Below are 57403 nucleotides of genomic sequence, written 5' to 3' on the forward strand. Positions count from 1 at the left end.
CGCGGACGTCCAGTGAGGAGCGTCCGCGCAGCTCGTACTCGGTGTGCGCGAGGTGGGCCATCTCGCGCAGCCGGGGGCCGACGACGACGCCGCCCATGTCGCCGACGGTGCACATCATCTTCAGTTCCTCGTCCACGACCATGGACAGCTCCTCCACCTCCTTGCGGTCGTGCAGGAAGCCGAGCAGGCCCTCCGCCGAGGGGCCGCCCGCCGGATAGCGGTAGGTGCCGCTGATGGGGTTCATCACGACCGTTCCGCCGGTCATGCGCACATGCACCTCGGGGCTGGCGCCCACCAGGGTGCGCTCGCCGGTGTGCACGACGTACGTCCAGTAGGCGCCGCGCTCACCGTCCAGCAGGCGGCGGAAGAGCGCGAGGGCGTCGTGGGCGGTCCAGCCGTGGATCTCGCCCTCGAAGTTGCGCCGGATGACGAAGTTGGCGCCCTCGCCGGTGCCGATCTCGTCCTCGATGACGCGCCGGACGATGCCCGCGTACTCCTCGTCGCCGATGTCGAAGGCCCCGCCCTCGACCCGCACCTCGTGTGCCGGAAGGGCGGCGAGGGTCTCGGCGAGCGGCAGCTCGTGCGTCTCTTCCGGGCGCAGGACGAGCAGGGGGGTGCCGTCGTCGCGGACGTCGAAGCCGCGCTCGCGGATCTGCCGGAAGGGGACGACGGCCAGGGCGTCGTGCACCGGACCGCCGTGGGCGGCGGGCCCGGTGGGCAGCGGGATGTCGCCGAGCCGTTCCACCTCGGTGACGGGCCCGAGCAGCAGCTCGACCGTCTCCCCGGCGGGGCTGTGGGGGAGCCCGGGGGTGCGGCGGTGGAGCAGGGCGAAGGGCGGGCAGCCGGGGGCGGTCAGCCGGGCGAGAAGGGCTGCGGTGGTGGTCATGCGGGTCGTTCCTTCCTGGGAGGGAGGAACGGCCCCGGGCCGGCGTCCGGTGGGACGCCGAAGGCCGCCCCTCGGGGCGGCCTTCGCGAGTCGGATACGCGCGATCAGTGGGCCGCCGGAGGAGCGGTCCACCACCAGTTCTGATTCTGGCTCGTCAGCACGTACATGCGCGGCACCCTACCCGACGCCACGGGCTCGCGTCCCGGATTTTGCGCAGTGCTTGTCCGTACTCATGGGCGGCGCCGTCTCAGGATTCGTCTCAGAGTCCGGTCCGGCCGCTGGGCGGCGTCGGCGACCCCGTAATGTTGAGGCGTGACCGTGAACGCTGAAATCCACGCCGGTGGCAACACCTGGCGCTCCCTGCCCGCGGCGCAGCAGCCTGACTGGCCGGACCAAGAGGCTCTGCGCGATGTGATCGCCGAGCTCGAGTCCTATCCGCCTCTCGTCTTCGCGGGCGAGTGCGACCAGCTGCGCCAGCGCCTGGGAGCCGTCGCCCGTGGAGAGGCGTTTCTGCTGCAGGGCGGTGACTGCGCGGAGGCCTTCGACGCCGTCGGCGCCGACCAGATCCGCAACAAGCTCAAGACCCTGCTCCAGATGGGCGCGGTGCTGACCTACGCCGGGTCCGTGCCCGTGGTGAAGGTCGGCCGCATCGCCGGCCAGTACAGCAAGCCGCGCTCGAAGCCCACCGAGACCCGCGACGGCGTGACCCTGCCGACCTACCGCGGCGACTCCGTCAACGGCTTCGCCTTCACGCCCGAGGCCCGCACGCCGGACCCGCAGCGGCTGAAGCGGATGTACCAGGCGTCGGCCTCGACGCTGAACCTGGTCCGTGCCTTCACCACCGGTGGCTACGCCGACCTGCGCCAGGTGCACGCCTGGAACCAGGACTTCGTGCGGTCCTCGCCCTCCGGCCAGCGCTACGAGCAGCTGGCCCGCGAGATCGACCGGGCGATGAACTTCATGAACGCCTGCGGGGTGGACCCGGAGGAGTTCAAGACGGTCGAGTTCTACGCCTCCCACGAGGCGCTGGTGCTCGACTACGAGTCCGCGCTGACCCGCGTGGACTCGCGCACCGGCCGGCTGTACGACGTCTCGGGCCACATGGTCTGGATCGGTGAGCGCACCCGGCAGCTGGACGGCGCCCACATCGAGTTCTGCTCGAAGATCCGCAACCCGATCGGGGTGAAGCTCGGGCCGACGACGACGCCCGAGGAGGCGCTGACCCTCATCGAGCGGCTGGACCCGGAGCGCGAGCCCGGCCGGCTGACCTTCATCACCCGGATGGGCGCGGACAAGATCCGCGACAAGCTCCCCACCCTGGTGGAGAAGGTCACGGCGTCCGGCGCCCAGGTGGCCTGGGTCTGCGACCCGATGCACGGCAACACCTTCGAGGCGGCCTCGGGCCACAAGACCCGTCGCTTCGACGACGTGCTGGACGAGGTCAAGGGCTTCTTCGAGGTCCACAAGGGCCTGGGCACCCACCCGGGCGGCATCCACGTGGAGCTGACCGGTGACGATGTCACCGAGTGCGTGGGCGGCGGCGACGAGATCTTCGTCGACGACCTGCACCAGCGCTACGAGACGGCGTGCGACCCCCGCCTCAACCGCAGCCAGTCCCTGGACCTGGCGTTCCTGGTCGCCGAGATGTACCGCGACCAGTAATAACCGCAGGTAACGACGATGGGGCCCGGATCTGTGATCCGGGCCCCATCGCGTTGTTATTCGGCCGCCGAGACGGGTAAGGTAAGGGTAACCTTATTGATCGACTCGGCCTATCGGGCCAACGCAAGGCGGTGACCGCGTGTACGTCTGCTCGTGCTTCGGCATTACGGAGCAGCAGGTGCGCGAGCACGCGGACAAGGGGGCGTGCACGCCCCGGCAGATCGCCTCCGCCTGCAAGGCCGGCACCGACTGCGGCAGCTGTGTCCGCCGCATCCAGGCGCTGCTCGGCCGCGGCGCGTGCCCGCGCCGTGAGCTGACCGACCGCGGTGAGAGCGACGTCCTGGGCGCCGACGTGGCGCTCATACCGGCCTCCGCCGCCGCGGACGACCGGGCCGCCGCCTAAGTCCCAGGGCGTGTAGGAGTTCCCCGGGCGCAGCGGTGGTGGAGGCCCCTCAGTGGCTGCCGCCGTTCTCCTGCTCGATGAACTGCGCGATGTACAGCGCCTCGCCGAGCTTGTCGAGCAGCTCCAGCTGGGTGTCCAGGTAGTCGATGTGATCCTCCTCGTCCGCGAGGATCGACTCGAAGATGTTGGCCGAGGTGATGTCGCCCTTGGCCCGCATGACCTCCACGCCGCGCCGCAGGCGGTCGATGGCCTCGACCTCGACCTGGCGGTCGGCCTGGAACATCTCGCTGATCGTCTGGCCGACGCGGACGTGGAAGAGCCGCTGGTAGTTGGGCAGCCCCTCCAGGAAGATGATGCGGTCGGTCAGCACCTCCGCGTGCTTCATCTCGTCGAACGACTCCGCGCGGGTGTGTGACGCGATCTTCGTCCAGCCGTGGTGCTCCTGCAGCTTCGCATGCAGGAAGTACTGGTTGATCGCGGTCAGCTCGGCAGTCAGCTGTTCATTGAGGAACTCGATGACCTCGGGGTCGCCCTGCATCGCGAGGGCTCCTTCCTGGGGGCACCTCCCGGCGGGTGTCCGGGGAGGATGACGGGCAGGTAGCGCGCATCCTCGCACCGCCCTTCGAAGCCGTCCAGTAAGTTCACACTTAGTGGGAGTTGCCCCGATACCTCTGCCCCGGGTCATCAGCACCCCGCAAGGTCTGACACCATTGAGCCATGGGGCCCTCCAAGAACACCGAAAGCCGCAAAGGGGAAAGCCCCGAGCCACCGCCGGTCGGGGCCCCCGCGCTGCCTCCGGGGCAGCGGCTCCAGCGCGGATGGCCGGTGACGCACTACGGCCCGGTCCCGAGGTTCAAGCCGGACCGCTGGGAGTTCCGTGTCTTCGGTGCGACGGCGGACGGGGACAAGCACTGCTGGACGCACGACGAGTTCTCCGCGCTGCCGTACACGACGGTCGTGGCGGATCTGCACTGCGTCACGAAGTACAGCATGCTCGGCGCCGAGTGGGGTGGGGTTTCGGCCCGGACGATCCTCGAACTCGCCCCGCCCGCAGCGGAGGTCACGCATGTGATGGTGTGGGCCGAGTACGGCTTCAGCTCGAACCTGCGGCTCGCCGACTTCACCGACGGCAAGACCATTTTCGCCACCCACAAGGACGGCGAACTCCTCACCGCCGAGCACGGCTTCCCCGTCCGGCTGGTCGTCCCGCACCTCTACGCCTGGAAGGGCCCCAAGTGGGTGCGCGGCGTGGAGTACATGACCGCCGACCGGCGCGGCTTCTGGGAGGAGCGGGGCTACCACAACATCGGCGACCCCTGGCGTGAGCAGCGCTACTCCTACCAGGAGCAGCCGGGCGAGGGCCCCGAGCTGTAGCCCGGCCGGGCCCCGCCGTCAGCCGTCGCGAAGGGCCTTCAGCCGCGCCACGTCCGCGGCGTGTCCCTCCTTGCCGCCGGGCGTCTCGATCGTCAGCGGCACGCCCGCCGTCGCCGGATGGATGAACAGCTCCGCGAACGGCTCGGCGCCGATGTGGCCGGAACCGATGTTCTCGTGCCGGTCCTTGTGCGCGCCGACGACGTCCTTGGAATCATTGGCGTGAATCAGCCCCAGCCGGCCCTCGCCGACCACGTCCACCAGCTCGTCGAGCGCCTGCTTCATCCCGCCCGGCCCGGCGAGGTCGTGCCCGGCGGCGAAGGCGTGACAGGTGTCCAGGCAGACCCCGAGTTTCGGGTGGTGGTCCAGCACCTCGTAGTACGGGCCCAGATCGCCCACCCATGAGCACAGCGACGCGCCCTGACCTGCCGTCGGCTCCAGCAGCAGCCGCGGGTCGCAGGGGTGGGTGAGCTCGTCGAGCAGGGGCAGCAGCCGCTCGCGGACCTGGGCCAGGGCCTCGCCGCGGTGCCGTCCGCCGGTGGCGGAGCCGGTGTGGACGACGACGCCGCGCGCCCCGATCTCCCGCCCCCGACGCAGTGAGTGCCGCAGCGACTCCACGGACCGCTCGGCCGTCGCCCCGGTGTGCGAGCCGAAGTTGATCAGGTAGGGGGCGTGGACGAAGACCGGGAGCCCCTCGTCCGCGCAGGCGGCGCGGAACTCCTCGTCCTGCCGGGGGTTGCCGGGCGGCATCGCCCAGCCGCGCGGATTGGCGACGAAGACCTGCACGGCCTCGGCGCCCATCTCCCGGGCGTAGGGCAGGCCGACCCTGGCGAGGCCGCCCGCCACCGGGATGTGGCCGCCGACCGGGTTGCGGGCGCGGCCGAGCAGCGGGCCGGACGTGATCGTGGTGCTCGTGCTCATGGAGGTGTTCAGAATCCGCTCTTCATCCGGACGACGATGGTGTCGCCCTTGGCCGCCCGCTCGCCGGCCCGGACGGACTGGCTCTCCACGGAGTCCTTGGGGAAGAGGAACGGCCGTTCCACCTTCACGCCGAACCCCGCGCCCGTCAGGATCCTCCGCGCCTCGGCCTCACTCTTTCCGGTGACGTCGGGGACCGCGATCATTTCCTTGCCCTTGGAGACGACGAGGGTCACCGTGTCGCCCTCGGCGGCCTGCGTCCCCTTGCCCGGGGACTGCTGGGCCACGGCACCCTGGGGCCGGTCGGAGAAGACCTGCTCGTTTGCGACCTCGACCTGGAACCCGGCGTCCCGCAGCGCGGAGGTGGCGGCCGCGACGGGCTGCCCGGTCACGTCCGGCACGTTCAGCTGCTTGCCCTGGCTGACGACGAGCGCCACCGCCGAGTCCGGCCGGCGCTGCACGCCCGGCTTGGGGTCGGTGGCCAGCACCGAGCCCTTGGGGGTCTCGTCGCTGAACTGCTTGCCGACCTCGCCGACCGTCAGCCCCTGTGCCTCGATCTTCCGCTTGGCCTGGTCGAGCGGCATGCCGACGACGTTGGGCACCTCCGCCTTCTGCGGGCCGCGGGAGACGGTGAGCGTGACCTTGCCGGTGTTGCGGATGCGGTCGCCGGGCTTGGGGTCGGTCGACATCACATGGCCGCGCTCGACGGTCTCGCTGAACTCCTCCCGGGACTTCACCCCCAGCCCGGCCTTCTCCAGCGTGGTGGTCGCCTTGCCCTGGGGCATGTCCAGCACGGCCGGCACGGTCGTGAACTGCCCGGAGTTGATGTACCAGACGCCGGTGCCGGCGAGCACGGCCAGCAGGGCGGCGGCAGCGACGAGGATCCAGCGGTGCGGCAGCCGCCGCGCGAGCCCCCGCGGGGGCGGCGGGGCCTGGGAGGGCAGGGCCGAGGGCGCGGGCGGCGTCTCCAGGCGCGTTGTGTGGTGGACGTCGGCCGCCTGGGCCGGCAGCACGCGCGGCAGCACGCTCGTGGCGTCGTCCGCCGCCGCGGGCACGCGCGGGATCACGCTCGTGGCGTCCTCCGGGCCGGCCTGCTCCGGCGCCGGGGCCGCCGCCGGCGGCGCCGCGTCCAGCTGCTCGTCGGTCAGCGCGGCGCGGGCCTCGCGGACCATCGCCAGCAGCTCCACCGCGTCGGACGGGCGCAGCCGCGGGTCACGGGCGGTGGCGGCGGCCACCAGCGCGTCCAGCTGCGGGGCGAGGCCCGGCACCGCCGCCGAGGGCGGCGGGACGTCCTCGTGCAGGTGCTGGTAGAGGATCTGCGCCGCCGTCCCGCCGGTGTGCGGCTTGGCGCCGGTGAGCATCTCGTAGAGCACGACGCCGCACGCGTAGACGTCCGCGCGGGTGTCGACCGCGCCCTGATCGCTCTGCTCGATCTGCTCGGGGGCGAGGTAGGCGACCGTGCCCAGCACCGAACCCGTGCTGCTGGTGGTGTGGGTGTCCACGGCCCGCACCAGCCCGAAGTCGGCGACCTTGACCCTGCCGTCGTCGCCGATCAGCACGTTCTCCGGCTTCATGTCGCGGTGCACCAGACCCGCGACGTGCGCGGCACCCAGCGCGGCCAGCACCGGCTCGGCGACGTCGAGCGCGGCCCGCGGCCGCAGGGCCCCGCGCTCGCGCAGCACGTCGCGCAGGGTGCAGCCCGCCACGTACTCCATCGCGAGGTAGACGTAGTGGCCGTCGGTCCCCTGGTCGAAGACGCTCACCACATTGGCGTGGTCCAGCCGGGCCACGGACTTGGCCTCACGGATGAAGCGCTCCACGAAGGCCCGGTCGGCGGCGAGCGAAGGGTGCATCACCTTGAGCGCGAGCACCCGGTCGAGGCGGGTGTCCAGGGCACGGTAGACCGTGGCCATGCCGCCCACGGCCACCCGCGCCTCGACGCGGTAGCGGCCGTCGAGCAGGTGATCGACGAGGGGGTCCGGCAGGGTCGTATCCACGGCACACGAGTCTACGAGCCGTGGCGGGCGGCCCGGACGGCGTGCGCCTCGCTCACTCTTTCTATAGCCGAACGGTGACAGGACAGTGCCCGCTGAAGAAGGCCGGAGCCTGTTCAGAAGGCCGGGCGCTCCGGGTCGAGGTGCGCCATGCCCTCCGCGGGGGAGGAAGCCTCGGCGAAGTGGCGGCGCGGGATCCGCCCGGCCCGGTGGGCCAGCCGTCCGGCCTCCACCGCGTGCCGCATGGCCTCCGCCATCAGCACCGGCTCCTGCGCCCGCGTCACCGCCGAGGCGAGCATCACCGCCGCGCACCCCAGCTCCATGGCCAGTGCCGCGTCCGAGGCGGTGCCCGCGCCCGCGTCCAGGATCACCGGGACGCCCGCGCGCTCGGTGATCAGCTGGAAGTTGTGCGGGTTGCGGATGCCGAGCCCTGAGCCGATGGGCGCGCCCAGCGGCATGATCGCCGCACAGCCGACGTCCTCGAGCTTGCGGGCCAGCACCGGGTCGTCGTTGGTGTACGGCAGCACCGTGAAGCCGTCGTCGACCAGGATCTCGGCGGCGTCCAGCAGCTCGATCGGGTCCGGCAGCAGGGTGCGCTCGTCGGCGATCACCTCGAGCTTGACCCAGTCGGTGCCCAGCGCCTCGCGGGCCAGCCGGGCGGTGAGCACCGCCTCGCCCGCGGTGAAGCAGCCCGCCGTGTTCGGCAGCACCCGGATGCCGTGCCTCTCCAGGACGGACAGCACCGAGCCCCGCACGGTGGCGTCCAGGCGGCGCATGGCGACCGTGGTCAGCTCGGTGCCGGAGGCGATCAGGGCCCGCTCGAGCACCTCGAGGCTGGGCGCCCCGCCCGTGCCCATGATCAGCCGGGAGGTGAAGGGGGTGTCGGCGATGGTGAGCAGATCGTCTGCCATCGGAACGATCAGCCCCCCTGGACCGCGGTGAGGACCTCGACCCGGTCGCCGTGGCCGAGCGGGACGAACGGCCACTGGCCGCGCGGCACGACGGCCTCGTTCACGGCCGCCGCGACGCCGCCGCGCGCTGTGGTGAGCGTCGCCACGAGCCCGTCGAGGGTCGTCCCGGCGGGGACGTCGCGATGCTCGCCGTTGACGCTGATGGTGTGGATGATGACATCGCTGCCGGTCATGCGGGCTGCTCCTGGGATGGGGAAACCTCCCACGCCGCTGGGGCCGTGGGGGAGGGGGTGAAGCGTCGGGGAGAGAACGGACGGGCCTCTTCCGGCAGCTGCCCGGTGGTCAGCACCTCGGCCATCACGTCCCCGGTGACGGGGGTGAGCAGCACGCCGTTGCGGTGGTGGCCGGTGGCCGTCAGCAGCCCCGGCAGGGCGGTGGGGCCCAGCAGCGGGGCGTTGTCGGGCGAGCCGGGCCGCAGCCCGGCGCGGGTCTCCACCAGCGGCAGTTCGGTGATGCCGGGGACGAGCTCGTGGGCGTCGCGCAGCAGCTCGTAGACGCCGCCCGCGGTGACGGTGGTGTCCCAGCCGAGCTCTTCGCTGGTGGCGCCGACGACCAGCTCGCCGTTCTCGCGCGGCACCAGGTACACCGGCCCGCCGCGCACCACGGCCCGTACGGTCCGGGAGAGGAAGGGCCGGTAGGCCTCCGGCACGCGCAGCCGCAGGATCTGGCCCTTGACCGGGCGGACCGGCGGCAGGACGTCCTCGGGCAGGCCCGCGAGGCCGCCGCTGAGGCTGCCCGCCGCCAGCACCGTCTGCCCGGCGGCGACGCGGGTGCCGTCGTCCAGTTCGGCGCCCGTGGCGCGGTCGCCGCAGAGCAGGGCGCGCACCACCGACCGGCGGTGGAAGACCACCCCGGCCCGCTCACAGGCCGTCAGCAGGGCGCGGCACAGGCGCCGGGGATCGGTCTGGTGGTCGCCGAGCGCGTGGAGCCCGCCGCGTACGCCCGGCGCCAGCATCGGCTCCAGCCGGCGGCACTCGCGCCCGGACAGCCAGCGCGCCTGAAGGCCGCAGCGCAGCTGCAGCTCGTGCAGCTCGCGCAGGTGCGCCCGGTCGTCGGCGTCGAAGGCGACGGCCAGGGTGCCGCAGGCGCGGTAGCCGGTCTCCTGGCCGCTGGCCTCCTCCAGCTCGGCCGTGAACGCCGGATAGCGGCGCGCGGAGGCGAGGTTGAGGGCGAGCAGCGTCTGCTCGCCGTAGTGCAGTTCGGTGACGGCGGCCAGCATCCCGGCCGCCACCTGCGCCGCGCCGCCGCCGGGCGCGGGGTCGGCGACGGCCGTGCGCAGGCCGCGCTGGGCGGCGCGCCAGGCCGTGACCAGGCCGATGACGCCGCCGCCGATGACCAGGACGTCATGGGTGTGCCGCGCGTGCATGGGCTTCCAGCCCCTCCCTTCGCCGGCATGACCCGGATCAGGTTCGTACGGTCGGAGGCCGTCCAGCCTCCCTCTCAGCCCGGTGCGTCCGGGCTCCCGCGAGTGCTTGCAGCGGCCACCCTAGTACGCGCCGCGCGGGGCCCGGAAGGGCGGGCCACGCGCCGTCGGCGGGCTTCCGGCCCTCAAACATCGTGACGCTGTGTCAGAGGTCTCGTCACCCGTTGCTCCGGACCGGGTGCGCCGCCGTCCTACAGTTGATCGTGTGAGCGAGCAGACGAACACCTCCAGTGACCGGCGCGTCGTCATCGTCGGCGCGGGCATGGCCGGGGTGCAGACCGCCGTCGCCCTGCGCGAGCAGGGCTGGGACGGCGCGATCTCCCTGCTGGGCGCCGAGCCCCATCCGCCCTACGACCGTCCCCCGCTGTCCAAGTCCGTCCTCCTCGGCAAGGCCGAGGGATCCGCCTTCGAGGTGGACTTCGGCTCGCTGGGCATCGACCTCGAGCTCGGCCGGGAGGCCACCGGCCTGCGGGCGGACGAGCACGTGCTGGAGACCACGCGGGGGCCCGTGCCCTACGACGTGCTGGTCGTCGCCACCGGCGCCGACCCGATCGCGCTGCCCGGCAGCGAGCACGTGCGCGGCGTCCACGTCCTGCGCACCCTGGACGACGTGGAGGGGCTGCGGCCGGTCCTCGCCGGCCGGCACGACGTCGTCGCGGTCGGGGCCGGCTGGATCGGCGCCGAGTTCGCGACCGCCGCGCGCGAGGCCGGCTGCCGGGTGACCGTGGTCGAGGCCGCGGACCGGCCGCTGGCCGGCGCCATGCCGGCCGAGGTCGCCGCCCACATGGTCGACTGGTACGCCCACAGCGGCGCCCGGCTGGTGACCGGCGCCCGGGTGGCGTCCGTGGAGGAGGGCGCGGTCGTGCTCGACGACGGCACCCGCCTGGCCGCGGACGCGGTGGTCGTCGGCATCGGCGCCCGGCCCGCCACGGGCTGGCTGGCCGGCTCCGGCATCGAGCTCGCGGCGGATCGTTCCGTCGTCACCGACGACCGGCTGCGCACCTCCCTGCCGGACGTCTACGCCGTCGGCGACTGCGCCTCCTTCCCGTCCGCCCGCTACGGCGAGCGGCTGCTGGTCCACCACTGGGACAACGCCCTGCAGGGCCCGCGGACCGTCGCCGCGAACATCGTCCACGGGCCCGCCGAGGGGCCGGTCTACGACCCGGTGCCCTACTTCTGGTCCGAGCAGTTCGGGCGCTTCGTGCAGTACGCCGGGCACCACTCGGGCGCCGACGAGCTGGTCTGGCGCGGTGACCCCACCGGGGCCGCGTGGACGGTGTGCTGGCTGCGCTCGGGTGTCCTGGTGGCCCTGCTGGCCGTCGGCCGGCCGCGGGATCTGGCGCAGGGCCGCAAGCTCATCGAGAAGGGCGCCGCGCTGGACCGCTCGAAGGCCGCCGACGCCTCCGTCCCGCTGAAGGCCGCCGCCCTCTGAGGGCCGGTGGGGTGACCTCGGGGGCGGTTCCCGGACCGGCTCGGGTCAACCCGGCTACCGACTGTCAGTCCCGGATGGCAGGCTTGTCCCGTGACCGAGATTGACGCAAAGACCGATGCTCTCGTCCCCGCCTGGCTCAACCTGCCCGACATCGCCGAAAAGCTCGATGTCGAGGTGACGCGCGTCCGGCAGCTGGTCAAGGAGGGCCAGCTGATCGCCGTGCGCCGTGGCGAGAACCGAGTGCTCATGGTGCCCGCCGACTTCATCGGCGAGGGAAAGGTCGTCAAGGGCCTCGCCGGGACCTTGACGCTGCTGAGGGACGACGGCTTCAGCGACGAGGAGATGCTGGAGTGGCTCTTCACCCCGGACCCGACCCTGCCCGGTACCCCCGCGCAGGCGCTGCGCGAGAATCGCGGCACGGAGGTGAAGCGCCGGGCCCAGGCGCTGGCCGTCTGATGAGGCCGCCGGGGCGCTGATGCCCCGGGAAGCAACGCAGAACACCGTCCGGTGCACGGGCCGGGGCAGCTTCGCCCCGGCCCGTGCACCGCCGACCCGGGGGAGAACACCCGATGTCCGTCACCGCGCGCGAGCGGCTCGCCGACGCCCGGCTGTACCTGTGCACCGACGCCCGCAAGCGCCAGGGCGACCTGCCGGAGTTCCTGGACGCGGTGCTCTCGTCCGGAGTGGACATCGTCCAGCTGCGCGACAAGGGCATGGAGGCGGGGGAGGAGCTGGAGCACCTGGCCGTCTTCGCCGAGGCCGCCCGCCGGCACGGCCGGCTGCTGGCGGTCAACGACCGCGCCGACGTCGCGCACGCCGCCGGCTCCGACGTGCTGCACCTGGGCCAGGGCGACCTGCCGGTGCCCGCCGCCCGCGCGATCCTCGGCGAGGACGTGCTGATCGGCCGCTCCACGCACGCGGAGGCGGAGGTCGACGCCGCCGTCGCCGAGCCCGGCGTGGACTACTTCTGCACCGGCCCCTGCTGGCCGACCCCCACCAAGCCGGGCCGGCACGCCCCGGGGCTGTCCCTGGTGCGCTACGCCGCGTCGCTGGAGCCCGTCCGGCCCTGGTTCGCCATCGGCGGGATCGACGAGGGCAATCTGGACGAGGTGCTCGCCGCGGGCGCCCGGCGGATCGTCGTGGTGCGCGCCATCACCGAGGCCGACGACCCCGGCAAGGCCACCGCGCGCCTGGCCGAGCGGATCCGCTCCGTCGCGCTCTAGGGCCCCGTTCCGCCGCGCTCCGGCGCCCGTCCGGAGCCGCCGCCTGTCCAAGGAGTGGGACGGTGGGTGGACAGTTGCCCGGCGAACAGGACATTTCGCCGTTCCGGTTGGGGGGTCCGCGAAGCCGCTGGTTAACTTGCCGGTATGGCCCTTGGCACTGCCTCCACCAGGACAGACCACGCCCGCACCGTGCGTGAACTGCTCGCCTCCGGCGAGCGTTCGTACTCCTTCGAGTTCGCCGCCCCGAGGACGGAGAAGGGCGAGCGGACGCTGTGGAACGCCATCCGGCGCATCGAAGCCGTCGGACCCACCTTCGTCTCCGTCACCTACGGCGCCGGCGGCTCCTCCCGCGAGGGCACCGTCCGGGCGACCGAACGCATCGCGACGGACACCACCCTGACCCCGGTCGCCCACTTGACGGCGGTCAACCACTCCGTGGCCGAGCTGCGCAACGTCATCGGCCAGTACGCGGACGTCGGCATCCGCAACATGCTCGCCCTGCGCGGCGATCCGCCCGGCGACCCGATGGGCGAGTGGGTGCGCCACCCCGACGGGGTGCGCTACGCGGCGGACCTGGTGCGGCTCATCAAGGAGTCGGGCGACTTCTGCGTGGGCGTCGCGGCCTTCCCCGAGATGCACCCGCGCTCCACCGACTGGGAGACCGACATCGGGCACTTCGTCGACAAGTGCCGGGCGGGCGCGGACTTCGCGATCACCCAGATGTTCTTCTATCCCGAGGACTATCTCCGGCTGCGCGACCGGGTCGCGGCCGCGGGTTGTGACACTCCGATCATTCCGGAAATCATGCCGGTCACCAACGTGCGACAAATTGAACGATTCGCACAGCTCAGTAACGCGGCGTTCCCCCCGGACCTGGCGGAGAGGATCCTCGCGGTGAAGGATGACACGGCCGCTGTACGCTCGATCGGGATCGAGTACGCGACGGATCTGTGTGCCCGGTTGATGGCCGAGGAGATTCCCGGGTTGCACTTCATTACCCTGAACCACTCCACGGCCACGTTGGAGATCTACGAGAACCTGGGGCTGCACCAGCGGTCCTGAAACGGCCGGCCGGCGGACGGGCGGCCGAACGAGAGGGGCGTTAATGGGCTGGACGGTCCTCTACATCGCGTTCGGCGTCGTCGCGCTCTGGCTGCTCGGCGAGGTGCTGCTGCAGTACAAGGCCCGGCTGCGCTGGCGGCTCCTGGCGTTCGCCGGCTTCCTCGGCGTGGTCGCCGGAGTCGTCGTGCCGTCCGTGGCCGTCATCGTCGTGGGCGCCGTGGCCTTCGCCGTCGGCCAGACGTTCGTCACGCTGTCCTTCCGGCGCGGCTTCTCGCGCGGCTGGGCCGTCCGCCGCAAGGACGAGGAGACCGGCGGCACCGGCGGCCCGAGGAACACGGCGAAGGGCAAGGACGCCAAGGACGCCCCCGCCGGCAAGCCGCGCTCCGGCCGCCGCCGTGCCGCCGGCCGCCCGGCGTCCTCCGCCGCCGCGGCGCCGAAGCCCGCCCCCGCTCCCGCTCCCGACGTGACGCTCCCCGCCTCCGGCCCGGACGCCCTCGCCCCCCTGCAGGGCATCGACACGGCCGCGACCGAGCTCATGCCCACCGTGCCCCAGCAGCCCACCGCCGAGCAGCCCCACACCGGCTACGACCCGGCCGGCGGCTCCGACGACAACGTCTTCGGGCAGTACGACGGCTACGGCGGCCAGCAGCACCAGGCCGCCCCCGCCCAGGGCGGCTACGGGGGCCAGTACGACTACGGCCAGGGCCAGTACGCCTCCTACTCCGACCCGTACATCGGCAACCGCCCGCAGTCCTACGAGCAGTACGACCAGTACGGGCAGCCGCAGGCCTACCCCCAGCAGCAGTACGGCACCGACACCGGCGCCCAGCCCGGTACGGGCGGGGTCTACACGCCGCAGTACGACATCGACACCCCGCCCGGTGGTGTGTGGGTGCCGCAGCAGCGCGACAACGACACCCCGCCCTCCGGCCAGCAGCCGCCCTACCCGCCGCAGCAGCGGCCGGACCAGGGCTACGGCGAGCAGACCTACCGCTACTGACGCCGCCCGCCCGCGGGCGCGGCGCGGTTCACTGCGAGCCGCGCCAGTCCGCGCCGTTCACGATCAGACCGGCGACCATCGCGCCCGACATGCCGGCGTGCGCCAGCCCGCCACCGGGGTGCGCGAAGCCGCCCGCCCGGTAGAGGCCGGGCAGGCCCGTCATGTTGCCGGGACGCAGGAACGCACCCTGGGCACCGGCCAGCGCGGGCGCGGGCACGCCGCCGCCCTCGGCGCCGGTGGCCGCCTCCGTGTCCGCCGGCGTCCGCCTCTCCTGCCACAACAGCCGCTCCCGCAGGCCGGGCACGGCCGCCTCGGCGGCCCGGACCATCCGGTCCGCGAAGTCCTCGGCCACGTCCCCCGCGGTCCAGTCGACCCGGCCGTGCGGGGCGACCGTCGCGGTGAGCGTCACCGCCTCGTGCCCCTCGGGGCAGGTCGCGGGATCGTCCGGCCGCAGCACCGTCACCGTCGGCCGGTAGCCCGCCACGTCACCGCGCCCGCCGAAGACCGCGCCCAACTCGGCCTCGCGGTCGCCCCCGTGGACCACGGTGCGGTGCACGACACCCTCGGGCCGCGCGCCCGACAGCGCCAGGAACACGGTGAACCGGCCCGGCGGCACCGGCCCGGCCGGCTCCTGACCGGCGGCGTCCGGCGCGATGGCCGCGAGCCGCCCCGGGGAGACCCCGGCCACCACCATGTCCGCCTCCACCGTGCCGCCGTCCGCGAGCCGCAGGCCCGCCGTACGCCCGTCCTGCTCCACGATCCCGACGGCCTCGGAGCCGAAGAAGAACTCCACCCGCCGCTCCAGGCACCGCTGGTACAGGGCGTCCGCGAGCCCCCGCAGACCGCCGCGCACATACCAGCTGCCGAAGGTCTGCTCCATGTACGGCAGGACCGCCGCGCTCGCCGGCACGCCGCGCGGATCGAGCCCGTACGCCAGCGCGTGGCTCTCCAGCAGCCCGGCCAGGCGGGCGTCCTTCAACTCCCGCTCGGCGACGGACGCCAGGGTGGCGGGCGCGTTCCGCCGGAACAGCCCGCGCCTGCGCACCGCCGGGTACGGGTCGTCGACCGGGGCACCGGCGCGCTCCGCGCGCAGCGGCTCCTCCAGCAGCGGCCGCCGCGTGGCGTCCCACACCTCGCGCGCCCGGTTGACCAGATCGCTCCAGCGCTCGCCCGCGCCCGGCCCCACCGCGCCGTCCAGCGCCGCGACGACGCCGGCCCGCGAGGCGTTGGGCAGGGCGAAGTCCGTACCGTCGGGGAAGACATGGCGGCTCGCCGGGTCGACCTGGACCATCTCCAGGCACCGCTCCAGCGGCTCCTTGCCCGTCTTGACGAACAGGTCCCGGTAGACCGCGGGCAGATGCAGCAGCCCCGGCCCCGTGTCGAAGACGAATCCGTCCCGCTCCAGCCGCCCGACGCCGCCGCCATGAGTCCCCGAGCGCTCGTACACCGCCACCCGGTGGCCCGCGACGGCCAGCCGGGCGGCGGCCGCCATCGCGCCCATCCCGGCGCCGATCACCGCAATCCGTGCCATGCGCCCGACCCTATCCGGCGCCGCCCGCACGCCCCGCGGCACGGCCCGGCCCCGGCCGTACCCGGTATCCGGCGCGCAGGTCTGAGTACCCGTACTCAGGCGCCGAGATGAGTACCCGCGCGGATGGGGGGCCGCCCGCCCGGAGGGGAGAGTGGGGAGCGCGAAGGGGACGCCGGTGCCGCACCGCCGACACGGGGCGGCGGAACGGCGCGGCGGCCCTGACGCGGCCGGGGGGCACGGGGGCTCCGACGGAGCCCGGGGGGACAACGGGGGTACAACGGGGGGACGGGGGAACGCTGTCCCGGTGCGGGCCGAGGGGGGACCGGCCCGCACCGGGGCAGCGGAGAGCCACCGGCCGGGCGTCACACCCGGCGGCCGCCGCCCACCCGCCCCTGCAGCAGCCGCGACAGCGCCGCGTGCACCTCCTCGACCGACCGCTCCGGCTGGAACGACTGCCAGTCCAGCGCCGCCACCAGCACCATCCCGAACAGCGCGGACGCCGTCAGCGGGATGTCGATCTCCTCGCTCAGCTCGCCCTCCGCGACCGCCTCCCGCAGCACCGACTCGATCACCGCGATCGCCTGCTGCCGCACCTGCGTCAGCGTCGACTGCCAGGCCCGGTTGGTGCGCCACAGCTCCGCCACGTACAGCTGCATCAGCGCCGGATAGCGCGTGATGAAGTCGAGCCCCGCCCGGATCATCGCGTCGAGCGCGTCGACGCGGCCGCCGCCCCGCTCGGCCGTCTCCTCGGCGGCGGCCCGCAGGGCGTTCGCCAGCAGCTCGATGCCGTGCCGCAGCAGTTCCTCGAAGAGCACGGTCTTGCTGGCGAAGTTGTAGTAGACCGTGCCCTTCGCCACCCCCGCGCGCTCGGCGATCTCGTCCACCGTGGTGGAGGAGAAGCCCTGTTCGGCGATGAGGGTCACCGCGGCATCGAAGAGCTTCCGCCGGGTGTTCTGACGGCGTGTACCGCTGCTGTCCATGGCAGTGATTCTCCCCGTACCCACCGTGCCCGCGCCCACGGACTCCGCTTGTGGGCCGGACGGTCCGCGCACGCGGCCGGGGTGCGTGGCGGCGGCACGGTGACCATTAGGCTGGGGCCGCCGACGACCGTCGGCCCCAGCCGTCCGCCAGCCGTTCCGCCGCCGAGGAGTCACCCGCCGTGTCAGACCCCCTGCGCCCCCGGGCGTCCCTCCGTACCGCCGTGGTCTGGGAGGTCCTCCGCGACGCCCTGGACCGGCGGGTCAAGGCCGCCGGCCGGGACGCCCTGGAGGTCCTGGACACCGGCGGCGGCTCCGGCAAGTTCGCCGTGCCGCTCGCCCGGCTCGGCCACCGCGTCACCGTCGTCGACCCCAGCCCCAACGCCCTGTTCGCGCTGGAGCGGCGGGCCGCCGAGGCCGGTGTCGCCGACCTGGTGCGCGGCGTCCAGGGCGACGCCCACGGCCTGTTCGACGTCGCCGAGCGCGGCGGCTACGACCTGGTGCTGTGCCACGGCGTGCTCGAGTACGTCGACGACCCCGCCGAGAGCGTCCGCAACGCCGCCGCCGCGCTGCGCCCCGCCGGAACCCTCAGCCTGCTCGCCGCCGGCCTCGGCGGCGCCGTGCTCGCCCGCGCCCTCGCCGGGCACTTCACCGAGGCCCGCCAGGCGCTCACCGACCCCGCCGGGCAGTGGGGCGCGGGCGACCCGCTCACCCGCCGCTTCACCGCCGACCAGCTCTCCGGCCTGGTGAGCGACGCCGGCCTGGAGGTCTCGGCCGTGCACGGCGTGCGCGTCTTCGCCGACCTGGTGCCCGGCGTCCTCGTCGACGCCGAGCCCGACGCCCTCGACGCGCTGCTGCGCCTGGAGGCGGCCGCGGCCGAGCTCCCGGCCTTCCACTCGGTCGCCACCCAGCTGCACGTCCTGGCCGAGCGCGGCTGATCACGCCGCCGCGCACGGGCCACCCGATCAGCCCGTACGCCCCGTATGATCGGGGGACACCGTCCGGCATGGCGGATCGGCGAGCAGGGAATGTACGTCCCGACGGCATCGATCGCCACACCGGGGCCGGTGGCCGAATTGGCGCAGAGGGGCGGGTTTCACGGGGGCGATTCCCTGCCTATCCTGAAAGGGTCGCACCCCGGTCGCCCCCCGCGACCGACGAGTAGGAGGACTCCGTGCCGCTCTCGGAGCACGAGCAGCGCATGCTCGAGCAGATGGAGCGAGCGCTGTACGCCGAAGATCCCAAGTTCGCGACAGCGCTCGAGGGCAGCGGCCTGCGCACGTACACCCGGCGACGGGTCTACCAGGCGGTCGCGGGTTTTCTGGTGGGCATCGCGCTCCTCATGGCCGGAATGGTCGCCCAGCGGATCTGGATCAGCGTGGCGGGCTTCCTCGTCATGCTCAGCTGCGCCGTGCTCGCGGTGACGGGGTGGCGCAAGGCGCCCAGGCCCGGAGCGCAGCGCAACGCCGGCCCGGGAATGCCCCGGCGGCAGCCCGCCCGGCGGCGCGGGATGATGGACCGGATCGAGCAGCGCTGGCAGCGCCGCCGCGACGAACAGGGCCACTGAGCCCGGCAGTCGACCGAATCGAGCATGGCCGTGGGGCCAGGACGGGACGTCCTGGCCCCACGGCTTTTGTGCCTCGGCTTTTGTGCCCACGGCTTGTGCGCGGGCTCAGCTTGCTCGGCTCCGACCGCCGGGCCGTCGCGAGGTGACGTCCCGCAGCCGGGCGGTCACCGCGGCCCGGCGCCGCCGGGCGCCCCGGACGACGCGGGCGGCCGAGCGCGGCGCCAGCAGGGCCCGCAGCCGCGCCCCGCGTCCGGCCGAGGCACGCAGCCCGGCCCGTACGAGCTCGACGTCGCCGGCCAGCCCGTCGGCCGGGCGCGGCCGGGGCGCGTACAGGACCTGCTCGACCGCCGTGGCCACCCGGCCCGCGGCCTCCGCGGCCGGGCCCTCGAGCCGGGCGGTGCCCACGATCCGCGCGGCCGCCGTCCTGGGGGTGCGCGACTCGTCGGGCGGGATGCCGTAGTCCCAGGCGGAGTCGGTCAGCTCGCGCCAGGCGGCCAGCGTGCGCTCGCCCGGCTCCCGGGCCCCGGCGGCCGGGCCGAGCCGCCGGGCCCGTGCCCGTATCCGCCACAGCAGCGGCAGCAGGGGCAGGGCGAGCGCGGCCAGGGCGGCCAGCGCGAAGCCCGCCACCGCCAGGGGTGACACGCCCTCGTCCGCGCCGGGGGCGCTCGCCCGCGGCGCCGGCCCGGCGCAGCTGCCGAGCTTCCTCTGCTCCGGGGGGCAGCCCGCCTCCGCTGAGGGCGCCGCCGACGGGACGCTGCGGCGGCTGGGCACCGGAGCCGGGGCCCCGGGGTCCGGCACGGTGGGCGTCTGGGCGACCGTGTACTCGGGCTGGCTGCCGCGGCTCGGGGTGGGCTCGAACCGCGTCCAGCCCGCGCCCTCGAAGTACAGCTCGGGCCAGGCGTGCGCGTCCTTGGAGCCCACCGACATCGAACCGTCCGGCTGCGGGCTGCCCGGGGTGAAGCCGACCGCCACCCGGGCGGGAATGCCCAGGGTCCGGGCCATGGCCGCCATCGAGAAGGAGAAGTGCACGCAGAAGCCGCGCTTCTCCTCGAGGAAGCGGGCTATGGCGTCATGGCCGCTGCCGGAGCGCACCTCGGTGTCGTAGCGGAAGCCGCCGTTGACGGCGAACCAGTCCTGCAGCTTCACCGCCTGCTCGTAGGCGTTCGCGGCGCCCGCCGTCACCTTGCGGGCCGTCTGCGCCACCACCTTCGGCACATTGCCGGGGACCTTGGTGTACTCGCGCAGCAGCCGCTCCGGGGGTGCGGGCGCCGCCGCGAGCTGGGCCGCTGTCGGCTGCACCCGCAGGCTGGTCACCTCGTAGCGCAGGCCGCGGGTGGTCTGGCCGTGGTCGCCGACCAGGGTGCGGCCCTCCGGTTCGTACCGCCACCGGCCCGTGAGGTCGACGCTCTGGGCGGGATAGGGCATGGGCAGGTAGTTCTGCCCGTAGCCGTCGGCGGCCGCGACGGACAGGGCGACCGCCTCCGCCCGTACGTCCGGTGCCAGCCCGGTGGGGGTGGGCAGCGGCAGCGGCACATCGGTGATCCGCCGCTCCGAGGCCCGCCATGACGCCCCGTCGAACTCGTCGAGGGAGACGATCCGCAGATACAGGTCCTGGGAGGGCTGCGGGGCGACCCGGTAGCGCATGACCTCCCGGTTCTCCGGCTGGTTGAGGTTGTTCTGCAGGGAGACCAGCGGGTTGACGGCCGAGATGGTGCCGCCCGTGCCGCCGGGGCCGGCGCCCTTGCCGCGGGGCTGCAGCAGGCCGCCACCGATCGACGGGAGCACGGCGGGCGCCACCAGGGCGATGCCCAGCACCAGCGCGCCGATCCGGCGGCCGGTGCGCACCGGTGCGAGCGCGGGCCCGGAGCCCATGAACTCCGGCCCCCGCGCCGCGCCACCGCCGCCGAAGACGCGGCCCCACTGGGAGAGCCGGTCGCGCCCCTCGGCCAGAAGCAGCAGCAGATAGCCGGCCGCGGCCGCCAGGAACCACAGCCAGTCCGTGCCGCCCCGGGCCAGGCCGGCACCGATCGAGTAGAGCGCGAGCAGCGGCAGCCCGGCGGGCGCCGCGCTGCGGAAGGTGACCGCCAGGGCGTCCACCACCAGCCCGACCACCAGCACTCCGCCGACCAGCAGCAGCCGGATGCCGAGCGTGGCGGGCGCCGGGATGGCGTACCGGCCGACGTCGTCCACGCCCGCCTGCAGCAGCCTGCCGAACTCGGCCAGGACCTCCGGGCCCGGGAGCACTCCGGCGACCGCCCGGTCGCGGGCGAAGACGACGGTGAGCAGCAGCAGGCCGGTCAGTGCCTGCGACGCCACCGTCAGGTACCCGCTCAGCGGCACCCGGCGGGCCACCGAGCCGACCGCCGTCTGGATGGCCAGCAGCAGGGCCGCCTGCAGGATCCAGGTGGTCCGGTTGATCAGCGGCAGCATCGCGGAGGCCGCCGCCAGTGTCGCCAGCGCGCCGCAGACCGCCAGCCGTACCCGCCCGCTCATGCCCGGCCTCCCGTCGTGCCGCCCGCCGGTCCGCCGGCCGCCGTCCGCTCGCCGGCGGGTGAGCCGGCCAGCCGCCACAGGTCGGCCAGCGCGGCGCCGGGGGCGACGGCCAGGGCCGTCCAGCCCGCCTCGCGCAGCACGCGCAGCCGCTCCTCGGCGTCCTGCCACGCGGCGCCCGGCCTGCCGGGCTCCGCCGGGGCCGCCCAGGAGCCGGGGTCCAGCACGAAGGCCACCGCCGCCCCACTGCGCGGCCGCATCCGGGCGGCCACCGCCGCCTGGTGCTCGTCCAGCTCGCCGAGGAACGCGATCAGCAGGCCCTCGTCGCCACCGCGCAGCGCCTCGTACGCCGCCGCCAGCCCGTCGCCCTCCGAGTGGTCCAGCACGGCGAGGGCGTCCAGCAGCAGCCCCCTCGCCTCCGCCGCGTCGTGGGCGGAGCCGGAGTGGCCGGCCGTGCCGTCCGGCCCCGGCATCGAGCTCCCGGTGTCGGTCAGCAGCCGCACCGAGAAGCCCCGCTCCAGCAGGTGCACCGCGGCGGACGCGGCGCCCGAGACCGCCCACTCGAACGGCGAGTCCGGGCCGGCGCCCTCGTAGGCGATGCCCCGGGTGTCCAGCAGCACCGTGCAGTGCGCCCGCCGCGGCTGCTCCTCGCGGCGCACCATCAGCTCGCCGTGGCGGGCGGTGGAGCGCCAGTGCACCCGCCGCAGGTCGTCGCCGTGCCGGTAGCCGCGCGGGATGACGTCGTCCTCGCCGGCCAGGGCGAGCGAGCGCAGGCTCCCGTCGCCGTGGCCGGGGGCCTGGCCGCCCGGACGCAGCGGCGGCAGCGGGTCGACGCGCGGCACGACCGTCAGCGTGTCGTAGGCGCTGAAGCCGCGGGTCAGCTCGCACATCCCGAACGGGTCCGTCAGCCGCAGCTGCAGTGGCCCCAGCGGATAGCGGCCGCGCTGCGGCGAGCGGACGCGGTAGGACACCTCGCGCCGCCCGCCCGGCTCCATCCGGTCCAGCACGAAGCGCGGGCGCGGGCCCATCACGTAGGGCACCCGGTCCTGCAGCATCAGCAGGCCCGTGGGCAGCCGCGAGACGTTCTCCACGCGCAGGCTCACCCGCGCCTCGCCGGAGGCGGACACCCGGCCGGGTGTCAGCCGCCTGCCGGCCGTGACCCGGTGCCGGGTGCGGTGCAGGACGAGCACGCACACCACGGGCAGCAGGGCCAGTAACAGCCCGACCCGCAGCAGGTCCTCCTGCCCCAGGACGTAGGAGCACGCGGCGGCGGCGACGCCGGCCGCCAGGAACGAGCGGCCCCGGGTGGTCAGCCCGGCGAACGCCGCCCCCAGGCCCCGGACCCGGCCCGGCGCCCGGCCGTGCGGGGCGGCGGAGGACATCACAGCCTCCGCGCGCCCGGCGGCTGCTGGCCGAACGGGTCGGGCAGCGGGGTGCGCTGCAGGATGTCGACGACGATCTGCTCGGCCGTGCGCCGGTTGAGCTGGGCCTGCGCGGTCGGCAGCAGCCGGTGGGCCAGCACCGCCACCGCCAGCGACTGCACGTCGTCCGGCAGCGCGAACTCCCGGCCCGCCAGCGCCGCCGCGGCCTTGGCCGCCCGCACCAGGTGCAGCGTCGCGCGGGGCGACGCGCCGAGTCTGAGCTCCGGGTGGTGGCGGGTGGCGGCGACCACGTCCACCGCGTACCGGCGCACGGAGTCGGCGACGTGCACCGTGCGGACCGCGTCGACCATCTTGACGATCTCGTGCGCGTGGGCCACCGGCTGCAGGTCGTCCAGCGGGGACAGGCCGGCGTGCGCGTCCAGCATGCGCAGCTCGGCGTCCGGGCTCGGATAGCCCATCGAGACCCGGGCCATGAAGCGGTCGCGCTGCGCCTCGGGCAGCGGGTAGGTGCCCTCCATCTCCACCGGGTTCTGCGTGGCCACCACCATGAAGGGGCCGGGCAGCTCGTAGGTGTGGCCGTCGACGGTGACCTGGCGCTCCTCCATGGACTCCAGCAGCGCCGACTGAGTCTTGGGCGAGGCGCGGTTGATCTCGTCGCCGATCACGATCTGCGCGAAGATCGCGCCGGGCTTGAACTCGAAGTCGCGGCGCTGCTGGTCGTAGACGCTCACCCCGGTGATGTCCGAGGGCAGCAGGTCGGGGGTGAACTGGATGCGCCGCACCGAGCAGTCCACCGACCGCGCCAGCGCCTTGGCGAGCATCGTCTTGCCCACCCCGGGCACGTCCTCGATGAGCAGGTGGCCCTCGGCGAGCAGCACGGTCAGCGACAGCCGTACGACCTCCGGCTTGCCCTCGATCACGCCCTCCACCGACCGGCGGATCCGGTCCGCGGTCGTGGTCAGATCGCTCAGGCTCGCTCGTTCGTCATAGGTCGTCACCCGGCCCTCCTCGGCCCAATACCAAAGGCGTGGCCCGACGGGTACGGACCGGCCCCCCTGAAGCGTGGACACCGCGCCCGCGGGCGCGGGGCGGCGTCACCTACGCATTCTGTCCGCATGCGGCGCGTCCCGTCACCGCCTGTGGATAACTCGCCGGTCACCCGGGAACCGGTACTCAGGGCCGCGGCTCGATCTCGCGCAGCCGGCCGGTGGTCACGTCGAAGACGAACCCCCGCACGTCGTCGCGGTGGGGCAGGAAGGGGGAGGTGCGCACCCGCTGCATGGACTGGCGCACGTCCTGGTCGAGGTCCTTGAACGCCTCCACCGCCCACGGCGGCCGCTGGCCGACCTCGGCCTCGATCTCGTGCCGGAAGTCCTCGGTGAGGTTCAGCAGGCCGCAGCCGGTGTGGTGGATCAGTACGACCGACCGGGTGCCCAGCGCGCGCTGGCTGATGGTGAGGGAGCGGATGATGTCGTCCGTGACCACCCCGCCCGCGTTGCGGATGGTGTGGCAGTCGCCCAGTTCCAGGCCGAGGGCGGCGTGCAGGTCCAGACGCGCGTCCATGCAGGCCACGATGGCGACCTTGAGCACCGGCCGGGCGTCCATGCCCGGGTCGCGGAACGCCGCGGCGTACTTCGCATTGGCATCGACCAGGTGATCGGTGACCGTCGGTTCGGCGTGTCCGTCGTCGGAGCTGGGCGTTTGCGGCGGGGGTGCGGATATCGACATAGGCACGAAGGTAGTCGGCGACCGGCCGCGGCGCACGCGCGGAGTGACGCGCCTGGCGGTTGGTTGACCGAGGGGACGAGTGGACTAAAGTGACGCGAAGTGGGAGGCGTGACGCTCCCCCTGGACCGAAGAAAACACCACGTGCGCGCGGTGCGCACGTACCCCTCGGCCTCCTCCCGCTCCCGGTCGCCCCGGCATCGCTTCCCCGGTGCCGAAGCGGCCGCTTCCCCTTCGAGCGGGCGGGGACCTGGTGGTGCGTGCCGCCGACGCGCGGGGCCCGCCTTCCCGGACTCTCAGAAGGGCGCATGAGCAGCAACGCGCGACACGTCCCCGTCATGCTCCAGCGCTGCCTGGACATGCTCGCCCCCGCTCTCGCCGAGCCCGGCGCGGTCGTCGTCGACTGCACCCTCGGTGCCGGCGGGCACAGCGAGGCGCTGCTCAAGGCGTTCCCCGAGTGCCGGCTCGTCGCCCTCGACCGCGACCCCACCGCCCTGAAGCTCGCCGGCGCGCGCCTGGCCCCCTTCGGCGACCGCGCCACGCTGGTCCAGGCCGTCTACCACGAGCTGCCCGACGTGCTCCGGCGGCTGGGCATCCCGCGCGTCCAGGGCGTCCTGTTCGACCTCGGCGTCTCCTCCATGCAGCTCGACGAGGCCGACCGCGGCTTCGCCTACGCGCAGGACGCGCCGCTGGACATGCGCATGGACCAGACGACGGGCATCAGCGCCGCCGAGGTCCTCAACACCTACCCGCCGGGCGAGCTGGTGCGCATCCTGCGCGCCTACGGCGAGGAGAAGCAGGCCAAGCGGATCGTCTCGGCCATCGTCCGGGAGCGGGAGAAGGAGCCCTTCACCAACAGCGCCCGGCTCGTCGAGCTGATCCGCGACGCCCTGCCGCAGGCCGTCAAGCGCACCGGCGGCAACCCCGCCAAGCGCACCTTCCAGGCCCTGCGCATCGAGGTCAACGCCGAGCTGGCCAGCGTGGAGGCGGCCATCCCCGCCGCCGTCGCCGCCCTCGCGGTGGGCGGCCGCATCGCCGTGCTGTCGTACCAGTCGCTGGAGGACCGCATCGTCAAGGGCGTCTTCGCGGCCGGTGCCACCAGCACCGCCCCGCCCGGCCTGCCCGTGGTGCCCGAGCAGTACCAGCCGCGCCTGAAGCTGCTGACCCGCGGGGCCGAGCTGCCCACCGAGGAGGAGGTCGCCGAGAACCGGCGGGCCGCCCCCGCCCGGCTGCGCGGCGCCGAACGCATCCGCGAGGACATCCCGTGACGCCGGCCGCCCGCCGGGGCACCCGGCTCGGCCGGCTGCTGCCGGGCGGGCCCGCCGGGGCCAAGCGCACCCCCTTCGTCCTGCTGGTCGTGGTGCTGCTCGGCTCCGGACTGATCTCGCTGCTGCTGCTGAACTCCTCCCTCAACCAGGGCTCCTTCGAACTGAGCCGGCTGCAGCGCAAGACCACCGAACTGACCGACGAGCAGCAGGCGCTGCAGCAGGAGGTCGACCAGCTCGCCGCCCCGGACGCGCTCGAGCGCCGGGCCCGCGACCTGGGCATGGTGCCCGGCGGCAGCCCCGCCTTCCTCAACCCCGACGGCACGGTCAGCGGCGTCCCCGCCCCCGCCGGCGCCGACGGCCCGGCCGACCCCGCCTCCTTCACCGGCCCCGCCCCGCTGCCCCGCGCCCCGGAGGACGCCGCGGCGCCGGACACCGTCCCGTCCCCGGCCGCGCCCCCGGTGGCGACGGCCCCCTCGCCCGCCGCGCCGCCCGCGGCCGATGCGCCCGCCCCCGTACCGCCGCCCGCGGCGGTCCAGCCGCCGGCGCCCGCGCGTACCGACGGCACCCGTCCGCCGGCGGTCCCCGCTCCGCCCCTCCCTCCGGCCCCGGCGGCCGGGCACCCCGAACAGATCAGGTAGGTGAGGTCGTGACGGCGCCCAGGCAGCCCCGCCGCCCGGTACCCGGGCCCGCGCGCCCCGCCGCGCGACCCGCACGCCCCCGCCCCGGGGGCCAGGCTCTCCGGCTCGGCAGCCCCCGGCCCCGGCTGCGCATGATCGGCGTCGGCCTCACCCTCGTCCTGCTGATCTTCACCGTGCGGCTGCTGCAGGTGCAGGCCGTCGACGCCGACGCCTACGCCGCCCGCGCCAACCTCAACCGCTACATCCCCGTCACGCTGGCCGCCGAGCGCGGCGCCATCACCGACCGCGCCGGGGTGGACCTGGCCACCACGGTCGACGCCTACGACATCACCGCCGCCCCCGACCTGCTCACCCCCGAGCGGATCAAGGCCGAGGGCGCCGCCCGGCTGGCCGCCGAACTGCTCGCCCCGGTGCTGCGCGAGAGCGCCGACACCCTCGAGCGGAAGCTGACGGCCAACCCCAAGTCGAAGTACGTGGTGCTCGCCCGCCGCCAGACCCCGCAGGTCTGGAAGAAGATCACCCAGCTGAAGAAGGCCCAGGCCGACAAGGCGGCCCGCAAGGAGGGCGTGAACGTCCTCGCGGGCGTCAACCGCGAGTCCCACAGCAAGCGCGTCTACCCCAACGGCGAGCTCGCCGCCGGCCTGCTGGGCTTCGTCAACGCCGACGGCCAGGGCGGCGGCGGCCTGGAGGCCCAGCTGAACAAGGAGCTGGCCGGCAGGGACGGCAAGCGCGTCTACGCCCAGTCCGGCGGCCGCCAGGTGCCCACCGGCGACGTCAAGGAACAGGCCGCCGTGCCCGGCTCCGACGTCGAGCTGACCATCGACCGCGACATCCAGTGGGCCGCCCAGAACTCCATCGCCCGGCAGGTGGAGGAGTCCGGCGCCGACCGCGGCTACGTCGTCGTCCAGGACACCCGCACCGGCGAGATCCTGGCCATGGCCAACGCCCCCGGCTACAACCCCAACGAGCTCGCCCGCGCCGACCGCTCGGCCATGGGCAACTTCGCCCTCCAGGACGCCTACGAGCCCGGCAGCGTCAGCAAGGTCATGACCATGGCCGCCGTCCTCGAGGAGGGCGTGGCCACGCCCTCGACGCACGTCGAGGTGCCCAACCGGCTGCCGCGCGCCGACCGCGCCTTCGCCGACGACGTCGACCACCCCACCTGGCACCTGACCCTCAACGGGGTGCTCGCCAAGTCCAGCAACATCGGCACCATCCTCGCCAGCGAGCAGCTCGGCAAGAGCCGCGAGGAGGCCAACGAGGTCCTCTACACCTATCTGCGCAAGTTCGGCATCGGCCGCCCCACCGGCCTCGGCTTCCCCGGCGAGACCCCCGGCATCCTGGCCAAGCCCAAGGACTGGAAGTCCTCGCGGCCCTACACCATCCCCTTCGGCCAGGGCCTGTCCCTCAACGCCGTGCAGGCCGCGTCCGTCTACTCGACCATCGCGGGCGGCGGCGAGCGCGTCCAGCCCTCCCTGGTGCGCGGCACCAAGGGCCCCGACGGCCGCTTCACCGCCGCCCCCCAGCCGCCGCGCACCCGGGTGATCAGCGAGAAGACCGCCAAGGAGCTCACCGCGATGCTGGAGTCGGTCGTGGACGATCAGGAGGGCACCGGCACCAAGGCGAAGATCCCCGGCTACCGCGTCGCGGGCAAGACCGGCACCTCCAACCGGGTGGACCCCGAGACCGGCCGCTACAGCGGCTACACCGCCTCCTTCGCCGGCTTCGCCCCCGCCGACCAGCCCCGGCTGACCGTCTACTGCGCCATCCAGAACCCCACCAGGGGAAGCTACTTCGGCGGCCAGATCTGCGGTCCGGTCTACAAGCAGGTCATGGAGTTCGCCCTGAAGACCCTGCAGGTGCCGCCGTCCGGCTCGCAGCCGCCCCGGCTGCCGGTGGGCTACGAGTGAGCCGGGTCCGCCGTGACGACGATCACTCCCGATCCGTGCAACCGCGGCCCGGCGGGCCCCTCGCTTCGCGACGAGGCCGGTGCGCCCGGTACGCTCACCGCCGTGCCCCACGCTGATCAGTCCCACACCACCTCCCAGGACGCCCCCGCGGCGCACCCGGGAGCGCCCCGCCCCACCCGGGCCGAGCCCGTGCCCCTGACGGAGCTGGCCGGTCAGCTGGGCGTCCCCGCCCCACAGGGCGCCGCCGAGGTCCACGTCACCGGCATCACCCACGACTCGCGCGCGGTCCGCCCCGGCGACGTCTACGCCGCCCTGCCCGGCGCGCGCTTCCACGGCGCCGACTTCGCCGCGCAGGCCGCCGGCCTGGGCGCGGCCGCCGTGCTGACCGACCCGGCGGGCCAGGAGCGCGCCGCCGCCACCGGTCTGCCCGTGCTGACCGTGGAGGACCCCCGCGGCCGCATGGGCGCCCTGGCCGCCACGATCTACGGCACGCCCGGCCGGGACCTGCTGCAGATCGGCATCACCGGCACCTCCGGCAAGACCACCACCGCCTACCTCATCGAGGGCGGGCTGCGGGCCCTGGGCGGCCCCACGGGCCTGATCGGCACGGTGGAGTCCCGCATCGGCGACGAGCGGATCAAGTCCGAGCGCACCACCCCCGAGGCCACCGACCTGCAGGCGCTGTTCGCCGTCATGCGCGAGCGCGGCGTCCGCTCGGTCGCCATGGAGGTCTCCAGCCACGCCCTGCGCCTGGGCCGCGTCGACGGCTGCGTCTTCGACGTCGCCGTCTTCAACAACCTCAGCCCGGAGCACATGGAGTTCCACACGGGCATGGAGGACTACTTCGCCGCCAAGGCGGAGCTGTTCACCAAGGAGCGCAGCCGCGTCGGCGTGGTGAACGCCGACGACGAGTACGGGCGCCGGCTCGCCCGCGGCGAGTCCGAGGTCCCGGTGGTCACCTTCTCCGCCGAGGGCCGCGAGGACGCCGACTGGCGCGCGGTGGACGTCGAGATCGGCCCGTTCGACTCGACCTTCACCATCGTGGGCCCCGAGGGCGTGTCCGTGGCCGCACGGGCGCCGCTGGCCGGACCGTTCAACGTCGCCAACGCGCTCGCCGCCGTCGTCGCGCTCGTCGCGGCCGGAGCCGACCCGCAGACCGCCGCCGACGGCGTCGCGGGCGTCCCCGGCGTCCCCGGCCGGCTCGAGCGCGTGGACGCCGGGCAGCCCTACCTCGCGGTGGTCGACTACGCCCACAAGACGGACGCAGTCGAATCGGTTCTCCGCGCTCTGCGCAAGGTCGGCACGGGCCGCATCCACGCCGTCCTCGGCTGCGGCGGCGACCGTGACACCACCAAGCGCGCCCCCATGGGCGCGGCCCTGGCGCGCGGCGCCGACACGGCCGTACTGACCTCCGACAACCCCCGCTCCGAGGATCCGCTCGCGATCCTCGCCACCATGCTCGCGGGCGCCGCCGAGGTGCCCGCCGCCGAGCGCGGCACCGTCCTGCTGCTCGAGGACCGTGCCGCCGCCATCGCCGCCGCCGTCGCCCGTGCCGAACCCGGCGACACCGTCCTGGTCCTGGGCAAGGGCCACGAACAGGGCCAGGACATCGCCGGAGTGGTACGCCCCTTCGACGACCGCCAGGTGCTGCGCGAGGCCATCGAGGCCGAGCGACCGCGTTCGTCGACCAAGCACCGGAACGACCAGGGATGACAGACCGCCATGCGCGCACAACCCTCCCCCCGGCAGCCCTCCCCAGCGGCAGGAGGTGACCGGAGGTGATCGCCCTGACCCTCGCCGAGGTCGCCGCCATCGTCGGCGGGCAGCAGTACGACATACCGGACCCGGACGCCCGGATCACCGGCCCCGTCGTGATCGACTCCCGTGAGGTGCGGCCCGGCAGCCTCTTCGCCGCCTTCGCCGGAGAGAACGTCGACGGCCACGACTACGCCGCCCGCGCGGTCGCCGCGGGCGCGGTGGCCGTGCTGGCCGCCCGTCCCGTCGGCGTGCCCGCCGTCGTCGTCGACGACGTCGAGCGCGCCCTGGGCGCCCTGGCCCGCGCCGTCGTCGAGCGGCTGGGCACCACTGTCGTCGCCCTGACCGGCTCGGCGGGCAAGACCAGCACCAAGGACCTGATCGCCCAGCTCCTGGAGCGCCTGGGCGCCACCGTGTGGCCGCCCGGCTCCCTCAACAACGAGATCGGGCTGCCGCTCACCGCGCTGCGCGCCACCGAGGACACCCGGCACCTGGTCCTGGAGATGGGCGCCCGCGGCATCGGCCACATCCGCTACCTGGCCGAGCTCACCCCGCCGCGCATCGGCGTGGTCCTCAACGTCGGCACCGCCCACATCGGCGAGTTCGGCGGCCGGGAGCAGATCGCCGAGGCCAAGGGCGAGCTCGCCGAGGCGCTGCCCGCGGCCGCCGACGGCGGCGTCGCCGTGCTCAACGCCGACGACCCGCTGGTGCGGGCCATGAGCGCGCGCACCGAGGCCCGTACGGTCCTGTTCGGCGAGGCCGCCGACGCGGACGTCCGCGCGGAGGACATCCGCCTGGACGGCGCCGGACTGCCCTCGTTCACGCTTCACACACCCACCGGGTGCGCCGACGTGACCATGCGGCTGTACGGTGAGCACCACGTGTCGAACGCGCTCGCCGCGGCCGCCGTCGCCCATGAGCTGGGCATGCCCGTGCACGAGATCGCCTCCGCGCTCTCCGCGGCGGGCCAGCTCTCGCGCTGGCGCATGGAGGTCACCGAGCGCGCGGACGGCGTGACGATCGTCAACGACGCCTACAACGCGAACCCCGATTCCATGCGAGCGGCGCTGCGCGCGCTGGCCGCCATGGGCGAAGCCGCACGGGCTAGGGGCGGACGGACGTGGGCAGTACTCGGTCAGATGGCCGAGCTGGGCGGGGAGTCACTCGCCGAGCACGACGCTGTCGGGCGGCTCGCCGTCCGGCTCAACGTCAGCAAGCTCGTGGCAGTCGGGGGCAGGGAAGCGGCCTGGCTGCGGATGGGCGCCTATAACGAGGGTTCGTGGGGTGAGGAGTCGGTGCACGTGTCCGACGCGCAGGCGGCGGTCGACCTGTTGCGCAGCGAGCTGCGCCCGGGAGACGTCGTACTGGTGAAGGCGTCCAGGTCGGTGGGGCTGGAGCGGGTGGCCGAGCAGCTGCTCGCGGTCGACGGTGAGGTCGCCGGCTGATGAACCAGATCCTCTTCGCGGGTGTCATCGGTCTGTTCCTGACCCTCATCGGCACCCCGCTGCTGATCAAGTTCCTCGCTCGCAAGGGCTACGGCCAGTTCATCCGCGACGACGGCCCGCGCGGCCACGCCGGGAAGAAGGGCACGCCCACCATGGGCGGCATCGCCTTCATCCTGGCCACGCTCATCGCGTACGCCGTGACGAAGGTGATCACCAGCAAGGAGCCGACGACCTCGGGCCTGCTGGTGCTGTTCCTGACGGCGGGCATGGGCCTGGTCGGCTTCCTCGACGACTACATCAAGATCGTCAAGCAGCGGAGCCTGGGCCTGCGCGCCAAGGCCAAGATGGCCGGCCAGCTGATCGTCGGCATCGCCTTCGCCGTCCTGGCGCTGCAGTTCGCCGACACCCGGGGCCAGACCCCGGCGTCCACGCGGCTGTCCTTCACCCAGGACTTCGGCTGGTCCGTCGGCCCGGTGATCTTCGTGATCTGGGCGCTGTTCATGATCCTGGCGATGTCGAACGGCGTGAACCTCACGGACGGCCTCGACGGCCTGGCCACCGGCGCCTCCGTGATGGTCTTCGGCGCCTACGTCTTCATCGGCACCTGGCAGCACGGCCAGTCCTGCGCCAACCCGCTGACCGCCGGCGCCTCCTGCTACGAGGTGCGCGATCCGCTCGACCTGGCCGTGGTGGCCTCGGCCCTGATGGGCTCCTGCTTCGGCTTCCTGTGGTGGAACACCTCGCCCGCGAAGATCTTCATGGGTGACACCGGCTCGCTCGCCCTCGGCGGCGCGCTGGCGGGCCTGGCCATCTGCTCCCGCACCGAGCTGCTGCTCGCCCTGCTGGGCGGCCTGTTCGTGCTGATCACCATGTCCGTGGTGATCCAGGTCGGCTCCTTCCGCCTCACCGGGAAGCGCGTCTTCCGGATGGCCCCGCTGCAGCACCACTTCGAACTCAAGGGGTGGAGCGAGGTCCTTGTGGTGGTCCGGTTCTGGATCATCCAGGGCCTGTGCGTGGCCGTCGGACTCGGAATCTTCTACGCCGGATGGTTGGCCATCAAGTGAGCCGCACGAGCTTCAACGGCAAGCACATCACCGTCGCCGGCCTCGGCGTGAGCGGCGTCAGCGCCGCCCGCGCCCTGGCCGGCCTCGGCGCCCGGGTGACCGTCGTCGACGGCGGCGACAGCCGGGCGCTGCGCGAGCGCGCGGCGACCCTGGAGGCGGACGGCATCACCGTCCGCCTGGCCGACGCCGACACCCTGCCCGAGGGCACCGACCTCGTCGTCACCTCGCCCGGCTGGAAGCCGGAGAGCCCGCTCTTCGCGGCCGCCGCCGAGGCGGGCGTGGACGTGGTGGGCGACGTGGAGATCGCCTGGCAGCTGCGGGGCGAAGGCCGTCCAGGAGGAGCAGCGCCCTGGCTGGCGGTCACCGGCACCAACGGCAAGACCACCACCGTGCAGATGCTGGCCTCCATCCTGGAGGCCGCCGGGCTGCGCACGGCGGCCGTCGGCAACATCGGCACTCCGATCATCGACGTGGTCCTCGGCGACCAGCCGTACGACGTGCTCGCCGTCGAGCTCTCCAGCTACCAGCTGCACTGGGCGCCCTCGCTGCGCGCCCACTCCGCGGCCGTGCTCAACCTCGCCCCCGACCACCTCGACTGGCACGGCAGCATGCGCGCCTACGCCGTCGACAAGGGCCGGATCTACGAGGGCAACACGGTCGCCTGCGTCTACAACGTCGAGGACCCGCGCACCGAGCGCCTGGTGGAGCAGGCCGACGTCGAGGAGGGCTGCCGCGCCATCGGCTTCACCCTCGGCGCCCCCGGCCCGTCCATGCTCGGCGTGGTCGAGGGCCTGCTCGTCGATCGGGCCTTCGTGGAGAACCGCCACCAGCAGGCGCAGGAGCTCGCCGAGGTCTCCGACATCACGCCCCCGGCCCCGCACAACATCGCCAACGCGCTGGCCGCCGCCGCGCTGGCCCGCGCCTTCGGCGTGGAGCCCGCGGCCGTGCGCGACGGCCTGCGCGCCTTCCGGCCCGACGCCCACCGCATCGCCCACGTCGCGGACGTCGAGGGCGTGGCCTACGTGGACGACTCCAAGGCCACCAACACCCACGCCGCCCAGGCCTCGCTCGCCGCCTACGAGTCGATCGTGTGGATCGCGGGCGGCCTCGCCAAGGGCGCCACCTTCGACGAGCTGGTCACCGCCTCCGCGAAGCGGCTGCGCGGCGCCGTACTGATCGGGGCCGACCGGGCGCTGATCAGGGAAGCCCTGGCGCGACACGCCCCGGATGTGCCGGTGGTGGACCTCGAGCGGACCGACACTGGGGCGATGGCCGCGGCGGTGCGCGAGGCGGCACGGCTCGCCCGTCCCGGGGACACCGTGCTGATGGCCCCGGCGTGTGCCTCGATGGACATGTTCACCAACTACAACAAGCGCGGCGAGGCCTTCGCCGAGGCGGTACGGGCCCTGGCCGCAGGCCGCGACGCGGACGAGTAGCCGCCGCGGTCCCCACGCACGGGCCGACGGCGCGGGACACCTGCGGAGGGGACACCCGGATGCACGCCGACGACACCGTGCCGAGCGCGTGGACGGCCCTGCGCGGGCCCGCCGCGGGCGCCCGGCCCGCCAGGGCCCCCCGCCCCGCGGTACGGGCCCGCGGCGGCGGCCCGCGCCCGCCCCGGGGCGGGCCGCGCGGCCTGCGCGGGCTGCACGCGCGCGCCAGACGGGCCTGGGACCGGCCGCTGACCGCCTACTACCTGGTACTGGGCGGCTCCCTGCTGATCACCGTGCTGGGCCTGGTGATGGTCTACTCCGCCTCCCAGATCAAGGCGCTGCAGAACGGCCTGGCGCCCAGCTACTTCTTCCGCAAGCAGCTGCTGGCCGCCGCCATCGGCACCGTCCTGCTGCTCGCGGCCGCCCGGACGCCCGTGCGGCTGCTGCGCGCGCTGGCCTACCCGCTGCTGGCGGGCTCGGTCTTCCTGCTGTGCATGGTGCAGATGCCCGGCGTCGGCGAGACCATCAACGGCAACACCAACTGGATCTCGCTCGGCGGACCCTTCCAGCTCCAGCCCAGCGAGTTCGCCAAGCTCGCGCTGGTGCTGTGGGGCGCCGACCTGCTGGCCCGCAAGCAGTCCAAGAAGCTGCTGGGCCAGTGGAAGCACCTGCTGGTGCCGCTGGTGCCGGTGACCTTCCTGCTGCTCGGTCTGATCATGCTGGGCGGCGACATGGGCACCACCGTCGTGCTCACCACCGTGCTGCTCGGCCTGCTGTGGGTGGCGGGCGCCCCCACCAGGCTCTTCTCCGGCGTGTTCGTCGTCACCGCCGCGCTGGCCGTACTCTTCATCAAGACGAACGCGAACCGCATGTCCCGCCTGGAGTGCATCGGCGCCACGGACCCCGGCGCCCATGACCAGTGCTGGCAGGCCGTGCACGGGATCTATGCCCTGGCCAACGGGGGATGGTTCGGTGCCGGACTGGGCGCCAGTGTGGAGAAATGGGGCGAACTGCCGGAGCCCCACACCGACTTCATCTTCGCCATCACCGGCGAGGAACTGGGCCTGGCGGGGACGCTGTCGGTCCTCGCCCTGTTCGCGGCTCTAGGCTATGCGGGTATCCGCGTGGCCGGACGCACGGAGGACCCCTTCGTGAGGTACGCCGCGGGAGGCGTGACCACCTGGATCACGGCCCAGGCCGTGGTCAACATCGGTGCGGTGCTCGGCCTGCTGCCGATCGCCGGAGTCCCGCTCCCGCTGTTCTCCTACGGAGGGTCCGCCCTGCTGCCGACCATGTTCGCCATCGGGCTCCTGATCGCCTTCGCGCGCGACGAACCCGGTGCGCGGGCGGCGCTGGCCATGCGGCAGCCTGGGGTGAGATGGAAGACGATGAGACGGCGCGTCAAGAAGCGACCGTCCGGAGAGCGGTGAATTTCGGTGCATGTCGTACTCGCCGGCGGGGGGACCGCCGGCCACATCGAGCCCGCGCTCGCCCTCGCGGACGCCCTGCGCAGGCAGGACCCGACCGTGGGGATCACGGCGCTCGGCACGGAGCGGGGCCTGGAGACCCGGCTCGTGCCCGAGCGGGGCTATGAGCTGGGGCTGATCCCGGCCGTACCGCTGCCGCGCAAGCCCACCCCGGAGCTGATCACCGTCCCCGGGCGGCTGCGCGGCACCATCAAGGCCGCCGAGCAGATCCTGGAGCGCACCAAGGCGGACTGCGTCGTCGGCTTCGGCGGCTATGTGGCGCTGCCCGGCTACCTGGCCGCCAAGCGGCTCGGTGTGCCGATCATCGTCCACGAGGCCAACGCCCGGCCCGGCCTCGCCAACAAGATCGGCTCGCGCTACGCCGCGTCCGTCGCGGTGAGCACCCCGGACAGCAAGCTGCGCAACGCCCGCTACGTCGGCATCCCGCTGCGCCGCACGATCGCCACCCTGGACCGGGCGGCCGTCCGCCCCGAGGCGCGGGCCGCCTTCGGGCTCGACCCCAACCTGCCGACGCTGCTGGTCTCCGGCGGCTCGCAGGGCGCCCGCAGGCTCAACGAGGTCATCCAGACCGTGGCCCCGCTGCTGCAGCGCTCGGGCATCCAGATCCTGCACGCGGTCGGCCCGAAGAACGACCTGCCGCGCGCGGACAACATGCCCGGAATGCCGCCTTACATCCCGGTATCGTATGTAGACCGGATGGATCTCGCGTACGCCGCGGCCGACATGATGCTCTGCCGCGCGGGCGCGATGACCGTCGCGGAGCTGTCCGCCGTCGGCCTGCCGGCGGCCTACGTCCCGCTGCCCATCGGCAACGGCGAGCAGCGGCTCAACGCCCAGCCCGTGGTCAAGGCGGGCGGCGGCCTGCTGGTCGACGACGCCGAGCTCACGCCCGAATGGGTGCAGAACCAGGTGGTTCCGGTGCTCTCCAACCCGCACCGGCTGTACGAGATGTCCCGGGCCGCCGCCGAGTTCGGCCGCCGGGACGCCGACGAGCTGCTGGTCGGCATGGTGTACGAGGCGATTGCCGCACGCAGAGCGGGCTGACGGCCCGTAGGCAGGAGGCTGGGAGCGTGGCCGGACCGACGACCGCCCGGCGCGGTGGCGAGAAGAACGCGAAGTCGAAGTCGTCCAGACCGTCCAAGTCGTCGAGGCCGTCCCGGGCCGCGCTCTCGCCGTCCCGCCCGCGTCGGCCGGGCGCCGGGCCCCGCAAGGGGCGCACGGGCGGCTCCCGGCCCCGCCCACGCCCTCCCGGGCGGCGCACACTCCTGCTGTGGGGGGCGCTCGCCGTACTCATGGGCGCGGGCGCCTGGTGGGCGCTCTACGGATCCACCTGGCTGCGCGTCACCCGCGTGGACGTCAGTGGGAACGGCGTGCTGACGGCCGCCCAGGTGCGCGAGGCCGCCGAGGTACCGCTCGGCGAACCCCTGATCTCCGTGGACACCGACGCCATCGAGGAACGGCTGCGCAGTCGGCTGCGGCGGATCGGGGCGGTGGACGTCGTACGGTCCTGGCCGCACGGAATCAGTCTGAAAGTGACGGAACGACAGCCCAAGGCGCTCCTCGAAAGGGGCGGGAAGTTCATCGAAATCGACGGCTCCGGCGTGCGGTTCGCCACAGTCGATCATCCCCTCGAGGGGGTGCCCCGCCTGGTGATGGACACCGAGGACTCGCCCGGCACCCGCCGGTTCGGCACCGCCCGGCTGGAGGGCGCCGCCGTCCAGGTCCTGACCTCCCTGCCCGCGCGGGTGCGCAAGGACACCCTGGCCGTGCGCGTACGCTCCTATGACGGCATCACCGTCGAACTGACGGGGGGTCGGACCGTCACCTGGGGCAGCTCGGAGCGGGGCGAGGCGAAGGCCCGTACGCTGACCGCGTTGCTCAAGGCCGCCGGGGGCGCGAAGCACTTCGACGTCAGCGCTCCGGGCGCTCCCGCGGTGTCCGGGAGTTGACGCCGATCCAGGCTGGCCAGCACCCTGGTTGGCTACGGCTATGGGTGATCACATAGGGTGAAAAGAAAAACGGGAGGTTCGGCGTGTTCGTTGAAGCCGCGCCGCTTGTCGACTTAGTGTCCTGCTTCAGAGAACCCAGGGAACAGTGACACCGGTAACCCTAAACTTCAACGTTAGGGTTCGGGTCGGCATTGAGAACCGCCCCCAGGCATACGTAACTCGAGGCGAGAGGCCTTCGACGTGGCAGCACCGCAGAACTACCTCGCAGTCATCAAGGTCGTCGGCATCGGCGGCGGTGGCGTCAACGCCATCAACCGGATGATCGAGGTCGGTCTCAAGGGCGTCGAGTTCATCGCGATCAACACCGATGCACAGGCCCTGCTGATGAGCGACGCCGACGTGAAACTCGACGTCGGCCGGGAGCTCACCCGCGGCCTCGGCGCCGGCGCGAACCCCGATGTCGGCCGCAAGGCGGCCGAGGACCACCGCGAGGAGATCGAGGAGGTCCTCAAGGGGGCCGACATGGTCTTCGTCACCGCCGGCGAGGGCGGCGGCACCGGCACCGGCGGCGCGCCCGTCGTCGCCAACATCGCCCGCTCCCTGGGCGCCCTGACGATCGGTGTGGTCACCCGGCCGTTCACCTTCGAGGGCCGGCGCCGCGCCAACCAGGCCGAGGACGGCATCGCCAGCCTGCGCGACGAGGTCGACACCCTCATCGTCATCCCCAACGACCGGCTGCTGTCCATCTCGGACCGCCAGGTCAGCGTGCTCGACGCTTTCAAGTCGGCCGACCAGGTGCTGCTGTCCGGTGTCCAGGGCATCACCGACCTCATCACCACCCCGGGTCTGATCAACCTCGACTTCGCGGACGTCAAGTCCGTGATGTCCGAGGCCGGCTCGGCCCTCATGGGCATCGGCTCGGCCCGCGGTGACGACCGCGCGGTGGCCGCGGCCGAGATGGCGATCTCCTCGCCGCTGCTGGAGGCGTCCATCGACGGCGCCCGCGGCGTGCTGCTCTCCATCTCCGGCGGCTCCGACCTCGGTCTCTTCGAGATCAACGAGGCCGCGCAGCTGGTCAGCGAGGCCGCCCACCCCGAGGCCAACATCATCTTCGGCGCCGTCATCGACGACGCGCTGGGCGACGAGGTCCGGGTCACGGTCATCGCGGCCGGCTTCGACGGCGGCCAGCCGCCGGCCAAGGGCAGCCGCGACAAGGTGCTCGGCGGCTCCTCCTCCTACGGCTCCGGCCGCGAGGACAGCCCGTCCGCCCCGGCCGCGAGCCGCCCGGTCGCCCCGGCGCCGGAGCCCTCGCGCCCGTCCTTCGGCGGACTGGGCAGCGTGACCCCGCGCACCGAGGAGCCCGTGGCCGACCCGGCCCCGGTCGCCGAGGTCCCGCCGCCCCCGGTCGCCTCGCCCCAGGTTCCGCCGGCCCGTCCGTACCAGGACTCGACGGCCGAGGAACTGGACGTTCCCGACTTCCTTAAGTGATCCGGACCCAGTGACACAGCCCGAAGCGACCCCGGTGATAGGGAATTCCGCCCCGCACCGGAGGGGACTGCCCGACGTGGCACACGCGAGCGGCGCCCACTTCGCCTTCACCGACAGGTGGGGCGGGGTGAGCGCCGCTCCGTATGCGGAGCTCAACCTCGGCGGCGCGGTCGGCGACGACCCCGGGGCGGTACGGGCCAACCGTGCGCGGACCGCCGCGATGCTCGGCCTCGACCCCGCCTCCGTCGTCTGGATGAACCAGGTGCACGGCAAGGACGTCGCGGTGGTGGACGAACCGTGGCACACCGGCGGGATTCCGGCGGTGGACGCGGTGGTGACGGCGCGTCGGGGCCTGGCCCTCGCGGTGCTGACCGCCGACTGCACCCCGCTCCTGCTGGCCGACCCGGTCGCCGGGATCGCGGGCGCCGCCCACGCCGGGCGGCCGGGCCTGCTCGCCGGGGTCGTCCCGGCGGTGGTGGAGGAGATGCTGCGGCTCGGCGCCGAGCCGGACCGGATCCTCGCCCACATCGGCCCCTCGGTCTGCGGCCTGTGCTACGAGGTGCCCGAGGCCATGCGCGAGGAGGTCGCCGCGGCGGTGCCGGAGGCCCGGTCCACCACCCGTCAGGGCACCCCGGCCCTCGACGTCGCCGGCGGGGTCGCCGCCCAGCTCGGCCGAATGGGTGTCACGGTCAGCGGCAGGTCCGGCGTCTGCACGCTGGAGTCGGCGGACCACTTCTCCTACCGGCGCGAGCACACCACCGGCCGGCTCGCGAGCTACGTATGGCTGGACGGCTGAGCAGTGACGGACCGCAGAACCCAATTGGCGGAGAACCTCGCCCGCGTGGAGGAACGTATCTCCGCCGCCTGCGCCGCCGCCGGCCGCCGCCGGGAGGAGGTGACCCTCATCGTGGTCACCAAGACCTACCCGGCGAGCGACGTGCGGATCCTCTCCGAGCTGGGGGTGCGTCATGTCGCGGAGAACCGCGACCAGGACGCCGCCCCCAAGGCCGCCGAGTGCTCGGATCTGCCCCTTACCTGGCACTTCGTCGGTCAGTTGCAGACGAACAAGGTCCGGTCGGTGGTGAATTACGCCGGTCTGGTGCACTCCATTGACCGGAACAGACTGGTGACGGCCCTCTCCACGGCGGCCGTCAAGGCCGGCCGGGGCGGCGTGGCCGGCGGCGAGATCGGCTGCCTGGTCCAGGTGGCGCTCGACGCCGAGTCCGGAGGTCGCGGCGAGCGGGGCGGCGTCGCCCCCGACGGAGTGGCGGCGCTCGCCGACGAGATCGCCAAGGCGGAAGGCCTGCGGCCCGCCGGACTGATGACGGTCGCTCCGCTGGTGGGCCCGTACGCGGGCAGACCGCGGGCCGCTTTCGACCGGCTGATGGAAATCGCAACGGACCTGCGCGCGGCTCATCCGGCTGCGAACATGGTGTCAGCAGGGATGAGCGCGGATCTCGAGGACGCCGTGGCGGCCGGTGCGACACATGTACGTGTCGGCTCAGCGGTACTCGGAGTCCGACCCCGGCTCGGGTAACGTCGCCAGGAAGTCGGACCACAGCAGAAAATATGGTCATTCCCGTCAAAAGGCGGGCGGACCACGTGGATCCGGGCGCCGTTGACGGAGCCGATCCACCACAGAGCGGAGGACGCAGAGAATGGCCGGCGCGATGCGCAAGATGGCGGTCTACCTCGGCCTCGTGGAGGACGATGGGTACGACGGCCCGGGGTTCGACCCCGACGACGAGTTCGAGCCCGAGCCGGAGCCGGATCGGCGCCGGCAGCACCAAGCGCACCAGGCACAACAGACGCAATCGGACGAACCGGTTCGAGTCGCCCAGCCACCCGCGCAGCGCGAACCCGCTCCGCTCGTAGCGGAAACCGGACGACCCGCCCGAATCGCCCCCGTGTCGTCCATCACACCCGAACGCCACTCTCTGGAGAAGAACGCACCGGTGATCATGCCCAAGGTTGTGTCCGAGCGGGAGCCCTACCGCATCACGACATTGCACCCCCGGACCTACAACGAGGCCCGTACCATCGGGGAACACTTCCGCGAAGGTACCCCGGTGATCATGAATCTCACGGAGATGGACGACACCGACGCGAAGCGACTCGTCGACTTCGCGGCCGGGCTGGTCTTCGGACTGCACGGGAGTATCGAGCGGGTGACACAGAAGGTGTTCCTGCTGTCTCCTGCTAACGTCGATGTCACGGCGGAGGACAAGGCCCGCATCGCAGAGGGTGGGTTCTTCAACCAGAGCTGAGACGCAACACCGGGCAATCCGGACAACGGCCAGTCAGGCCGAGTACGAGCAAGGGGAGAGGGAAGCGCGAGATGGGCATCGCACAGCAGGTGATCTACATCGCGCTGTACTGCTTTCTGATCGTGCTGATCTTCCGACTGGTGATGGACTACGTCTTCCAGTTCGCCCGCTCGTGGCAACCCGGTAAGGCGATGGTGGTCCTCCTGGAGGCCACCTACACTGTCACCGATCCGCCACTCAAGCTTCTGCGGCGGGTCATCCCGCCGCTGCGTCTCGGGGGCGTAGCGCTCGACCTGTCCTTCTTCGTACTGATGATCATCGTCTACATCCTGATCACCGTCGTGAGCCGGCTGTGAACGCGGCTGTGAACGATACGGTCTTGCCGATTGCCGACGACTACGTTGAGGTGAAGAAGAGATGCCGCTGAGCCCCGAGGACGTGCGGAACAAGCAGTTCACGACCGTCCGCCTCCGAGAAGGCTATGACGAGGACGAGGTCGATGCCTTTCTCGACGAGGTCGAGGCCGAACTGACCCGCCTGCTCAGGGAGAACGAGGACCTGCGCGCCAAGCTGGCCGCCGCGACGCGCGCCGCCGCGCAGAACCAGCAGCAGGCCATGCGCAAGCCCGAGCCGCAGGACCAGCGACCCGGCGCGCCGGTGCCCGCCGCCATATCGGGCCCGCAGCCGGTGCCGCCGAACCAGCAGCAGATGGGCGGCCCGCCGCAGCTTCCGGGCGGTGCCCCGCAGCTGCCGGCCGGCCCCGGCGGCCACGGCCACGGTCCTCAGGGCCCGCACGGTCCCGGCCCGATGGGACAGAACGGTCCGATGGGTGGCCCGATGGGCGGCCCCATGGGACAGAACGGACCGATGGGGCAGAACCCCATGCAGCAGAACGGTCCGATGGGCCAGAACCCGATGCAGCAGAACGGCCCCATGGGTGGTCCGCAGCTGCCGCAGCCGGGTCAGGGCGGTCCGGGCGGCGACAGCGCGGCCCGTGTCCTCTCCCTCGCGCAGCAGACGGCCGATCAGGCGATCGCGGAGGCCCGTTCCGAGGCCAACAAGATCGTCGGCGAGGCCCGCAGCCGCGCCGAGGGCCTGGAGCGGGACGCCCGTGCCAAGGCGGACGCCCTGGAGCGGGACGCGCAGGAGAAGCACCGCGTGGCGATGGGCTCCCTGGAGTCCGCCCGCGCCACGCTGGAGCGCAAGGTCGAGGACCTGCGCGGCTTCGAGCGCGAGTACCGCACGCGTCTGAAGTCCTACCTGGAGAGCCAGCTGCGTCAGCTGGAGAACCAGGCGGACGACTCGCTGGCCCCGCCGCGCACCCCCGCGACGGCGTCGCTGCCGCCGGCCCCCTCCATGAGCGGGTCGATGGCCTCGGCCGGTGCGGGCATGGGCGGTCACTCCATGGGCGGCAACCAGACCATGGGCGGCCACGGCGGTCCGTCGACGGGTGCCCCGTCGTACGGCGGTCAGCAGCAGATGTCGCCGGCGATGACCCAGCCGATGGCACCGGTGCGGCCGCAGAGCCCGCAGCCGATGCAGGCGCCGTCGCCGATGCGGGGTTTCTTGATCGACGAGGACGACAACTGACCGTTCGCTCTGCGAGCGGCACATACGGGCCGGGGCCCCTGGACTTCCAGGGGCCCCGGCCCGTTTTCGCGCCTTCGGCGCGGTTTTCGCCCACCCGCCCGCCCGATTACCCAGAACGTCATGACGTTGCCGAGTAATCGGGCTGGGGGCACCTCCCAGCGGTAGCTGGGGGAGGGTGGGCGAAAACCCCGGCGCGGAGCGCCGGGGTTAACCCGTTTGCTTACGCCTTACGGAGGCGGAACGTCAGTCCGAGGCCCTCGTCCGTGAAGGGCTCGCCGAACGTGTCGTCAGCCTCGCCGCCGGCGAAGTCCGTCGCCAGGACCTCGTCCGCGATGAGCGGCGCGTGTTCGTCGAGCGCCGTCGTGGTCTCGGCGTCAGTGGACGCCCACCGCAAGGCGATACGGTCCGCCACGTCCAGGCCACTGTTCTTGCGGGCCTCCTGGATCAGCCGGATGGCGTCGCGGGCGAGGCCCGCGCGGCGCAGCTCCGGGGTGATCTCCAGGTCGAGCGCGACCGTGGCGCCGGAGTCGGAGGCCACCGACCAGCCCTCGCGCGGCGTCTCGGTGATGATCACCTCGTCGGGGGCGAGGGCGACCTGCTCGCCGTCGACCTCGACGGCCGCCGTCCCCTCCCGCAGTGCCAGCGACAGCGCCGCCGCGTCGGCCGCGGCGATCGCCTTGGCCACCGCCTGGACGCCCTTGCCGAAGCGCTTGCCCAGGGCACGGAAGTTGGCCTTGGCCGTGGTGTCGACGAGCGAACCGCCCACCTCCGAGAGCGAGGCGAGCGAGGAGACGTTGAGCTCCTCGGCGATCTGGGCGCGCAGCTCCTCGCCCAGCGACTCGAAGCCGGCCGCGGCGACCAGCGCGCGCGACAGCGGCTGGCGCGTCTTGACGCCGGACTCGGCGCGCGTGGCGCGGCCCAGCTCGACCAGCCGCCGGACCAGCAGCATCTGCTGGGACAGCGCCGGGTCGATCAGCGCGGTGTCCGCCACCGGCCAGGACGACAGGTGCACCGACTCGGGGGCCTGCGGGTCGACCGGGACGACGAGGTCCTGCCACACCCGCTCGGTGATGAACGGCACCAGCGGCGCCATCAGCCGGGTGACGGTCTCGACGACCTCGTGCAGCGTGCGCAGCGCGGCCGCGTCGCCCTGCCAGAACCGGCGGCGCGAGCGGCGCACGTACCAGTTGGACAGGTCGTCCACGAACGAGGACAGCAGCTTGCCGGCGCGCTGGGTGTCGTAGGCCTCCAGCGCCTGGGTGACCTGGTCGGTCAGCGCGTTGAGCTCGCCGAGCAGCCAGCGGTCGATCAGCGGCCGGTCCGCCGGCGCCGGGTCGGAGGCGCTGGGCGCCCAGCCGGACGTCCGGGCGTACAGGGCCTGGAAGGCGACCGTGTTCCAGTAGGTGAGGAGCGTCTTGCGGACGACCTCCTGGATGGTGCCGTGACCCACGCGGCGCGCGGACCACGGGGAGCCGCCGGCGGCCATGAACCAGCGGACGGCGTCGGCGCCGTGCTGGTCCATCAGGGGGATCGGCTGGAGGATGTTGCCCAGGTGCTTGGACATCTTCCGGCCGTCCTCGGCCAGGATGTGGCCCAGGCAGACGACGTTCTCGTACGACGACTTGTCGAAGACGAGCGTGCCGACGGCCATCAGCGTGTAGAACCAGCCACGGGTCTGGTCGATCGCCTCGGAGATGAACTGCGCCGGGTAGCGCCGCTCGAAGAGCTCCTTGTTCTTGTACGGGTAGCCCCACTGCGCGAACGGCATCGAGCCGGAGTCGTACCAGGCGTCGATGACCTCGGGCACCCGGACGGCCGTGTGGGAGCAGCCCTCGGCCGTGCAGGTGAAGGTGACGTCGTCGATGTACGGGCGGTGCGGGTCCAGGCCGCTCTGGTCGGTGCCGGTCAGCTCGGAGAGCTCGGCCAGCGAGCCGACGCAGGTGAGGTGGTTGTCCTCGCAGCGCCAGATGGGCAGCGGGGTGCCCCAGTAGCGGTTGCGGGAGAGCGCCCAGTCGATGTTGTTGTTCAGCCAGTCGCCGAAGCGGCCGTGCTTGACCGAGTCGGGGAACCAGTTGGTCCTCTCGTTCTCCTCGAGCAGCCGGTCCTTGATCGCGGTGGTGCGGATGTACCAGGACGGCTGCGCGTAGTAGAGGAGCGCGGTGTGGCAGCGCCAGCAGTGCGGGTAGCTGTGCTCGTACGCCACGTGCTTGAAGAGCAGGCCGCGCTCGGAGAGGTCGGCGACGAGCTTCTCGTCGGCCTTCTTGAAGAACTGGCCGCCGATCAGGCCCAGCTCCTCCTCGAACGTGCCGTCCGGGCGGACCGGGTTGACGACCGGCAGGCCGTAGGCGCGGCAGGTCCTGAGGTCGTCCTCACCGAAGGCCGGGGCCTGGTGGACCAGACCGGTGCCGTCCTCGGTGGTGACGTACTCGGCGTTGACGACGAAGTTGGCGCCCTCCAGCTCGACCAGGTCGAACGGGCGGCGGTAGGCCCAGCGCTCCATCTCGCGGCCGGTGAAGGACTGACCGGTGGCCGTCCAGCCCTCGCCCAGGGCCTTCTCCAGCAGCTGCTCGGCGACGACCAGCTTCTCCCGGCCGTCGGTGGCCACGACGTAGGTGACGTCGGGGTGCGCGGCGGCGGCGGTGTTGGAGACCAGCGTCCACGGGGTGGTCGTCCACACCAGCAGCGAGGCCTCGCCGGCCAGCGGGCCGGAGGTCAGCGGGAAGCGGACGAAGACGGAGGGGTCGACGACCGTCTCGTAGCCCTGCGCCAGCTCGTGGTCCGACAGGCCGGTGCCGCAGCGGGGGCACCAGGGGGCGACGCGGTGGTCCTGGACCAGCAGGCCCTTGTTGAAGATCTCCTTCAGCGACCACCAGACCGACTGGATGTAGTCGGGGTCCATCGTGCGGTACGGCTCGTCGAGGTCGGTCCAGTAGCCCATGCGGGTGGTGAGCTCGGCGAACGCGTCCGTGTGGCGGGTCACCGACTCGCGGCACTTGGCGTTGAACTCGGCGATGCCGTACTTCTCGATGTCCTGCTTGCCGCTGAAGCCGAGCTCCTTCTCCACCGCCAGCTCGACGGGGAGGCCGTGGCAGTCCCAGCCGGCCTTGCGGCCGACGTGGTAGCCCTGCATGGTGCGGAAGCGGGGGAAGACGTCCTTGAAGACGCGGGCCTCGATGTGGTGGGCGCCCGGCATGCCGTTGGCGGTGGGCGGGCCCTCGTAGAAGACCCATTCGGGGCGGCCCTCGGACCGGTCGAGGGTACGGCTGAAGACCTTGTTCTCCCGCCAGAATTCGAGCACGGCGTGCTCGAGGGCGGGCAGGTCCACCTGTGCGGGTACCTGGCGGTACTGCGTCATCGGCTTCCTCCGGCGGAACTCATTGCGCTGTCCGTCGGAGGGACGAGACGCGCCTGCGCGCTTCCCGCGGTACCACCCTCCTTGGCCGGCGCGCACCAGGCGCCTCCGGCCCCCTCATTAGGGTCGCGATGCCGGTTCTACTGACCCCGGGCGGGGCGTTCTTCCGGCGGCTCCGGGCTGATCTTCACCCCGCGCACACCCCCGGGCTTCCACCGTCCCCGGGTCGCTCTTGGCTGCGTGCGGCGCTACTGGTCCCTTCCACGCCTTTCGCTGCCGCCCAGTGTACGGGGCCGGTGCGACACCGGCAGACCGATTTAGGGGGCCGGAGGCGGGGTGCCGGACCGGAGACCGGCGAGCCCCGTTGCCGCGTGGGCCCTGCCGATTTATCGTTCCGGCACGATTCGCGCGCAAGATCATAAAATGTGAAGGGATCGCGGCGATGGCGAAGAAGACGGCCGAGGCGGCTCCCGCCGCAGGTAGGACGGCCGCCGGGGCGGCTTCCGCCGCCAGGAAGACGGCCGCCGCCGGGGCGGCTTCCGCCGCGAGAGAGACGGCCGCAGCGAAGAAGGCCTCCGCCGGGGCGGCTTCCGCCGCGAGAGAGACGGCCGCAGCGAAGAAGGCCTCCGCGGGGCAGGCTGTTGCCTCCGGCAGGACCGCTTCCGCGAAGAAGGTAGCCGCCGGGACGGCGGCTGCCGCCGCGACGACCGCCTCGGTGAAGAAGGCCACCGCCGGGCGGGCGGCTGCCGCCAAGAAGACGGCTTCCGCGAAGAAGACGGCCGCGGCCGGGAAAGCCGTCTCCGCCGGGAAGACCGCCGCCGCCAAGAAGGTGGCCCCGGCGAAGGAGACCGCTCCCGCCAAGAAGACGACCGCCGCGAAGGTGGCGGCCTCCGCCAAGAAGACGGCTTCTGCCAAGGCGGCGACCACCAAGGCGGCGACCACCAAGGCGGCGACCACCAAGGCCGCGTCCGCTGCCAAGAAGACAGCCCCTGCCAAGAAGGCGGCGACCGCCAAGGCGCCGGCCTCTGCCAAGAAGGCGGCCCCCGCCAAGGTGGCCCCCGCCAAGGCGGCGGCCACCAAGGCAGCGTCCGCCGGCGAGGCGGCCGGCCCCGCCAGGACGGCCGCCCCCGCCCCCCGGAAAGCCGCCCATGGCGGGAAGGCGGCGCCCGCCGCCAAGGCGGTTGCCTCGGCCAAAAAGTCCGTACCGGCGAAAAAGACCGCCGTGGCGGGGAAGACTGCCACGGTGACGAAGGCCGCGGCCGCGGAAAAGGCATCTGCCGGAAAGGCGAAGGCGACCATGGCGAAGACCGCGACAGCCGGGAAGGCCTCGGCGGCGAAGTCCGCCGTGAAGAAGCCTGCCCTGGCCAAGAAGGCCGCTCCGGCCAAGGAGGCCGCCCCGGCCAAGAGGGCTGCCCCCGCCAGGAAGGCCGCTCCGGCCAAGAAGGCCGCCCCGGCCGCAAAGGCCGCCCACGCCAAGAAGGCCGCCGCGGCCGCAAAGGCCGCCCCGGCACAGAACGCGGCCGTCACGGCCGAAGGGTCCGCACCGTCCGCGACGGCGGTGCCCGCTGAGGAGACGGGAGCCAGGACGGTGGCTGCGAAGAAGTCCATGGGTGAGGCACAGGCCGCGAAGAAGGTGCCCGGCGCACGGGCCGCGGCGGCGGCCGAGCCCGGTGCGCTCGCCGTACGGCCGGGGGAGGAGCCCTGGTCGCCGGGCGAGGTGGCCGAGGCCCGTACCGGGCTGCAGGGCGAGCTGACGCGGCTGACCGCCGAGATCGAGGCGTCCGAGGCCGCGATCAGCGGCCTGATGCGCGACTCGGGCGACGGCGCCGGCGACGACCAGGCGGACACCGGCACCAAGAACATCACCCGGGAGCACGAGCTGGCGCTCGCCGCCAACGCCCGCGAGATGCTGGTGCAGACCGAGCGGGCGCTGCAGCGGCTGGACGCCGGTACCTACGGCCTCTGCGAGAACTGCGGCAAACCCATCGGCAAGGCCCGTATGCAGGCATTTCCCCGGGCCACGCTGTGCGTGGAGTGCAAACAGCGGCAGGAACGCCGCTGACCCCGCCGTCACCGAGTGCCGTACCCTCGTCCTCAGTCAGCAGGGACGACATCAGGGACTCACGTGACTGAGGCGGAACAGGCCGGACGGGCCGGCGAGCAGGCCGGGACCACGGCGACGGCGACGGCCGGCACGAAGAGCGAGCCCGACGGGACCAGGGGACGCCGGCGCATCGCCGTGCTGCTGGCGGTGGCCGCCTTCGCCTACCTCCTCGACCTGGGCAGCAAGCTGCTGGTGGTGGCCCAGCTGGAGCACCACGACCCCGTCCAGGTGTTCGGCACGCTGCTGCAGTTCGAGGTGATCCGCAACAAGGGCGCCGCCTTCGGCATCGGCGAGGCGATGACGATCGTCTTCACTCTGATCGCCACCGCCGTGATCGTGGCCATCGCCCGGATCGCCCGCAAGCTCTACAGCCTGCCGTGGGCGATCGCGCTCGGCATGCTGCTGGGCGGTGCCCTGGGCAACCTCACCGACCGGCTCTTCCGCTCGCCCGGCGGCCTGGAGGGCGGGGTGGTGGACTTCATCGCCGTCCCGCACTTCGCGGTCTTCAACCTGGCGGACTCCGCGATCGTCTGCGGCGGCTTCCTGATCGTGATCCTCTCCTTCCGGGGCCTGGACCCGGACGGCACCGTCCACAAGGACTGAGGGCCCGGCGGGCCCGCGCGTACGGGCGTGTCGGAGCCGTCCGTCATACTCGACGGGTGAGCACCATTCCCGAGATCCGCGCCCTTCCCGTTCCCGACGGCCTGGAGGGCGAGCGCGTCGACGCCGCGATCGCCCGTATGTTCGGCTTTTCCCGCACCAAGGCGGCCGAGCTGGCGGCCGCGGGCAAGGTCCAGCTCGACGGGGCCGAGGCCGGGAAGTCCGACCGGGTCACCGGCGGCGCCTGGCTCGAGGTCGAGATGCCCGCGCCGCCCGCGCCGGTGCAGATCGTCGCCGAGCCCGTCGAGGGCATGGAGATCGTCCACGACGACGACGACATCGTCGTGATCGTCAAGCCCGTCGGCGTGGCCGCCCACCCCAGCCCCGGCTGGACGGGCCCCACCGTCATCGGCGGGCTCGCCGCCGCCGGCTACCGCATCTCCACCTCGGGCGCGGCCGAGCGCCAGGGCATCGTGCACCGCCTGGACGTCGGCACCTCCGGCCTGATGGTGGTCGCCAAGTCCGAGCGCGCCTACACCCTGCTCAAGCAGCAGTTCCGCGAGCGCACGGTCGACAAGCGCTACCACGCGCTGGTCCAGGGCCACCCGGACCCGATGAGCGGCACGATCGACGCCCCCATCGGCCGCCACCCCAACCACGACTACAAGTGGGCCGTCATCGCCGACGGCAAGCCCTCGGTGACCCACTACGACCTCATCGAGGCGTTCCGGGCCGCCAGCCTGCTCGACATCAAGCTCGAGACGGGCCGGACGCACCAGATCCGTGTGCACATGTCCGCCCACCGGCACCCCTGCGCGGGTGACCTCACCTACGGCGCCGACCCCACCCTCGCCAAGCGGCTCAAGCTCACCCGCCAGTGGCTGCACGCGGTGCGGCTCGGCTTCGAGCACCCCTCGGACGGCCGCTGGGTGGAGTTCGAGAGCGCCTACCCCGACGACCTGCAGTACGCCCTGGACACGGTGCGCGCCGAGAGCTCGTAAGGCGGTCTCCGGGCGGTTGGGGCAGGCTGGAGCTCTGTTCGACCGCACCCGCCCGCCCGGAGGGTATCCGTGGACCAGCTCGCGCTGCTGTTCGTCCTGCTGCTCGGGGCGCTGGTCACGGTGCCGCTGGGGGACCGGCTGGGGGTGCCGTCCCCCGTCCTGATGACGATCGGCGGGATCGTCCTCGCCCTGCTGCCGTTCGTGCCCGCCGTGTCCATCCCGCCGGAGTTCATCCTCCCGCTGGTGCTGCCGCCCCTGCTCTACGCCACGGCCCAGCGCACCTCGTGGCGGCAGTTCGCGGCCAACCGGCGGCCGATCTTCCTGCTGGCGGTCGCGCTGGTCTTCGTGACCACCGCCGCCGTCGCCGCCGTCGCCGACGCGATCCTGCCCGGGATCTCCCTCGCCGCCGCGGTGGCGCTGGGCGCGCTCGTGGCCCCGCCCGACCCGGTCGCCGCCACATCCGTCGCCGGCTCCCTGGGGCTGCCGCGCCGCCTGGTGTCCATCCTCGAGGGCGAGGGCCTCTTCAACGACGTCACGGCCATCGTGCTCTACCACGTGGCCATCGCGGCCGCCGTCAGCGGCAGCTTCTCCTGGCCCGAGGCGATCGGCGCGCTGGTGCTGTCGGCCGTGGTGGCCGTCGCGGTCGGCCTCGGGCTGGGCTGGGCCACCAAACGGCTGATGAACGTCCTCGGGGACGCCACGCTCCAGATCGGCCTCACCCTGCTGGTGCCGTTCGTCTCCTACGTCCTCGCCGAGGAGCTGAAAGGTTCCGGCGTGCTGGCCGTGCTGACCACCGCCCTGTACCTGGCCGAGTACACCCACGACCCCGACGACGTCCTGGGGCGGCTGGCCGGGCACACCTTCTGGGAGGTCGTCGACACCCTCGTCACCGGCGTGGCCTTCGGCCTGGTCGGCCTGGAGCTCCACAACGCCGTCAGCACGGCCTCCGGCCGCTGGGGCGAGATGCTCGGCATCGGCGGCACCGTCGTGGCCGTGGTCGTCGCCGTACGGCTGCTGTGGCTGCTGCCCGCCGCATGGCTGGCCAAGAAGCTGCACAAGGGCCGGGACGTCGAGGAGGAGGTCCTGATGAGCTGGCGCGAGACGGTGGTGACGTGGTGGTCGGGGATGCGCGGCGTGGCCACCGTGGCGCTCGCCCTGGCCATCCCCCTGAAGACGGACGACGGCTCCCCCTTCCCGGCCCGCGACGAGATCCTCTTCGTCGCGTTCGCCGTCATCATCGCCACCCTCGTGGTGCAGGGCCTGACCCTGCCCCGGCTGGTGCGGCTGCTGGGGGTGAGCGCCGACACCGACGTCAGCCGTGAGATGGAGCGGCAGCTGGCCGCGCGGGCGGCGAAGGCGGCCCGGCACCGGCTGATGGAGATCGTGGAGGCCGAGGACCTCCCCGAGGACATGATGGAGATGCTGGGCCGGCGGGCCTACGACATCGGCGCCCGGATCAGCCCCGACATGGTCGACGAGGAGCGCCGCGAGGCGCACCAGCAGCGGGTGGAGCGGCTGCGGACGCTCCACCGGGTGCAGGGGGAGCTGCTGTCCGCGGCGCGGCGCGAGGTCATCGCGGCCCGCAGCGAGCCGGGGACGGACCCGGAGGTGGTGGACAGGGTGCTGCGGCATCTGGACGAACGCACCCTGCGCGGCATCTGAGCGACGCGGGCCCGGTGCCGACCCGCACCGCCCTCACGCCGTCCCCGGGCCCGGCCCCGTGTCCTCCGCCGCCGGCGGGGTCCGCGGAGGGCCGGCTTCCCGGTCCGCGCAGGGCGCCGGGGCGGTGCTGATCCGCGGGAGCGCGTACGGGTGCTCGCGGCCCAGCCAGGACACCAGCTCCTCGCGGACCAGGCAGCGCAGCGCCCATATGTCGTCGGAGTTGCGGGCCGTCATCAGGGCCCGGACCTGGATCGTGGTGGGCGTGGTATCCGTGACGACCAGGTTCCAGGCGCGGCCGTCCCACTCGAGGGTCGACTTGAGCACGTCGTGCAGGCGCTCGCGCAGCAGGGCGACGGGGGCGGCGTGGTCCAGGTGGAGGAAGACCGTGCCCGTCATCCGGGCGTCGCCCCGCGACCAGTTCTCGAACGGTCTGCCGGTGAAGTACGACACCGGCATCGTCACCCGCCGCTCGTCCCAGGTGCGCACCACCAGATAGGTGAGGGTGATCTCCTCGACGGTGCCCCACTGGCTGTCCACCACGACCGTGTCGCCGATGCGCACCATGTCGCCGAAGGCGATCTGCAGGCCCGCGAAGATGTTGCCCAGCGTCGACTGGGCCGCGATGCCGGCGACGATGCCGATGACGCCGGCCGAGGCCAGCAGGGACGCCCCCGCGGTCTGCATGGCGGGGAAGGTCAGCAGCATGGACGCGACCGCCACCACGATCACCGCGGCCGTCACCACCCGCTGGATCAGGGTGACCTGGGTGCGCACCCGGCGCACCCGCGCCGGGTCCTGGGCGCCCGCGGCATAGCGGGCGTAGGTGGCCTCCACCACCGCCGCCGCCACCCGGACCGCGAGCCAGGCGCACGCCCCGATCAGCACGAGCGTCAGCACGTGCGCCACGGTCTTCTCGTGCTCCTCCGACAGCTCCGCCGAGCGGTGGGCGCCGAGCAGCAGGGCGGCGCACAGCACCAGCCGCAGCGGTATCCGGCAGCGGTGCAGCAGCCGCCACAGCGGGGTCTCCGGGTGCCGGGCCGCGATCAGCCGCAGCACCCGGTCGGCGGCCCAGCCCGCCACCAGGGTGATCAGTACGGCCCCGCCGAGGACCGCGAGGGGACGCAGTATCTGCTCCATGGGCGCTTCCGCTCCTTCCGGCGGCCGGTGGCCCTCTCCGGTGGGCGTCCCTTCCGAACGTAGCTGGCACGATGGGAGCACGCTCCCCCGGCTCACGCCGGGGGAGCCCCCACAGCTGTAAGGAAGTGAACCTCCAGTGGCGTCCCCTACCACGATCGTCCTTTTTCATTCGGCCTACGGGCTGCGGCCCGCGGTGCACGCCGCCGCCGAGCGCCTGCGCGCCGCCGGGCACGAGGTGCACGTGCCGGACCTCTACGACGGCCGGACGGCGGACACCGTCGAGGACGGCATGGCGATCAAGGACGAGATCGGCCAGGAGGAGCTGCTGCGCCGTGCGGTGACCGCCGCCGCGCCGTTCTCCGACCGGGGCGTGGTCTACGCGGGGTTCTCGCTCGGCGGTTCGATCGCGCAGAACCTGGCGCTGAACGACGAGAAGGCGCGCGGCCTGCTGCTCCTGCACGGCACCTCCGACCTCGCCGAGGACACGGCAGTCGACGAGCTGCCGGTGCAGCTGCACGTCGCCGACCCCGACCCGTTCGAGCCGCACGACTGGCTGACCGCCTGGTACCTGCGGATGCGGCGGGCGGGCGCGGACGTGGAGGTGCACCGCTACCAGGGCGCCGGGCACCTGTTCACCGACCCGGAGCTGGACGACTACGACGCCGAGGCCGCCGAGGCCACCTGGCGGGTGGCGCTCGGCTTCCTCGAGGACATCGGCGCGGGCCGGGACTAGGGGACCCCCTGGGGCGTGCGCTGTCAGCGCACGGGCGCGTGGACCCGCTCGACCTTCTGCGTCCCGGAAAGGGTGCGGTAGGAGCGGGTCCAGGAGGAGGTGGCCGCCGGGTCGCGCTTGTCGGAGAGGACGTAGTAGTCCATCTGCGCCCGCTCGGCGGTGACGTCCAGGACGCCGTAGCCGTGCGAGTCCATGTCGAGCCACTTCACGTGCCGGTTGGCGGCCTTGATGGCCGTCGCGGCCGCCACGGACACCGTGTGGGGCGCCACGCGCAGGATGTCGTCGAGGTTGTCGGAGGAGACCGAGGTGACCACGAACTCCGTGGCCGCCGACGAGGACAGCGGGTACGTCGCGGCCTTCTTCGGCACGTCGGTGGCCCACGCCATGTGGATGTCGCCGGTGAGGAAGACGGTGTTGCCGATGCCGCGGTCGGTCAGGTGGGCGATCAGCTCGCGGCGGTCGTCGGTGTAGCCGTCCCACTGGTCGGAGTTGATGGTCAGTCCGCCCGAGGGCAGCCCCAGCAGCTTGGCCAGGGGCTCCAGGAGGTGGGCGGGCAGCGAGCCGAAGGCGACCGGGGAGATCATCACCGGGTTGCCGACGAGGCGCCAGGAGGTGTCGGAGGAGGCCAGGCCCTCCTTGAGCCAGTCCAGCTGGGCGCGGCCGGTGATGGTGCGCTCGGGGTCGTCCACCTTGCCGCTGCCCGACTTCACCTGCTGCGAGCGGAAGGATCTGAGGTCCAGCAGGTGCAGGTCGGCGAGTCTGCCGAAGCGCAGCCGCCGGTAGGTGGTGCCCTCGATGGAGGGGCGTACGGGCATCCACTCGAAGTACGCCTGCTTGGCGGCGGCGATGCGCTTCGCCCACTCGCCCTCGGTGCCGGGGGTGTGGTTCTCGGCGCCGCCCGGCCAGGTGTCGTTGGCGAACTCGTGGTCGTCCCAGATGGCCACGACCGGGTGCGCGTGGTGCAGCGCCTGCAGGTCGGGGTCGGTCTTGTAACGGGCGTGGCGGACGCGGTAGTCGGCCAGGGTGACGATCTCGTGCGTGGGGGCGTGCGGCCGTACGACGCGCCCGGCGGCCGGGTACTCGCCGGTGCCGTACTCGTAGATGTAGTCGCCGAGGTGGAAGACGGCGTCCAGGTCGCGGCGCGTGGCCAGGTGGCGGTACGCGGAGAAGTGGCCCGACTCCCAGTTGGCGCAGGAGACCACGCCGAAGCGGATGCCGTCGACGGCGGCGTCGCGGGCGGGCGCGGTGCGGGTGCGGCCGGTGGGGGAGTGGATGCCGCCGGCGGTGAAGCGGAAGAAGTAGCCGGTGGCGGGGCGCAGTCCGCGCACGTCCGCCTTGACGGTGTGGTCGCCGGCCGCCTGGGCGGTCACTGTGCCGTGGGCGACGACGCGGCTGAACCCGTCGTCCTCGGCGACCTGCCAGGTGACCTCGACCGCCGGGCCGCGCCCCGAGCCGGGCGTGGCATCGGGGGAGGGCGTGACGCGGGTCCACAGCAGGACGCCGTCGGGAAGCGGGTCGCCTGAGGCGACGCCATGGACGAAGGCAGGGGCCGCGGCTGACGGCGGGTCGGAGTCGGCCGTGGCCGCCTGGGCGGAGACCGAGGGGAGCAGAGCGGCGGTCGCGGTGGCCGCGGCGGCCGTGACGGCGGTACGCCGCGATATGTCGGGTGATATCACGGGTCGTCAGTTTACTGCCCGGTAAGACCGGCGGTAAGGGTCCGGACGGGCGGAACCCAGGAGTTCGCCCGCCCGTCGCCCGCCGGCTACTTCTTGAGGTTCTGCTCGACCAGGGTCTTGAACATCTCCGCTGCCTGCGGAGCCTGGCCCCGCTCGTCGCCGAGCACCTTGCCGTTGAGCTTGAGGCCCGGGGTGCCCTTGATCTCCTTGTCCGGGCCGACGAACGTGTCGAAGGAGTCGGAGACGCCCAGGGCCCACTTGTCGAAGGTGCCGTCCTTGACGTCCTTCTCGAAGGACGCCTTGCCCTTGAGGGCGGGGACCTCCTGCGCGATCTCGATCAGCCGGCTGTCGTCGGAGAACGCGTCGTCCTGCTCCTGCGGGTGGTTCTTCTGCGCGAACAGCGCCTTCTTGTACTCCAGGAACGCCTCGGGGCTCACGTTCAGGGCGGCGCCGAGAGCGCTGAGGGCGTTCTTCGAGCCCGAGCCCTTGATCATCGGGTTGCGGTCCAGGAAGGCGCCCATCCGGAACTGCGCCTTGTACGTGCCGTCCTTGATGTCCTTGGCCACGACCTCACCGACGGACTGCTCGAAGCCCGAGCAGATCGGGCAGCGCATGTCCTCGAAGACCTCGAGGGTGTTCTTGGCGTCCTGCTTGCCGACGACGATCGAGGTGCCCTTGTCGCCCGTGGTGTTGGCGGGTGCCTTGAAATCCGACTTCTTGGCCGCCGAGATCCAGTCCTCGCTGCTGACCTTGGTGTTCTTGCCGCCGTCGGTGGCGTTGGTGACGGCCACGCCGATGCCGCCCGCGGCCGCGAGGACGGCGACGATGCCCACGCCCACCAGCACCTTGCGGCGGGTCTTGTCCCGCTTCGCCTGGCGCTCGCGCTCGGCGCGCAGGCGCTCGCGGGCGGCGGCCTTGTTCTGGGGGTTGTTGCGGTTGCTCATGACGGATGCCTCCGTGGACATACGGGTGGAAAAAGGGACCGGTGCGTAGTGCTGTGCTCAGGCGGATGCCGGGCACAGGGGCGGTCCCCGCCGTACGACGGAGTGCACGAGGAGCGGGAGGGTACGGGCCCGAAGGGTGTCCCGCACGGGCCGCCGACGGGCGCCGGCCGGGGCGTACGGGCCGAGGGCGGCAGCCGCCGGCAGCGGCCGGAAGGCGAGCGCGGCCACCGCGCGCAGCAGCCGGGCCAGCGCCACCTCGCCGCGCCGCAGCCAGGCGGCGCCCAGCAGCCCGACCGCGATGTGCGCGGCGAGCAGCAACCAGGGGGTGGCCGAGCCGACCGCGGCCTCGCGCGCCGCGAACGGCGTGCCGAACTCGCCGCCGCGGCAGACCAGATCGACCCCCATCGAGCGCAGCGGACCCGCCACGGGCCCGCCGGCCTGCCCGTAACAGGCGTGCTGGCCGGTGGTGAAGACGGTGTCCGCCGCCAGCTCCAGGGGGACCAGCAGCGCGGCTATCGGGCCGTAGCCGCGCTCGCGGCCGGCCAGCGCGTAGGCGACGGCGAAGCAGGCCGCGGTGACCGCGGCGACCGTCGCGGCCGGCAACGGCGTCCTGGAGAGCAGGACATGGGAGGTCGCCGACAGGGTGACGCAGAGCGCCGTGAACAGCGCGGCGCGCACCGCCCTGAACCGAACGCCCGTCCCCTCCATGACGCCGAGTGTGCCACGGCGACCGCCGGGTGTCGTGTCAAGATTCGGCATCGGTGAGGGGACGGCCGGCGGCCCCCGAAGGCCCTACTTCAGGCGCTCGGCGATGGCCGATTCGAACTGCTGGGCCGTCATCGGGACGCCCTGTCCCTGCCCGGTCTCGACGGTGACCTTCTTGCCGTCGAACTTGACGGTCGGGGTGCCCGTGACGTCCTTGACCTTGTCGAAGGAGTCGGACATCTCCAGCGCCCACTTGTCGAAGGTGCCGTCCTTGACGTCCTTCTCGAAGGCGGCGTTGCCCTTGAGCGCCGGGACCTGCTGGGCGACCTTCAGCAGGACCGCGTCGTCGGCGAAGTCGTCCTTGGTCTCCTCGGGGTGGTTCGCCTTGGCGTAGAGCGCCTTGTTGTAGGCGCTGAAGGCCTCGGGGCTCACGTTCAGGGCGGCGCCCAGCGCGCTGAGGGCGTTCTTCGAACCGGTGCCCGCGATCGCGGGGTTGCGGTCGAGGAAGGTGCCGACGTGGTAGGAGACCTTGTACTTGCCGTCCTTGACGTCCTTGTCGATCGTGTCGCCGACGTTCTGCTCGAAGACCGAGCAGATCGGGCAGCGCATGTCCTGGAAGACGTCCAGGGTGTGCTTGGCGTCCTTCTTGCCGATGACGACCTCGGTGCCCTTGTCGCCGGCGGTGTTGGCGGGCTTGACCAGGGTCTGCTCGGAGGCGGCCTTCCAGGCGGCGTTGGTGCTCTTGCCGCTGTCGCCGCCCAGCTGGGTCGCGGCGTAGCCGATGCCGCCCGCGACCGCGAGGACGGCGACTATGGTGCCGGCGACGAGGAACTGGCGCCGGGTCTTCTCCCGCTTCGCCTGCTGCTCGCGCTCGGCGCGCAGCCGCTCGCGGGCGTTCTGCTTGTTCTCCCAGTTGTTGCGCTTGCTCATGGTGATGCTGCTCCGTGATGCGTTCGTGGGTGCGGTGGTTCCGTACTGCTCGGGGCCCTCAGACGAGGACGGGCCCGAGCGGGGGACCGCGCCGGATCACGGAGTGGACGAGCAGGGGCAGCGAGTGGGCCCGCGGGCCGTGGCCGCCGGGCCGCACGGGCGCGCCCCGGTCGGGGGCGGGCGCGGCGAGCACCGCCGCCGCCAGCCGCAGCGGCCGGAAGGCGGCCGCCGCCGCGGCGCGCAGCAGC

Annotated in this window: 52 protein-coding genes and 1 riboswitch (2 of these 53 running past the window's edge); of the genes, 31 read left to right on the top strand and 21 right to left on the bottom strand. The window is 73.1% G+C overall.

The annotated features are described in order from the left end of the window. Positions 1-886, bottom strand: the 5' end (the start) of a protein-coding gene (locus tag ACIG36_RS03850; protein WP_399921340.1) for an anthranilate synthase family protein. 1040 nt of this gene lie to the left of the window's left edge; the window shows 886 of its 1926 coding nt (coding positions 1-886); its start codon is at positions 884-886; its stop codon lies beyond the left edge, outside the window. 104 nt (positions 887-990) lie between these two features. Further along, a complete protein-coding gene (locus ACIG36_RS03855; protein ID WP_399922189.1) occupies positions 991-1053 on the bottom strand; it encodes a trp operon leader peptide in 63 nt (20 codons plus the stop codon). Positions 1054-1198: 145 nt separating this feature from the next. On the opposite strand from ACIG36_RS03855, the gene ACIG36_RS03860 reads away from it, so the two are divergent. Together ACIG36_RS03860 and ACIG36_RS03865 are read left to right on the top strand one after the other, a co-directional pair. Continuing rightward, entirely contained in the window at positions 1199-2548 is a 1350-nt protein-coding gene (locus ACIG36_RS03860; RefSeq protein ID WP_399921343.1) for a class II 3-deoxy-7-phosphoheptulonate synthase, read from the top strand. Positions 2549-2687: 139 nt separating this feature from the next. Then, on the top strand, positions 2688-2951 hold the full coding sequence (locus tag ACIG36_RS03865; protein WP_399921346.1) for a bacterioferritin-associated ferredoxin: 264 nt from the start codon (positions 2688-2690) through the stop codon (positions 2949-2951). Positions 2952-3000: 49 nt separating this feature from the next. Here the strand turns inward: ACIG36_RS03865 and bfr are convergent, their stop codons facing one another. Further along, on the bottom strand, positions 3001-3489 hold the full coding sequence (gene bfr, locus ACIG36_RS03870; protein WP_399921350.1) for a bacterioferritin: 489 nt from the start codon (positions 3487-3489) through the stop codon (positions 3001-3003). A 179-nt stretch (positions 3490-3668) separates the two neighbouring features. Here bfr and ACIG36_RS03875 point away from each other — a divergent pair, with 179 nt between their 5' ends. Continuing rightward, positions 3669-4325, top strand: coding sequence for a sulfite oxidase-like oxidoreductase (locus tag ACIG36_RS03875; protein ID WP_399921353.1), 657 nt, complete (start codon positions 3669-3671; stop codon positions 4323-4325). 18 nt (positions 4326-4343) lie between these two features. On the opposite strand, the gene ACIG36_RS03880 is transcribed toward ACIG36_RS03875, so the two are convergent. From ACIG36_RS03880 to thiO, 5 genes are all read right to left on the bottom strand, one after another. Further along, the gene (locus ACIG36_RS03880) at positions 4344-5243 is read right to left on the bottom strand and encodes a deoxyribonuclease IV (protein WP_399921356.1); all 900 of its coding nucleotides are present in this window, start codon (positions 5241-5243) and stop codon (positions 4344-4346) included. 8 nt (positions 5244-5251) lie between these two features. Then, positions 5252-7237, bottom strand: a complete 1986-nt coding sequence (gene pknB / locus ACIG36_RS03885; RefSeq protein WP_399921359.1) for a Stk1 family PASTA domain-containing Ser/Thr kinase — start codon at positions 7235-7237, stop codon at positions 5252-5254. 113 nt (positions 7238-7350) lie between these two features. Next, entirely contained in the window at positions 7351-8145 is a 795-nt protein-coding gene (locus ACIG36_RS03890) for a thiazole synthase (protein WP_399921361.1), read from the bottom strand. Positions 8146-8153: 8 nt separating this feature from the next. Next, positions 8154-8378 (bottom strand): sulfur carrier protein ThiS, encoded by a 225-nt coding sequence (thiS, locus tag ACIG36_RS03895; RefSeq protein ID WP_399921364.1) that lies wholly within the window; start codon positions 8376-8378, stop codon positions 8154-8156. Further along, entirely contained in the window at positions 8375-9571 is a 1197-nt protein-coding gene (gene thiO, locus ACIG36_RS03900) for a glycine oxidase ThiO (protein ID WP_399921367.1), read from the bottom strand. The genes thiS and thiO overlap by 4 nt, the downstream gene beginning before the upstream one ends. Further along, positions 9569-9681: riboswitch (TPP riboswitch) on the bottom strand. It overlaps the preceding gene by 3 nt. Positions 9682-9833: 152 nt before the next feature. Between thiO and ACIG36_RS03905 the strand changes: the two genes are divergently transcribed. The 5 genes from ACIG36_RS03905 (at position 9834) to ACIG36_RS03925 (ending at position 14345) form a co-directional block, all read left to right on the top strand. Beyond that, positions 9834-11060, top strand: a complete 1227-nt coding sequence (locus ACIG36_RS03905; protein WP_399921370.1) for an NAD(P)/FAD-dependent oxidoreductase — start codon at positions 9834-9836, stop codon at positions 11058-11060. A gap of 90 nt (positions 11061-11150) precedes the next feature. Then, positions 11151-11516 carry an Rv2175c family DNA-binding protein gene (locus tag ACIG36_RS03910; protein ID WP_399921373.1) on the top strand — a complete coding sequence of 122 codons (366 nt, stop codon included), beginning with the start codon at positions 11151-11153 and terminating at the stop codon, positions 11514-11516. Between the two features lie 113 nt (positions 11517-11629). Continuing rightward, on the top strand, positions 11630-12283 hold the full coding sequence (thiE, locus tag ACIG36_RS03915; protein WP_399921375.1) for a thiamine phosphate synthase: 654 nt from the start codon (positions 11630-11632) through the stop codon (positions 12281-12283). 144 nt (positions 12284-12427) lie between these two features. After that, the gene (gene metF, locus ACIG36_RS03920; RefSeq protein WP_399921378.1) at positions 12428-13345 is read left to right on the top strand and encodes a methylenetetrahydrofolate reductase [NAD(P)H]; all 918 of its coding nucleotides are present in this window, start codon (positions 12428-12430) and stop codon (positions 13343-13345) included. Between the two features lie 43 nt (positions 13346-13388). After that, positions 13389-14345: a hypothetical protein gene (locus tag ACIG36_RS03925; protein ID WP_399921381.1), complete on the top strand. Its 957-nt coding sequence runs from the start codon at positions 13389-13391 to the stop codon at positions 14343-14345. Positions 14346-14373: 28 nt separating this feature from the next. Here ACIG36_RS03925 and ACIG36_RS03930 read toward each other — a convergent pair whose 3' ends face one another. Together ACIG36_RS03930 and ACIG36_RS03935 are read right to left on the bottom strand one after the other, a co-directional pair. Further along, positions 14374-15876 (bottom strand): phytoene desaturase family protein, encoded by a 1503-nt coding sequence (locus tag ACIG36_RS03930; protein ID WP_399921384.1) that lies wholly within the window; start codon positions 15874-15876, stop codon positions 14374-14376. Positions 15877-16238: 362 nt separating this feature from the next. Next, positions 16239-16856, bottom strand: a complete 618-nt coding sequence (locus ACIG36_RS03935) for a TetR/AcrR family transcriptional regulator (protein ID WP_399921387.1) — start codon at positions 16854-16856, stop codon at positions 16239-16241. Positions 16857-17035: 179 nt separating this feature from the next. Between ACIG36_RS03935 and ACIG36_RS03940 the strand changes: the two genes are divergently transcribed. Next, positions 17036-17791: a methyltransferase domain-containing protein gene (locus ACIG36_RS03940; protein WP_399921390.1), complete on the top strand. Its 756-nt coding sequence runs from the start codon at positions 17036-17038 to the stop codon at positions 17789-17791. Positions 17792-18027: 236 nt separating this feature from the next. Then, positions 18028-18420, top strand: coding sequence for a DUF3040 domain-containing protein (locus ACIG36_RS03945; protein ID WP_399921393.1), 393 nt, complete (start codon positions 18028-18030; stop codon positions 18418-18420). A gap of 105 nt (positions 18421-18525) precedes the next feature. Here ACIG36_RS03945 and ACIG36_RS03950 read toward each other — a convergent pair whose 3' ends face one another. The 4 genes from ACIG36_RS03950 to ACIG36_RS03965 form a co-directional block, all read right to left on the bottom strand. Further along, on the bottom strand, positions 18526-20913 hold the full coding sequence (locus ACIG36_RS03950; protein WP_399921396.1) for a transglutaminaseTgpA domain-containing protein: 2388 nt from the start codon (positions 20911-20913) through the stop codon (positions 18526-18528). Then, a complete protein-coding gene (locus tag ACIG36_RS03955; RefSeq protein ID WP_399921398.1) occupies positions 20910-22292 on the bottom strand; it encodes a DUF58 domain-containing protein in 1383 nt (460 codons plus the stop codon). Before ACIG36_RS03955 ends, ACIG36_RS03950 begins: the two co-directional genes overlap by 4 nt. Beyond that, complete coding sequence (locus tag ACIG36_RS03960) at positions 22292-23290, bottom strand: AAA family ATPase (protein ID WP_399921401.1); 999 nt, start codon at positions 23288-23290, stop codon at positions 22292-22294. Before ACIG36_RS03960 ends, ACIG36_RS03955 begins: the two co-directional genes overlap by 1 nt. A 175-nt stretch (positions 23291-23465) precedes the next feature. Then, positions 23466-24020 (bottom strand): beta-class carbonic anhydrase, encoded by a 555-nt coding sequence (locus ACIG36_RS03965; protein WP_399921404.1) that lies wholly within the window; start codon positions 24018-24020, stop codon positions 23466-23468. 305 nt (positions 24021-24325) lie between these two features. On the opposite strand from ACIG36_RS03965, the gene rsmH reads away from it, so the two are divergent. The 16 genes from rsmH (at position 24326) to ACIG36_RS04045 (ending at position 42311) form a co-directional block, all read left to right on the top strand. Then, positions 24326-25285 carry a 16S rRNA (cytosine(1402)-N(4))-methyltransferase RsmH gene (rsmH, locus tag ACIG36_RS03970; protein WP_399921407.1) on the top strand — a complete coding sequence of 320 codons (960 nt, stop codon included), beginning with the start codon at positions 24326-24328 and terminating at the stop codon, positions 25283-25285. Then, a complete protein-coding gene (locus ACIG36_RS03975) occupies positions 25282-25923 on the top strand; it encodes a septum formation initiator family protein (protein ID WP_399921409.1) in 642 nt (213 codons plus the stop codon). The genes rsmH and ACIG36_RS03975 overlap by 4 nt, the downstream gene beginning before the upstream one ends. Before the next feature lie 8 nt (positions 25924-25931). After that, positions 25932-27833 (top strand): peptidoglycan D,D-transpeptidase FtsI family protein, encoded by a 1902-nt coding sequence (locus tag ACIG36_RS03980; protein WP_399921412.1) that lies wholly within the window; start codon positions 25932-25934, stop codon positions 27831-27833. A gap of 12 nt (positions 27834-27845) precedes the next feature. Beyond that, positions 27846-29546, top strand: coding sequence for a UDP-N-acetylmuramoyl-L-alanyl-D-glutamate--2,6-diaminopimelate ligase (locus ACIG36_RS03985; protein WP_399921414.1), 1701 nt, complete (start codon positions 27846-27848; stop codon positions 29544-29546). Between the two features lie 65 nt (positions 29547-29611). After that, complete coding sequence (gene murF / locus ACIG36_RS03990) at positions 29612-31033, top strand: UDP-N-acetylmuramoyl-tripeptide--D-alanyl-D-alanine ligase (RefSeq protein ID WP_399921417.1); 1422 nt, start codon at positions 29612-29614, stop codon at positions 31031-31033. Then, a complete protein-coding gene (gene mraY, locus ACIG36_RS03995; protein WP_399921420.1) occupies positions 31033-32097 on the top strand; it encodes a phospho-N-acetylmuramoyl-pentapeptide-transferase in 1065 nt (354 codons plus the stop codon). The genes murF and mraY overlap by 1 nt, the downstream gene beginning before the upstream one ends. Next, complete coding sequence (gene murD, locus ACIG36_RS04000; RefSeq protein WP_399921423.1) at positions 32094-33533, top strand: UDP-N-acetylmuramoyl-L-alanine--D-glutamate ligase; 1440 nt, start codon at positions 32094-32096, stop codon at positions 33531-33533. Before mraY ends, murD begins: the two co-directional genes overlap by 4 nt. Before the next feature lie 59 nt (positions 33534-33592). Then, positions 33593-34960 (top strand): putative lipid II flippase FtsW, encoded by a 1368-nt coding sequence (gene ftsW / locus ACIG36_RS04005; RefSeq protein WP_399921426.1) that lies wholly within the window; start codon positions 33593-33595, stop codon positions 34958-34960. Positions 34961-34966: 6 nt separating this feature from the next. Further along, complete coding sequence (gene murG, locus ACIG36_RS04010; protein WP_399921429.1) at positions 34967-36061, top strand: undecaprenyldiphospho-muramoylpentapeptide beta-N-acetylglucosaminyltransferase; 1095 nt, start codon at positions 34967-34969, stop codon at positions 36059-36061. A gap of 26 nt (positions 36062-36087) precedes the next feature. Next, positions 36088-36966: a cell division protein FtsQ/DivIB gene (locus ACIG36_RS04015; RefSeq protein ID WP_399921432.1), complete on the top strand. Its 879-nt coding sequence runs from the start codon at positions 36088-36090 to the stop codon at positions 36964-36966. Between the two features lie 240 nt (positions 36967-37206). Further along, a complete protein-coding gene (ftsZ, locus tag ACIG36_RS04020; RefSeq protein ID WP_399921435.1) occupies positions 37207-38454 on the top strand; it encodes a cell division protein FtsZ in 1248 nt (415 codons plus the stop codon). Positions 38455-38530: 76 nt separating this feature from the next. Continuing rightward, positions 38531-39250 (top strand): peptidoglycan editing factor PgeF, encoded by a 720-nt coding sequence (gene pgeF / locus ACIG36_RS04025; protein WP_399921438.1) that lies wholly within the window; start codon positions 38531-38533, stop codon positions 39248-39250. A 3-nt stretch (positions 39251-39253) separates the two neighbouring features. Further along, the gene (locus ACIG36_RS04030; protein WP_399921441.1) at positions 39254-39991 is read left to right on the top strand and encodes a YggS family pyridoxal phosphate-dependent enzyme; all 738 of its coding nucleotides are present in this window, start codon (positions 39254-39256) and stop codon (positions 39989-39991) included. 121 nt (positions 39992-40112) lie between these two features. After that, entirely contained in the window at positions 40113-40721 is a 609-nt protein-coding gene (locus ACIG36_RS04035; protein ID WP_086567467.1) for a cell division protein SepF, read from the top strand. A gap of 71 nt (positions 40722-40792) precedes the next feature. Beyond that, a complete protein-coding gene (locus tag ACIG36_RS04040) occupies positions 40793-41077 on the top strand; it encodes a YggT family protein (protein ID WP_086567466.1) in 285 nt (94 codons plus the stop codon). A 61-nt stretch (positions 41078-41138) separates the two neighbouring features. Continuing rightward, a complete protein-coding gene (locus tag ACIG36_RS04045) occupies positions 41139-42311 on the top strand; it encodes a DivIVA domain-containing protein (protein WP_399921445.1) in 1173 nt (390 codons plus the stop codon). Between the two features lie 220 nt (positions 42312-42531). Here ACIG36_RS04045 and ileS read toward each other — a convergent pair whose 3' ends face one another. After that, entirely contained in the window at positions 42532-45666 is a 3135-nt protein-coding gene (gene ileS / locus ACIG36_RS04050; RefSeq protein ID WP_399921448.1) for an isoleucine--tRNA ligase, read from the bottom strand. 439 nt (positions 45667-46105) lie between these two features. Here ileS and ACIG36_RS04055 point away from each other — a divergent pair, with 439 nt between their 5' ends. The 4 genes from ACIG36_RS04055 to ACIG36_RS04070 all read left to right on the top strand — a co-directional run bounded on the left by ACIG36_RS04055 (position 46106) and on the right by ACIG36_RS04070 (position 51030). Continuing rightward, entirely contained in the window at positions 46106-47725 is a 1620-nt protein-coding gene (locus ACIG36_RS04055) for a TraR/DksA family transcriptional regulator (protein ID WP_399921451.1), read from the top strand. A gap of 63 nt (positions 47726-47788) precedes the next feature. Then, positions 47789-48370, top strand: a complete 582-nt coding sequence (gene lspA / locus ACIG36_RS04060; protein WP_399921454.1) for a signal peptidase II — start codon at positions 47789-47791, stop codon at positions 48368-48370. Positions 48371-48426: 56 nt separating this feature from the next. After that, positions 48427-49368 (top strand): RluA family pseudouridine synthase, encoded by a 942-nt coding sequence (locus ACIG36_RS04065; protein WP_399921457.1) that lies wholly within the window; start codon positions 48427-48429, stop codon positions 49366-49368. A 69-nt stretch (positions 49369-49437) separates the two neighbouring features. Further along, entirely contained in the window at positions 49438-51030 is a 1593-nt protein-coding gene (locus tag ACIG36_RS04070; protein WP_399921460.1) for a Na+/H+ antiporter, read from the top strand. Between the two features lie 33 nt (positions 51031-51063). Here ACIG36_RS04070 and ACIG36_RS04075 read toward each other — a convergent pair whose 3' ends face one another. Then, positions 51064-52167: a mechanosensitive ion channel family protein gene (locus ACIG36_RS04075; RefSeq protein WP_399921463.1), complete on the bottom strand. Its 1104-nt coding sequence runs from the start codon at positions 52165-52167 to the stop codon at positions 51064-51066. 136 nt (positions 52168-52303) lie between these two features. Here ACIG36_RS04075 and ACIG36_RS04080 point away from each other — a divergent pair, with 136 nt between their 5' ends. Further along, a complete protein-coding gene (locus tag ACIG36_RS04080; RefSeq protein ID WP_399921466.1) occupies positions 52304-52900 on the top strand; it encodes a dienelactone hydrolase family protein in 597 nt (198 codons plus the stop codon). Positions 52901-52923: 23 nt separating this feature from the next. Here ACIG36_RS04080 and ACIG36_RS04085 read toward each other — a convergent pair whose 3' ends face one another. The 5 genes from ACIG36_RS04085 to ACIG36_RS04105 form a co-directional block, all read right to left on the bottom strand. After that, positions 52924-54576, bottom strand: coding sequence for an alkaline phosphatase D family protein (locus tag ACIG36_RS04085; RefSeq protein WP_399921469.1), 1653 nt, complete (start codon positions 54574-54576; stop codon positions 52924-52926). 86 nt (positions 54577-54662) lie between these two features. Further along, on the bottom strand, positions 54663-55520 hold the full coding sequence (locus ACIG36_RS04090) for a thioredoxin domain-containing protein (protein WP_399921472.1): 858 nt from the start codon (positions 55518-55520) through the stop codon (positions 54663-54665). 57 nt (positions 55521-55577) lie between these two features. Next, positions 55578-56228 (bottom strand): hypothetical protein, encoded by a 651-nt coding sequence (locus ACIG36_RS04095; RefSeq protein ID WP_399921476.1) that lies wholly within the window; start codon positions 56226-56228, stop codon positions 55578-55580. An 84-nt stretch (positions 56229-56312) separates the two neighbouring features. Next, the gene (locus ACIG36_RS04100) at positions 56313-57155 is read right to left on the bottom strand and encodes a thioredoxin domain-containing protein (protein ID WP_399921479.1); all 843 of its coding nucleotides are present in this window, start codon (positions 57153-57155) and stop codon (positions 56313-56315) included. Positions 57156-57213: 58 nt separating this feature from the next. Continuing rightward, positions 57214-57403 carry the 3' portion of a hypothetical protein gene (locus ACIG36_RS04105; RefSeq protein ID WP_399921482.1) on the bottom strand. 443 nt of this gene lie beyond the right edge of the window, so only the last 190 of its 633 coding nucleotides appear in the window; its start codon lies off the right edge, out of view — the gene reads right to left on this strand; the stop codon is at positions 57214-57216.

Source organism: Streptomyces sp. NPDC053048, from assembly GCF_044547045.1.
In the GTDB taxonomy this organism is placed as follows: domain Bacteria; phylum Actinomycetota; class Actinomycetes; order Streptomycetales; family Streptomycetaceae; genus Streptomyces.

What these genes read in the sequence shown, in the direction of transcription:
- mraY (WP_399921420.1), top strand. Translation starts at nt 31,033, where the DNA reads ATGAACCAGATCCTCTTCGCGGGTGTCATCGGTCTGTTCCTGACCCTC.
- ACIG36_RS03880 (WP_399921356.1), bottom strand. Translation starts at nt 5,243, where the DNA reads ATGAGCACGAGCACCACGATCACGTCCGGCCCGCTGCTCGGCCGCGCC.
- ACIG36_RS04075 (WP_399921463.1), bottom strand. Translation starts at nt 52,167, where the DNA reads ATGGAGCAGATACTGCGTCCCCTCGCGGTCCTCGGCGGGGCCGTACTG.
- thiE (WP_399921375.1), top strand. Translation starts at nt 11,630, where the DNA reads ATGTCCGTCACCGCGCGCGAGCGGCTCGCCGACGCCCGGCTGTACCTG.
- ACIG36_RS04040 (WP_086567466.1), top strand. Translation starts at nt 40,793, where the DNA reads ATGGGCATCGCACAGCAGGTGATCTACATCGCGCTGTACTGCTTTCTG.
- ACIG36_RS04045 (WP_399921445.1), top strand. Translation starts at nt 41,139, where the DNA reads ATGCCGCTGAGCCCCGAGGACGTGCGGAACAAGCAGTTCACGACCGTC.
- ACIG36_RS03965 (WP_399921404.1), bottom strand. Translation starts at nt 24,020, where the DNA reads ATGTCGATATCCGCACCCCCGCCGCAAACGCCCAGCTCCGACGACGGA.
- ACIG36_RS04035 (WP_086567467.1), top strand. Translation starts at nt 40,113, where the DNA reads ATGGCCGGCGCGATGCGCAAGATGGCGGTCTACCTCGGCCTCGTGGAG.
- ACIG36_RS03890 (WP_399921361.1), bottom strand. Translation starts at nt 8,145, where the DNA reads ATGGCAGACGATCTGCTCACCATCGCCGACACCCCCTTCACCTCCCGG.
- metF (WP_399921378.1), top strand. Translation starts at nt 12,428, where the DNA reads ATGGCCCTTGGCACTGCCTCCACCAGGACAGACCACGCCCGCACCGTG.
- thiO (WP_399921367.1), bottom strand. Translation starts at nt 9,571, where the DNA reads ATGCACGCGCGGCACACCCATGACGTCCTGGTCATCGGCGGCGGCGTC.
- ACIG36_RS03955 (WP_399921398.1), bottom strand. Translation starts at nt 22,292, where the DNA reads ATGTCCTCCGCCGCCCCGCACGGCCGGGCGCCGGGCCGGGTCCGGGGC.
- ACIG36_RS03935 (WP_399921387.1), bottom strand. Translation starts at nt 16,856, where the DNA reads ATGGACAGCAGCGGTACACGCCGTCAGAACACCCGGCGGAAGCTCTTC.
- ACIG36_RS04055 (WP_399921451.1), top strand. Translation starts at nt 46,106, where the DNA reads ATGGCGAAGAAGACGGCCGAGGCGGCTCCCGCCGCAGGTAGGACGGCC.
- ACIG36_RS03950 (WP_399921396.1), bottom strand. Translation starts at nt 20,913, where the DNA reads ATGAGCGGGCGGGTACGGCTGGCGGTCTGCGGCGCGCTGGCGACACTG.
- ACIG36_RS03930 (WP_399921384.1), bottom strand. Translation starts at nt 15,876, where the DNA reads ATGGCACGGATTGCGGTGATCGGCGCCGGGATGGGCGCGATGGCGGCC.
- ftsW (WP_399921426.1), top strand. Translation starts at nt 33,593, where the DNA reads ATGCACGCCGACGACACCGTGCCGAGCGCGTGGACGGCCCTGCGCGGG.
- thiS (WP_399921364.1), bottom strand. Translation starts at nt 8,378, where the DNA reads ATGACCGGCAGCGATGTCATCATCCACACCATCAGCGTCAACGGCGAG.
- bfr (WP_399921350.1), bottom strand. Translation starts at nt 3,489, where the DNA reads ATGCAGGGCGACCCCGAGGTCATCGAGTTCCTCAATGAACAGCTGACT.
- ACIG36_RS04090 (WP_399921472.1), bottom strand. Translation starts at nt 55,520, where the DNA reads ATGAGCAACCGCAACAACCCCCAGAACAAGGCCGCCGCCCGCGAGCGC.
- ACIG36_RS03925 (WP_399921381.1), top strand. Translation starts at nt 13,389, where the DNA reads ATGGGCTGGACGGTCCTCTACATCGCGTTCGGCGTCGTCGCGCTCTGG.
- ACIG36_RS04100 (WP_399921479.1), bottom strand. Translation starts at nt 57,155, where the DNA reads ATGAGCAAGCGCAACAACTGGGAGAACAAGCAGAACGCCCGCGAGCGG.
- ACIG36_RS03875 (WP_399921353.1), top strand. Translation starts at nt 3,669, where the DNA reads ATGGGGCCCTCCAAGAACACCGAAAGCCGCAAAGGGGAAAGCCCCGAG.
- rsmH (WP_399921407.1), top strand. Translation starts at nt 24,326, where the DNA reads ATGAGCAGCAACGCGCGACACGTCCCCGTCATGCTCCAGCGCTGCCTG.
- ACIG36_RS04095 (WP_399921476.1), bottom strand. Translation starts at nt 56,228, where the DNA reads ATGGAGGGGACGGGCGTTCGGTTCAGGGCGGTGCGCGCCGCGCTGTTC.
- ileS (WP_399921448.1), bottom strand. Translation starts at nt 45,666, where the DNA reads ATGACGCAGTACCGCCAGGTACCCGCACAGGTGGACCTGCCCGCCCTC.